Source organism: Pseudomonas sp. NPDC087336 (assembly GCF_044744285.1).
In the GTDB taxonomy this organism is placed as follows: Bacteria; Pseudomonadota; Gammaproteobacteria; order Pseudomonadales; family Pseudomonadaceae; genus Aquipseudomonas.
On sequence record NZ_JBIUYA010000041.1, the window covers coordinates 1 to 47,149 of the forward strand.

Genomic DNA, 47,149 nt, shown 5'->3' on the forward strand with positions numbered 1-47,149 from the left:
CTGAGGGATCGACGAAGGCAGGAGCGAGAAAAGCTGAAGGCTGCCCAAGGCAGCCTTCAGCTATGAAACATGTTTACCGGACACTAGTGACGCTCGGCGTGGGAACGATCGTCGTTTCAGGAATCCCGCTCATTCTCATAGCGATCCAGCGTATCGCGCGCAATCTCGCGTCCAAGTGCGATCAACTCCGGTGCCTTGTAGAACTCGAAAAACCGGCATACCCGCTTCGGCACGTTGATCAGGATGTCCGGCGGATACCCGGCAATCTTGTATTGCGCCAGCGAGGTCTGCATCACCTCGAAACTCTGGTTGATCAAATCCAGCAGGGACGCCGGCCCCACGTTGTCGATGATGAACGACCCGGTGGCGGACTTCGGCGCACCGTCCCGTTCAGGCGCGGCCGCCGGTTGTTGGGCTTCGGGTTCGGCCGACTCGACCCAGGGGTTGATCTCCGCCGCTTCGGCCATCAGCGCTTCCTTCTCCAGCAACAGCAATTGTTCGGCCTGCTTGCGCCGGAACGGCATCTTCGAACCCAGGGAACTGATCAGGCTGTCGAAGCGGGTCTTGAACGCGGCCGGACGCTGGATCACCGGCAACTGATAGTGACGCTGGTTGGTGGAGTTGAGGTTGACTGCGATGATCAGGTCGCAATGGCTCGACACCACCGGCACGATCGGCAACGGGTTGAGGATGCCGCCATCGACCAGCATGCGATTACCCTGCATCACCGGTGTAAACAGACTGGGAATCGCCGCCGAGGCACGCATGGCCTGGTGCAGGCAGCCCTCCTGGAACCAGATTTCCTGCTGGTTGGTCAGGTCGGTGGCCACCGCCGTATAGGGGATGCGCAGGTCTTCGATATTGATTTCACCTACGATCTTGCGGATCTGCCCGAAAACCTTTTCCCCGCGGATGGCCCCCAGGCGAAAACTGACGTCCACCAGGCGCAACACGTCGAGGTAATCCAGGCTCTCGATCCAGTCGCGATAATCATCGAGTTTGCCGGCGGCGTAGATCCCGCCAACCACCGCCCCCATGGAACAACCGGCGATACAGGCGATATCGTAGCCACGCCGTTCGATTTCCTGGATGACGCCGATATGGGCATAGCCCCGGGCTCCACCCGAGCCCAATACCAGTGCGACACGCTTTTTCATTGATCGCCCTCGTTTGAATGGTTCAACAATGCACCCATCGAGGGGCCCGCTTCAATCGCCAGGTCGTTCGGTTGCGCGAATGGGTCGTTTTTTCGACACTCCATGGCGGCAGATAGGTATTCTCGCGCCACAGGGTTCGGGTTGGCGATGGACGGCACTTTTTGCCCGCCAGACCGTCCTACCTGCATAGTATTTACCTATCTTTGAGGTGTAAGAAATGAAAGCCTGGATCTGTGTGCCACTGATTGCCCTGGCACTGGCCGGTTGTGCCGGCAAAACCGCTTATCGCGACAGCTGCGGCAGCCAGCTCGATGCCGCGTGGCGCGAGCTGGACCTGGCCAAGGCCGAAGGCTTCGCCGGAACCGTCAGCTACTCCAAGGCGTTGTCGCTGCTGACCGCGGCCAAGACCCAGCAGCAATTCGAAGGCTTCGAGGGCTGCTCGAAGAAGGCCGAGAAGGCGCGTTTCTATATTCGTGAATCGCGCGCGGGGCGATAGGCGTGAAGCAGCTATAGGTTATAAGCTGCAAGCTGCAAGTCAGTTCGCTTGCAGCTTGCAGCTTGAAGCTCGCAGCTGTTTAAGGAGTAAACCAAATGATCGATAGGTTGGTGGCCCGGGTCCTGGGCCTGGAAATTCGTCTGCTGGCCTGTCAGGCACGCTTGAGTGCCCACACCGACCCTGAGGCCTTGCACGACTTGCGCACTACGGTGCGCCGATTGCGCAGCCTGTTGCGGCCGTTGCGGGGCTTGCCCGGGGTCGAACAGCTGGAGGTGGCGGCGTCCGGGGTGGGCGACCTGACCACGCCATTGCGCGATCGCGAGGTGTTGGCGGCCTACTTGCTTGAGCACGATCAAGTGCAAGCCGCGCAGCGGCGCATGGTGCAAATGGCCAAGGCCTATCCCGCGGTGGCGACCAGTACCGAGCTTGCGCAACTGCTGATGATCCTCGATGCCTTCCCGCGATTCCTGCGCGCTTCTCAGCGCCAGGGGTTGCTCAAGGGGATCGGCAAGAGCATCGAAAAGCGCCTGGGCAAACAGTGGAAGAAACTCGACACCGCCCTGCACGATCCGGCCCATGACCGTCATCGTTTGCGCCTGCTGATCAAGCGCGTGCGCTACGGCATCGACGCCTACCCCGAACTGGATCGCCTGCCCCCGGCCGCCATGCCCAGATTGAAAGCGGCCCAGGGAGCCCTTGGGGATTGGCACGACTGTGTGCAATGGCTGGCCATGGCCGAGCAGGAAGCCGATTTGCAGCCTTGCGTCGCCGTTTGGCAAGCCACCATGGCCGAGGCCGAACAGCGTGCCGACCGGGTGCTGGACAAACTCAGCAAGGCCTGTTTCAAATCCTGAAACCACCACGGCCCTTTGTAGGAGCGAGCATGCTCGCTTCTACAGGGAGGCACAGGCGGCTCATCTGTCAGTCAATTTGACCGGAATAGGCACTGTACAGCCCCAGTGAGCTGGTTAAGATTCCTTCATCCTTTTCCTGCCTTGAGGTCTTCATGCGCTTTTGCGATCTGCTCGACGCTGTCCGCCGTCAGCCACTGGAACTGTCGATCCCGGCCGGATGGGCGCAAGGCCGCGCCAGTTTCGGCGGCCTGGTGGTTGCCTTGCAATACGAAGCCATGCGCGCCAAGGTGCCGGCGGACCGGCCGGTGCGCTCGCTGGCTATCACCTTTGTCGGCCCGGTCGAACCCGACGTGCCGGTCAGTTTTGAAGTCGAGGTATTGCGCGAGGGCAAGGCGGTCAGCCAGGTGCTGGGCCGGGCGATGCAGGGCGGCCAGGTGGTCACCCTGGTCCAGGGCAGCTTCGGCGCCTCGCGTCCATCGGAAGTGGCGGTGCAAGCCGTGTCGGCGCCAGCGATGAAGCATTGGGACGACTGCCAGGAACTGCCCTTCATCGAGGGCGTGCTCCCGCAATTCATGCAGCATCTGGCGATGCGCTGGAGTGTTGGCGGGTTGCCGTTCACCGGCAATACCTCCCGTCAAATGGGTGGCTGGGTGCGCTTGCGGGGTGATGTGAAGGAGGAGCCGGTCACCGAGGCGCACATCCTGGCGCTGGTGGATGCCTGGCCTCCGGCCCTTATGCCGTTCCTGAAGAAGCCGGCGATGGGCAGCACGCTGACCTGGACCATCGAATTCGTCCAGCCGTTGCGGGAGCTGAGCACCCTGGACTGGTGCAAGTACCTGGTCGAAACCGAGCATGCCGCCGACGGCTACGGCCATGCCGCCGCGAAGTTGTGGGACGTGGAAGGGCGGTTGATCGCCATGAGCCGGCAAACGGTGACGGTGTTCGGCTGATCAATGACGACGGTGGCGCTCCTTCCAGGCGCGCCACCAGCCGCCGCTGAGGAAATATCGCGGGAAGGTCAGGAATTGCTCGACCAGCAAACGTGAAACCGCATCCTTACGATCGCTGAACGGCTCGGAAGCCTGCGCCTCCAGGGTATGGCCATGGCGTTGCAAGCCCAGGGCGGCAATCACACCGATGATGCCGATGGCGAAATTGGCCAGGTTCAGGCTGAACACCCCGCAGGCGATCAGCAGGAAGGCGACGATGAACAACGGCACGGCAATCAGGTGCAACACCAGATTGGCCGGGTGTTGGTGATTGTTCGGGTACGCACGCCATTGCCAGGCGGGAAGGTTAGGGTGACGTTTACCCATGATGCCGATCCTCGATCCATGTTGAACTCATGAATTAAGGATAGGCCCGGTAAATGCAGGCGGCGAATCAAGCTTGGCTATCGAAGCGATAGCGGTCATGGTCAATATCGATGTTATAGCCTGAGCTGTCCGATCGCCGTGCTCAATTGCCCGGCCAACACCGCCAGCTCAACACTGGTGGTTGCCGAGCTGACGGTCTGGCGCACCGTATTCTCGGTCACGTCGCGGATGCTCACCACCGCCCGGTTCATCTCTTCGGCCACCTGGCTTTGTTGCTCGGCCGCCACGGCGATCTGGGTGTTGCTTTCGCGCATTTGCGCCACCGCCCCGGTGATCTGCGCCAACGCGGTCCCAGCCTCCTGGGCCTGCTGAACGCATTCGTCGGCCTTGAATGAACTCTCCTGCATGAAGTCCACCGCATCGCGAGTACCTGATTGCAAGGCGGACACCATTACGGTGATTTCATCGGTGGAGGTTTGTACGCGCTTGGCCAGGTTGCGCACTTCATCGGCGACCACCGCAAAGCCACGGCCCATTTCACCGGCCCGGGCCGCTTCGATCGCCGCGTTCAGCGCCAGCAGATTGGTCTGCTCGGCAATGCTGTGGATCACATTGACCACTCCGTTGATCTTCTGGCTGTCCTCGGCCAGGCGCTGGATCATCTCGGCGGTCTGCTGCACCCCGGTAGACAGTCCGGCAATCGATCGCTGCACCCGCATGACCACTTCCTGCCCGCTGCCGGCCAAGGTGTCGGCAGATTGCGACAGGTCACGGGTGGCACCGGCGTGCTGGGCGATGTGATAGACGGTGGCGGTCATTTCATTGATGGCCGTTGCCGCCTGATCGGTTTCGCTCTGCTGGCCGAGCATGCCGTGACGCACCTCATTCATGCTCGAGGCCAGGCGTGCTGCGCCTTCGTCGAGTTGTCGGATCGTGCTGGCGACAGTGCTCACCACACCCTGGTAACCGGCTTGCATGGCGTTGAACGCGTTGGCCATCTGCCCGACTTCGTCGCTGCAGGTCAGTGGGACGCGGGCCGACAGGTCGCCGGTTTTTTCAACGTGGAGCATCACGTCTTTGAGGGTATTGAGCTGACTGAGCAAAAAGCGGATCAACAACTGCGAGGCACCGAGCATCGCCAGCATCAGGATGAACACCGCCAGCGCATAGTTGGCAACACGCTCGCCGAACACCTGGCCCAGGCTTGGGCCATGGGCGATCAGCGCAACCCGCTGACCATCCGCACGGGTGACGACTTGGGCGCCGATCGGCAGGTCGTCACCGAAATACGGCAATGAATTGATCTCGACCCAGCCGTTGGCGTCGGCCAGTGCCTGCAGCGGCTGTCCGTTCAGCCGCGGTACCTGGTCGTGTTCGAACATCAGCAGGTTCTCGGCCTTGGGCAAAGGCTGCCCGGCAGGCCAGGCCGCGAGCAATCGCGCCTGGGCCTGGGCCGATGCCTGGGCGGCATTGCTGCGGGCTTGTTGCTCGAGTTGCACGGCATACAACACCAGCAGTAGCGTGGTGACGAAGGCGACGGCATTCACCGCCCAGAATTTGTACTTCAGCGAGATGTTGCTAAGCCAGGCACCCATGGAGGTCTTCTCTGATAGCGGAAACAGTTTTGGCAAGGTGCCATTATTGTGCCGCTATTGTTTGGCTGAACGCTTGATGCAGGTCAAGATTGCGAGCCCTGTTTGCAAGCCGCCATCGTCGGGCGTAATGCGCTATCCTGCGCGCCCTGAAAATTGACTTGCTACAGGATCTGCCCCCCATGAAAGCCGCCCTCATCGAACTCATCAGCAACATCAGCTCCGGGTGCATGGCCGATGACGAAATCGAGAAAGTCGCTGACGAAGCGGCCCAGGCCTACGCAGATCCTGCGGCTTTCCTCGGCGCCAACCCGGACATCAACTACGACGACAGCTTTCCGATCCCGCTGGGTGAGTGGGTGGTCGTTGGCAGCCTGCCCGAGACCGTGCTGTTCCAGGCCGACACCTATGTGGACCTGTTTGCCCAGATCGTCGCCTCGTTCGGCCCGGGGGTAGAGTTCAATCTCAAGCCCAAGCAATTGGCCAAGACCGAAGCGCTGACCGCGCTGAATCGCATCCAGGTGCAGATGAGCAGCCTGAACAAGGAAAATGGCGGTTACACGCTGATGAACTTCAGCCAGTTGCTGGACGATGAACTGCAAGTGGTACTGGTCTACGGCAATGCCGTGCCACGGGTACTCGAGCTGTGCGCCGAAGCCGGCATCGCCGCCGCGCCCTCGCTGGAAGCCTTGAAAGTGTCGATCCACGTCTGAACCGTCAAAGCTGTCAAAAAAAGGGAACCCTGGTCAGGGACGGCTATCCTAAGAGGGCATATCACTCTTCGGGAGCGTCATCATGGGTTCCACGTTCAACAGCCTGGTGGGCTTGATCATTCTTGCCTTGGACATCTGGGCAATCATCAACGTGTTGAAAAGCGGTGCCGAAACCGGGATGAAAATCTTCTGGGTGCTGTTGATCCTGTTGCTGCCGGTTCTGGGCCTGATCATCTGGGCGATTGCCGGTCCCCGGGGGAACGTGCGCATCTGACAGGGGTCACCGTCTGAACGGGGCGTCAGGCAGCCTTTGCTGACGCCTGCTATTGTTGATTCGCCGGAACATTTACCCCGCGTCCAGGGTCGAGATAGGTGTAAGCCCATCCATGGGTTTTATCGAGGAGGCACCGATGCAAAAGTGGAAAGTCACTTTCGTGGATGATCATGGTGAATTAATCGACGAAGTCTTCGAGTGCGAGGAGTGCCCGAGTCACGAAGAGGCCGCCAAACTCATCAAGGAACGGTTGCTTCCCGTGGCCGCCGAACTGGATCTGAACGATCTGGAGGGGCGCACTTGCGATGCAGGCGTCAAAAGCCTGAAATCCCAGAACAGTATTGAAATTCGCAGCATCACCCCCGTCTGAACCTCTTCTCGTTATCGACTACAGCAGAACCAGGCCTTGGCAGCGGCTCTATCTTGGGGCTACTCTGCAATCGAGATCAGCGAATGAATCGCTAAGGTCTGGTCTTGTCAGCTCCATGCTTGTTTCCCGTCGGCATCTGGTTGCCGATTGGTGCGCACCTTTGGGTTCGCACACAGGGAGTACGGAAAGTCTATCCATCAGTTTGAGGAGGACGTTTCATGAGCACAGCCTATCAAGAAGACATCAGCAGCAGTGTGCTGCGCCGCATGAAAGAAGGCGGTTTTGACTTTTCCCGGTTCCATCCCATCGAGTTCTACGCCATTTTCCCGGACGAGGAGCGGGCACGCAGGGCGGCAGGTCATTTCCACCGTGGTGAATCCCTGGATGCGCAAGTCAGTGTGCGCGACGATGGCGCCTGGGCGCTGGAATTGTGCAAAGTCATGTATGCCACCTACGACGACATTGGCGATTTCGAGCAGGGCTTCGAAGCCGTGGTCGAGCCACTGGGCGGCATCATTGAAGGCTGGGGTGTGAAACAGGAGGTACGAGGGCGACTCGCATAAACTTATGAACAGTTACAACCAGCAATGACGGCTGACCTTCGGGTTGGCCGTTTTCGTTTTTGCCGAAGGGAAATTCAACACGGCTTTGTAGGAGCCCGGCTTGCCGGCGAAGGCGTCCCCGAGAGTGACGCATGACTTAATGACGCCTTCGCCGGCAAGCCGGCTCCTACAGACTATGCTGGTCACAGGCGACAACAACGCCTTGCAATGAAGCGGGGGCAGTCAGGTTGGGGCATTTACCGCACAGGATTGGTGCGGTGTTCGCATAGTGATTATCCAACCGATTGAAATCTAAGCGTTTCTGCCGATGGCACGGGCCTTGCGAAGGCCTGGATGTCCGGGTGACAAGGAGTACGGCATGATCCGCACCTATTTTGATGAGATGTACGATGCCGGCGGCCAGGTCCGCCCGCATTATCGGGAGTTTGCCCGTTGGCTGGCCGAGACGCCTGACGAGCTTCTGGCACAACGGCGACGCGAGGCCGATCTGTTATTTCATCGCGCCGGGATTACCTTCACGCTCTACGGTGATGAGCAGGGGACAGAGCGCCTGATTCCCTTCGACACCATCCCGCGCAGCATCCCCGCCAGTGAATGGCGTGTGGTCGAGCGCGGCTGTATCCAGCGGGTCAAGGCGTTGAACATGTTCCTCGCCGACCTGTACCACGAGCAGCGCATCATCAAGGCCGGGATCATTCCCGCCGAGCAGGTGCTGGCCAACGAGCAATACCAGTTGGCAATGCAAGGGTTGGACTTGCACCGCGATATCTATTCGCACATTTCCGGCGTCGACCTGGTACGCGACGGCGACGGCACCTACTACGTGCTCGAGGACAATCTTCGTACACCGAGCGGCGTCAGCTACATGCTCGAAGACCGCAAGATGATGATGCGACTGTTCCCCGAGCTGTTTGCGGCCCAGCGCATTGCCCCGATCGACCATTACCCGAACCTGTTGCTCGACACCCTGAAAAGCTCCAGCCCCATCGATAACCCGAGTGTCGTGGTGCTGACGCCGGGGCGCTTCAACAGCGCGTTCTTCGAGCATGCGTTCCTGGCGCGGGAAATGGGCGTCGAGTTGGTGGAGGGCGCGGATCTGTTCGTGCGGGACGACAAGGTGTTCATGCGCACGACCGACGGGCCGAAAGCCGTCGACGTGATCTACCGCCGTCTCGACGATGCGTTCCTCGATCCGCTGGCATTCAATCCCGACTCGATGCTGGGCGTGCCGGGGCTGCTGTCGTCCTATCGTTCCGGCAATGTCGTGTTGGCCAACGCCATCGGCACCGGGGTGGCGGACGACAAATCGGTGTATCCGTTCGTCACCGACATGATCCGTTTCTATCTGGACGAAGAACCGATCCTGAAGAACGTGCCCACGTGGCAGTGTCGTAATCCTTCTGAACTGTCCCACGTTCTGGCCAATCTGCCAGAGCTGGTGGTCAAGGAAACTCAGGGCTCCGGCGGCTACGGAATGCTGGTGGGGCCAGCGGCGACCGCTGCGGAAATCGAAGCCTTCCGCGCACGCATCATCGCCAAGCCCCATGCTTACATCGCACAGCCGACGCTGTCGCTGTCGACCTGTCCGACCTTTGTCGAAAACGGCATCGCGCCACGCCACATCGACCTGCGTCCGTTTGTATTGTCTGGCCGTGAAACCCGGGTCGTGCCCGGCGGTTTGACCCGTGTCGCCCTGCGCGAAGGCTCCCTGGTGGTGAACTCCTCCCAGGGCGGCGGAACCAAGGACACCTGGGTGGTCGAGGATTGAAGGAAGCCTGACATGTTAAGTAGAACTGCCTCGGATCTGTATTGGATGTCGCGTTACCTGGAGCGGGCGGAAAACCTCGCACGGATGCTCGACATCAGTTATTCGCTGTCGCTGATGCCCCAGGATGGTCGCGGTAACGGCTTGCACGAATTGGCCATGCCGTTGCTGATTACCGGCACCCTGGACGATTACCTCGAACGCCACGGCGAGCTGCATGCCGAACGGCTGTTGCATTTCTTTGCCCTGGACGCGGCCAACCCGGCGAGCATCTACAGTTGCCTCGGTGCCGCACGGGCCAGTGCCCACGCGGTGCGTGGCCGCATCACCGCCGACATGTGGGAAAACATCAACGCCACTTGGCTTGAGATTCGCGGCATCGCCGGACAGGGCCTGAGCCGCTACGGCATGAGCCGTTTCTGCGAGTGGATCAAGGAGCGTTCCCACCTGTTTCGTGGCGCCTCCTACGGCACCATCATGCGCAATGACGCGTTCCGCTTCATTCGCCTGGGGACGTTCATCGAAAGGGCCGACAACACACTGCGCCTGCTTGATGCCCGCTACGAAATGGCCGGCGATCAGGCCGAAGCGGTCAGCGACGGCACGGCCCACGCCTACTACCAGTGGAGTGCGTTGCTGCGCGCCTTGTCGTCTTTCGAGGCGTACACCGAGATCTACCGTGACGCCCCCGGTGCCCGGCATGTGGCCGAGTTGCTGCTGCTGCGGGCCGATGTGCCGCGCTCCTTGCGGGCCTGCACCGAAGAAATCGACCAGATCCTCGCGCAACTGCCGGGGGCCAATGGCCGCCCGGCACAGCGCATGGCAGCAGAGATCGACGCGCGATTGCGCTACACCGGCATCAACGAAATCCTCGACGAAGGGCTGCATGCCTGGCTGACCGAGTTCATCCCGCTGGTACGCCAGTTGGGTAACGCCATTCACAGTTCCTACCTGGAGGCTGCATGAGACTTTCCATAAGCCACGAGACCACCTATCACTACGAGGATCAGGTGCGGGCGAGCATCCAGTACCTGCGACTGACCCCCCACGACAGCGAGCGCCAGCACGTGCTCAGCTGGCAGCTTGATCTCCCGCGGCCGGTGCGCGCGCAACTGGATCCGTTCGGCAACATCCTGCACGTGCTGACCATGGACGAGCCTCACGAGGCGATCATCATCGGCGCCCGAGGCCAGGTCGACATCGACGAGTTGCGCGAGGCTGAGCACGAGAGCCAGTCGGCATTGCCGTTCCTGCGCTTCACCCGGCTGACCGAAGCCGACCAGGCGCTGCGCGCGTTCGCCGACAAGGCCTGCAAACAGCGCCGCGATCGTACGGCGCTGATCGACTTGATGCATGGCCTGAACCAGCACATGACCTACACGCCGGGCGCCACCGAAGTGGACACCAGCGCCGCGCAGGCTTTCGCCGGACGTTCGGGCGTGTGCCAGGACCACACCCACGCGTTCCTCGCCTGTGCCCGCAGCCTGGGCGTGCCTGCGCGTTATGTGTCGGGGTATTTGTACAGCGAAAACAGCGAGCACCTGGCCAGTCATGCCTGGGCCGAAGCCTGGCTCGACGACGCCTGGTACAGTTTCGATGTAACCAATGAACTGGCGCGACCCGAGCGCCATTTGAAACTGGCGGTGGGCCTGGATTACCTGGACGCCTGCCCGGTGCGCGGCATGCGTCGCGGGGGAGGGTGTGAGCAGATGCATGCGAAGGTGTTCGTATCGCCGACGCCTGTGCCGGTGATCTCGGTGCAACAACAGTAGGAGCCAGCGGTGCGGCGATCCGACTTGCCTGCGAAGGCGTCCTTGAACATTGCGACGGTCTTGCGGGCACCTTCCTTTGTAGGAGCCCGGCTTGCCGGCGAAGGCTGCCTTGAGTCTTGCGGCGAATTCCCGGGCGCCTTCGCCGGCAAGCCGGGCTCCTACAGGGTCGGTGTCAAGGTTTAACTTTGCGCCCGACCATATGCTGCAAATACCCCACCAACATCCGCAGATCCTCATCCGGCAACACTTCGGCCGAGAACCCCGGCATCTTCGCCTGCGGCCACTGGCGCAAACTCTGCGGATCGCGGATATAGCGCTGGAGGAAATCCGCTCCAAAGTACTCGGTCGGGTTGTACGGAATATTCAGGTCCGGGCCGAACTGCGAATCCCCGGCACCGTTGAGTCGATGGCACGCCAGGCAGTTTTTCTGAAACAGCGCAAAACCCTTGTTCACCGGGTCATCGGCCTTCAACGCAGGATTGGGCAACAGGGCAGGGAAGCGCGCCGCCACCGGGGCCATGCGCTTGATGCTGGCGACCTCGAACGGCCATTGTTCCGGGCTGATGTTGCCTGCCCGCGGATCGGTCCAGACCATGTAAAACGGCCCGGCACTGTGTTTGCCTTCTGCCAGCGGCGGCCACGGTTGGGCCGGATCTTCGATCGCCAGCCAGGCACGCGCGCCCTGGGTGTTGAGCAGCGGCGCCGCCGACAACTCGGCGGCGAAGCCGTCCAGCGCCACGGCTTGCAGGTGGTCGTCGGGCTTGATGTCGGTCAATAGCGCGGCGAGCGGTACGGCGCGATAGGTCATGTCACGCTTGTAGGACACGTCATTGCTGATGCTGATGGTCTGGACCTGAGGGTGCTTGAGCAGCTCCTCGGTTTGCCACGTGCGACTGTTCGCGCCCAGCTCCAGGTTCAGCTGTGCGGCATGGAGAGGCGTGCTGAGCAGCAGGGCCCCGAACACAATGAGTGTTTTCAAATGATCGCCATCCATGTCGTGGAAATGCCGCAAAGGTTGGCACAGCCACGCTGGCTCGGGAAGCGAGCCAGCCACATTTTTACGTGGCGATTAAAAATCTGCCGTCGTCTTTTTAAGGATCGACTAACCGATCACCTTGGTCAGGTTCGGCAAAATCAACAACAGGGTGGTGGCGAAAAGAATGAGCCCGGCTTGACGAACTTTCGATTGTTTGAACATGGCTGACCGCCTTTTTTTTGTTATTTCCTGATGCCTGCCTGGACATCTCCGTGACGGCAAACGTTGCACTCCTGTAGGACGAGCGCCTCGGCAAAACCCGACGACAACTTCGTACACCTTCACCTTAGAGCCCGCGTCACGCTTGGTTTAGATCCATTTAGTATGGTGTTCTCAAAAAATCCTATTAAAAAGACATGAGGCATATTGCCAGCTTCTTGGGCGGCCTTTTGCTAGACACCTGCGTGTCCTGAACCGGTTCACCGCGTGCTGGATGACCGTCCGTCTGAGCGTGCGCGTCAATGCCCTTGAGCGCTGCGGTCATTGAATCCCCGGCCGCTCGGAATAAGGTGGAGGCTCTTTACAGGATCAAAAGATCGCAGCCTTCGGCAGCTCCCCCAGTCAGGTTCGAGGACGTCATGACCCAAGCTTTGATTTTCGACGCGTTACGCACGCCCCGGGGCAGAGGCAAGGCCAACGGTGCCTTGCACAGTGTCAAACCGGTGAGCCTGGTGGCCGGCTTGCTCACGGCGCTGCAACAGCGAACCGACCTTGATACCAGCCAGGTCGATGACGTGGTGCTCGGTTGCGTGACGCCCATCGGCGATCAAGGCTGCGACATTGCCAAGACCGCGGTGCAGGTGGCGGAGTGGGACGTCAGCGTGGCGGGTGTGCAGATCAATCGATTCTGCGCCTCGGGGCTGGAGGCGGTGAATCTGGGAGCAATGAAAGTCCGTTCCGGTTTCGAAGACCTGGTGGTGGTTGGCGGCGTCGAGTCCATGTCGCGCGTCCCCATGGGCAGCGACGGCGGGGCGTGGGCGCTGGACCCGCAAACCAACCTGCACAGCCATTTCATTCCACAGGGCGTGAGCGCCGACCTGATCGCCACGCTTGAAGGTTTCAGCCGTCAGGACGTGGATGCCTACGCGCTGCACTCGCAACAAAAAGCCGCACGGGCGCGCGCCGATGGTTCGTTCAAGCACTCGTTGGTACCGGTGCAGGACCAGAACGGCATCATCCTGCTCGATCATGATGAGTTCATCCGCGCCGAATCGACCCTGGAAGGCCTGGGCAAGCTCAAGCCGAGTTTCGAAACGATCGGGCAAATGGGCTTCGATGCCACCGCGCTGCGGGTCTTCAGCCAGGTGGAGCGGATCAATCATGTGCACACCCCCGGCAACAGTTCCGGGATCGTCGACGGCGCGGCATTGATGTTGATCGGCTCCGAGGCCAAGGGCCGGGCGCTGGGCTTGCAACCACGGGCGCGGATCGTCGCCACGGCAGTCACCAGCACCGACCCGACCCTCATGCTCACCGGCCCCGCGCCGGCCACCCGCAAGGCGTTGGCCAAGGCCGGGCTGCGGGTCGAAGACATTGGCCTGTTCGAGGTCAACGAGGCGTTTGCCTCGGTGGTGTTGAAGTTCATCAGGGACATGGCCGTCGACCCGGACAAGGTCAATGTCAACGGTGGCTCCATTGCCATGGGCCACCCGTTGGGCGCCACAGGCTGCGCCATTCTCGGCACGCTGCTCGATGAACTGGAGAGCCGGAGCCTGCGCTATGGCCTGGCGACCTTGTGCGTCGGCGGCGGCATGGGCATTGCCACCATCATCGAACGCCTCTGAGCCCCGACTGCAAGGAACCTGTTTATGAGCCAAGCCATTCGCTACGAAAAGGGCCAGGACCAGATCGTCGTCCTGACCCTCGACCTGCCGGGCCAGAGCGCCAATACCATGAACGCGGTCTACCGCGAGGCCATGGCCGACTGTATCGCCCGTCTGCTGGCCGACAAGGACAGCATCGCGGGAGTGATCATTACCTCGGCCAAGAAAACATTCTTTGCCGGTGGCGACCTCAACGAACTGATCAAGGTCGGCAAACCCGAAGCCAACGCTTTTTATCACAGCGTACTGACCCTCAAGGGCCAACTGCGCGCCCTGGAAACCCTCGGTAAACCCGTGGTCGCCGCGATCAATGGCGCGGCGCTGGGCGGTGGCTGGGAAATCTGCCTGGCCTGCCATCACCGCATTGTGCTGGACGATCCCGGCCTGCAACTCGGCCTGCCGGAAGTGACCCTCGGCCTGCTGCCGGGCGGTGGCGGGGTGGTACGCATGGTGCGCATGCTGGGCATTGAAAAAGCCCTGCCGTACCTGCTCGAAGGCAAGAAAATCCGCCCGCAGCAGGCCTTGCAGGCGGGTTTGATCGATGACCTGGCGATCGATCGCGAGGCGCTGCTGAGCAAGGCGCGCGCCTGGATCATGGCCAACCCGAAGGCGGTTCAGCCCTGGGACGTGAAGGGCCATCAGATTCCTGGTGGCACGCCGTCGAACCCGAAAGTCGCGCAGATGCTGGCTATTGCACCGTCGATCCTGCGCAGTAAAACCCAGGGCACGCTGCCCGCACCGGAGAAAATCCTGTGTGCCGCGGTGGAGGGCGCCCAAGTGGATTTCGACACCGCGCACCTGATTGAAACCCGTTACTTCACGGAGCTGGTCACCGGCCAGGTCGCGAAAAACCTGATCGGCACCTTCTGGTTCCAGCTCAACCAGATCAATGCCGGAGGTTCGCGTCCTCAAGGCTTCGCGCCCCATGTGACGAAAAAGGTCGGCGTGCTCGGTGCCGGGATGATGGGCGCGGGCATCGCTTTTGTCAGCGCATCGGCCGGTATCGATGTGGTGCTCAAGGACATCAGTCTGGCGGCGGCCGAGAAGGGCAAGGCGCACTCGGCGTCGTTGCTCGACAAGAAAGTGGCGCGCCGGCAGATGAGCGCCGAACAGCGTGAAGCAGTACTGGCACGCATCCATACCAGCGAAAACGATGCCGATCTGGCGGGTTGCGATCTGATCATCGAAGCGGTTTTCGAAGACCGTGAGTTGAAGGCCAGAGTCTCATCGGCCGCGCAAAAAGTGGTTGGCGCGGATGCGCTGATCGCTTCCAACACCTCGACCCTGCCGATCAGTGGCCTGGCCACGGCGGTGCCGGACCCGAGCAAGTTCATCGGCCTGCATTTCTTCAGTCCTGTGGAAAAAATGCCCTTGGTGGAAATCATCAAGGGCGTCGGCACCAGCGACGAAACCCTGGCTCGCGGGTTCGATTTCGTCCTGCAAATCCGGAAAACTCCGATCGTGGTCAACGACAGCCGGGGTTTCTTCACGTCCCGGGTGTTCGGTACGTTCACCAATGAAGGCATTGCCATGCTGGGTGAAGGTGTCTGCGCGGCGATGATCGAGACCGAGGCGCGCAAGGCTGGCATGCCGGTCGGGCCGTTGGCGATCTCCGACGAGGTTTCCTTGAGCCTCATGAGCCATATCCGTCAGCAAACCGCCAAGGACCTGCAGGCAGAAGGCAAGGCGCCAGTCGAGCATCCGGCGTTCGCCGTGATCGACTTGCTGCTCAGCGAATATAAGCGTGCGGGCAAGGCCGCCGGGGGTGGTTTCTATGAATATCCGGCCGGTGGCCAAAAGCATCTGTGGCCGGAACTGAAAACCCGTTTTGAAAAGGCCGACGGGCAGATTTCGCCAAAAGATGTGCGCGATCGGCTGCTGTTCGTGCAAGCCATCGAAACCGTGCGCTGTATGGAGGAGGGCGTGCTGAGGTCGACGGCGGATGCCAACGTCGGCTCGATCTTCGGCATCGGCTTCGCTGCCTGGACCGGTGGTGCACTGCAATTCATCAATCAGTACGGGGTCAAGGACTTCGTCGCCCGCGCCCAGTATCTGGCCGGGCAATACGGCGAGCGCTTTGCACCGCCGGCCCTACTGCTGGAAAAAGCCGCCAAAGGGGAGGCGTTTTAGGGATCGGTGACACACTGCGGGGCTTGCCTTGTCACGGTGTTTCAAGGCAGGCTCTGGGGTGTGCATTATTCCCATCATGTGTCAGGTATTTTTTATGTCGTTACGCATCTGCATTCTGGAAACCGACATCCTGCGTCCGGAATTGGTCGACCAATATCAGGGCTACGGGCAGATGTTCAAACACCTGTTTTCGCAGCAACCCATCGCCGCCGAGTTCACTGTCTATAACGTGATGCAGGGCGAGTATCCCAGCGATGACCTGACGTTCGACGCCTACCTGGTGACCGGCAGCAAGGCCGATTCCTTTGGCACCGACCCCTGGATCGAAACGCTCAAGACATACCTGCTCAAGCGCTACGAGCGCGGCGACAAGCTGCTGGGCGTGTGCTTCGGCCACCAGTTGCTGGCGCTGCTGCTGGGTGGCAAAAGCGAACGGGCGACGCAAGGCTGGGGCGTTGGCACCCATAAATACAAACTCGCTGCCAAGGCGCCATGGATGAGCCCGGTGAAGGAAGAGCTGACCCTGTTGATCAGCCACCAGGATCAGGTCACCTCGCTACCGGAAAACGCCACGGTGATCGCCTCCAGCGATTTCTGTCCGTTCGCCGCCTACCACATTAACGATCAGGTGCTGTGCTTCCAGGGGCATCCGGAATTCATCCACGACTATTCCCGGGCGTTGCTGGAAATACGCCAGCAGGCGCTAGGCGAGCAGGTGTATTCGAAAGGAATCGCGAGCCTGGAAAGTGAGCATCACGGCACCACGGTCGCCGAGTGGATGATGCGGTTTGTGGCGCACAAACCCGAAGCCATTTAAAAGCTTCGCCGGCAAGCCGGCTCCTACAGGGAATCGCGTCCTTTGCAGGAGCTGGCTTGCCAGCGAATCTCACAGACAACTCGGTTTATCCTACAACCACCCCGACTTCTTGAAGCTCGCCCACAAACCTACGCACCCCACCGTGATAAACCCCAGAACCCCGAAGTACCCGTAATGCCAGGTCAGCTCCGGCATGTTCTGGAAGTTCATCCCGTAAATCCCGGCCACCGCCGTCGGGAACGCCAGGATGGCCGCCCACGCCGCAAACTTGCGCTGCACCACGCTCTGGCGTGAGGCTTCCAGCAAGACCCCGACCTCGATGGTCTGGCTGGCAATGTCCGCCAGGGTCGTCAGGTCCTCCATCTGCCGCGTCACATGAATCTGCACATCGCGAAAGTACGGGCGCATGTTCTTGTCGATGAAGGGGAAGTTCAGCTTTTGCAGTTCTTCACCGATCTCGACCATCGGCGCCGCAAACCGGCGCAGGCGCAACACGTCGCGGCGCAGGCTGTGCAGTTTTTGAATGTCGCGCTCGTTCAGGGAGCCGCACATGACGTTGCGTTCCAGCTCATCGATCTCGGCATGGATCGCTTCGCCCATCGGCTGGTAATTTTCGATGACGAAATCGAGGATGGCATAGAGGACGAAATCTTCCCCGTGCTCCAGCAACAGTGGGCGCGCCTCACAACGCTGTCGCACATAGGCATAGGACGCCGAGTGTCCGTTACGCGCGGTAATGATGTAGCCGTTGCCGGCAAAGATATGCGTCTCGATGAATTTGAGCTTGCCCTCTTCGCGTATCGGCGAATACGTGACGATGAACAGCGCATCGCCAAAGGTTTCCAGCTTCGGTCGGCTGTGTTTCTCCAGGGCGTCTTCAATGGCCAGTTCATGCAGGTTGAACTGGCGTTGCAGGTTGTACAGTTCCTCGGCGTTCGGCTCTTCAAGGCCGATCCAGACAAAGTGCCCCGGCTTTGCAGCCCAGGCCGCGCCTTCGTCGAGGGTGATGTTGGTGACTTTCTTACCAGCGCTGTAAACCGCAGCAGCAACAACTCTACCCATGATGGTGGTTCACTTCTTCTTGGCAGCGTTCAGCTTAGCCTTGTCTGCTACCGAGAGTCAGTGAAATCTTGTAGGAGCTGGTTTGCCGGCGAAGGCGCCGGCCTAGTCGATGGATTAGTCGACGGTCAGACTGCATTTTCAAGCGGCTTGCAACTGCCGATCCATCGAATCGATGCATTCGCGCATCTGCTCACGGCACTGGGCCATCAGCATGGGCATGTCATCCAGGCTCAAACCCGCGGTAGGAATGGCTGGCAAGGAGCGGATCAGGATTTTCCCACTGCGCCAGCGGTTCAAACGCATGTGTTTGACGTAACTGCTGACACACACCGGTACGATGGGCACCCCGGCCGCGATGGCCATCTGGAAGGCGCCTTTCTTGAACGGCAACAACTCTTCGCCAAGATTGCGCGTGCCCTCCGGGAACACCCAGATCGAAGTGTCTTCGTTTTGCAGGGTGTGGGTGGTGGTCAACATCGACTGGCGCGCCTTCTGCGCATTGCCGCGGTCGATCAACACATTGCCGGCCAGCCAGAACAACTGACCGAACAAGGGCACCCATTTCAGGCTTTTTTTACCGATGCACACGGTCCGGCGGGGCACTACGTTGCCAAACACGAACAAATCGTAGTTGGACTGATGGTTGGCAATGATCACGCAGCTGTCGGGTTTATCCATCAACGGCCCGACGTCGGCTTTTACCCGCAGACGCAGAATGCACATCGCTGGCCACGCATAGAGGCGTGCGCACAAGCGACTGTTGTCCGGATTGAACGGGCGACACAGGCCAAGCACCACGCCCAGCACACCCGCCACAATAAAGTGCAGCGCCATCAATGACATACGTAAAGCGAACAGCATTTGCAGGCCCCACCGGGACAAAAGGTGGCGCAGTGTACGGATGTGCACTGTTTTCGGCAATTGCCGCTATAGAGGCAGGAGATAGGCGATGTTTGAGTATATGTTTCTGACTGATGGGTCAGACTTGTTCTAGAGCGGTTGTAGGGCTTTTTAGCGCGGCGCATACGAAAAGCCCGACACGACGGTCGGGCTTTTCGTTGCTGCAAGTCGGGACTTAACCCATATGCTCCTGATCCAGGCTGATTGCGTTGTCCAGGGTTTCCAGCAGTGCCTTGCGTACTTTGAGCTTGGTGTTCTTGTGCGCAATCATGTTGATCTTCTTCAACTGACGCGCCGCCGCCAGTGCTGCACCTTGCAGCTCCTCAGCCGACACCACCACGTCAAGGAAACCGGCATCCACGGCGGACTGCGGATTGAACATTTCACCGTTGATCACCGAGCGGTGGAACGCCGATTTGCGCAGGCGATCACGGGCCAGCTCGATACCGGCATGGTGCATGGTCATGCCGATCTGTACTTCGTTCAGGCCGATACTGAACGGACCGTCGACACCGATGCGATAGTCGGCGGACAGCAGTAGAAACGCGCCCTTGGCCACGGCATGGCCAGGGCAAGCCACAATCACCGGGAACGGGTGCGACAACAAGCGACGGGCCAGCGTCGAGCCCGCAGTCACCAGCGCCACGGCTTCTTTAGGGCCAGACGTCATCACCTTCAAGTCGTAACCGCCCGACAGAATCCCTGGTTGACCGGTAATGATCACCACCGCGCGATCAGTCACTGCCTGATCCAGCGCAGCGTTGAACGCCGCAATCACGTCTGGAGAGATGGCATTGACCTTGCCGTTGCTCAAGGTCAGGGTCGCGATACCGTCTTCGAGGTGGTAGGAAATCAACTCACTCATGACGCTAATCCTTTCAATAAAGTAGGGCAGAAGTTACTCACCGCCACCCGCCAGGTAAAGCGCCGTGACTGACTCGCCAGTCACGCTCCACGCCGCCTGCAAGCGCCACCCGGCACGCCAGCCGCGCATCGCCAGCTATATAGAGGGGGATGCCAGGCCGGAGATTGGCCGGTTTGCCATTACCCAGGGCAACCAGAAACAGCTATGCGAGTTAAGCGCATGAAAATTCTGAAAAAAATGTTTGCCATCAGAAAGGCTTTCGACTACATTAGCGCGCCTCGACAGACAGAACTTGTTTGAAGAGATACGGTGAAGTGTCCGAGTGGCTTAAGGAGCACGCCTGGAAAGTGTGTATACAGGAAACTGTATCGAGAGTTCGAATCTCTCCTTCACCGCCACATTTATACGAAAAAGCCCTGATTATTCAGGGCTTTTTCGTTTCTGCGTTTCGGGAAAAAATTCCAGCCAGCGAGAATGTTTACCCTGGCATCGCCCAGGATTGCAGCGTATAGCCTCCCTGGCTCAACTCGGCGCGCACTTCTTGCAACAGGCTTTCCAGCTGCGCCGGGTCCGAATAGGTACTGCTTGGAACCTGTTTGCGACAAATACGCGTGCTGGCCCGGTCCATGACGGACAGGCTCAGTTCGCCATTACCGTCTTGCGGAGCCCAGGCGACGCATTGAAAAGGTTCGAATGCCTGGCCGGCAATCAAGAGTGCTTCGTTGATGCGAAACGGGGTGCTCATGGAGCCTCTCTCCTTGTACCCAAACAAATGATGTACCGCCGGTTGGGCTTACCGGCGGCTATCTATTGCGTTTGCGTGATTTGATCTTCGTCTTTGAGATCAAGCTGCTGTGTCGCAGGCGATGTCGCGCTCTGCTCCACAGCAGTCTTTCATTGCTTCACATAACTGCCTGGAGCCGGCTCCAGAGGCGAGTATTTGTCATTGCCGGTGTGCGCAACCGCCGGTTGGCGCTCGCCGGAGTGTCCCGCCAGCCAGTTGAACCAGTCATTCCACCAGCTACCTTGTTGCTGCTCGGCATTCTTGAACCAGGTCTCCGGGTTTTTGGTGACCCGATTGTTGGTCCAGTAGTGACGCTTCTGCTTGGCCGGCGGATTGACGACGCCGGCGATATGCCCGGAAGCGCCCAGTACGAAACGCTTGGGTCCCGAGAGCAGGTGGGTGCTGGCGTAGGCGCTCTTCCACGGCACGATGTGATCGTCATGGGTGGCCAGGATGTAGGCGGGAGCGTCGATTGCACGCAAATCCAGCTTGGTCCCGCAGCACTCCAACTCGCCTGATTTCAAGTCGTTCTGCAGGTAGGTGTGGCGCAGGTACCAGCAGTACATCGGCCCTGGAAGGTTGGTGCTGTCGTTGTTCCAGAACAGCAGATCCAGTGGAATCGGCTTCTGTCCCTTCAGGTATTTGTCGACGTTGTAGTTCCACCACAGCTCGTTGGGGCGCAGCAGGGAAAAGGTGTTGCCCATGTCCTCGCCACGGAACAGGCCGATGGGGCCGTTCACACCACCAATGGTGCGCTCGCGGTAGGCCACCAGTTCTTCATCGACGAAGATGTCGATCGGGCCGGTATCCAGATAATCCAGGAACGTGGCAAACAGGCTCAGGCTGGCGATCTCGCGGTCGCCGCGTGCAGCCAGTACCGCCAGCGCAGTGCTCAACAGGGTGCCGCCGATGCAGAAGCCCACGCAATTGATTCGCTGCTGGCCACTGATCTCGCGGGTCACTTGCAGGGCGTTGATCACTCCGTGCTCTATCAGGTCATCCCAGGTGGTGCCCGCGTGTTCCTGGTCAAAGTTGCGCCAGGACACCAGGAATACGGGATGTCCCTTTTCCAGCAGGTGGCGGACCATCGAGTTGTCCGGGCGCAGATCGAGGATGTAGTACTTGTTGATCGACGGCGGTACCACGAGAACCGGCTGCCGGTACTGGGTTTCGCTTTGCGGGTAGTACTGAATGAGTTGGAAGATCTGATTCTCGAAGACGACTTCGCCGGGGGTATTGGCCAGGTCGACGCCAACCTTGAAGGCGCCGCTATCGCACTGGCGCATCTTGCCTTCGTTCATGTCGCTGGCCAGATGCTGCATCCCTGTGATCAGGCTGGCACCTTGGGTCTCGACCGCACGCTGCAACGCATCAGGGTTACTGGCCAGGAAATTGCTCGGTGCGCTGGCGGCAATGGCTTGCTCCACCAGATAGCGCAGGCGTTGGCGTGCTTTCTTTTCGTCGATCAGCAGCTTGTCGAGCAGTTTCAGCAGGAAGCTGGAGTTGAGCAGGTAAAACGCGGCGAGGGAGCCGAACAGTGGCGCGCTCCAGTTACCGCTGGTGAAACGTCGATCATCGAAACTGAAGGGTTGGCCGGTCAGCAGTTTTTGGCCGAGTTGGGCCCATTCAACCTGATAGTCCGCTTGAAGGCTGTCCAGGGTTTCGCGAGGCAGATCGAACCAGGTGTCATGGTCATGCCCGGAAAACCAGGGATTGGTGCTCACCCATAGACGCAGTTGTTGCACTGCAAAAGATGCGATGAACGGAACCTGTCCTGACCAGAAGGTTTTGAATGTATGCGCGTTGTTGTCCATAAAATTCATACCGATGTGCCGGGCAGAAAAAAGCCGCGCTATGCCGGATTGCGGCGTAGCGACGGCAAGGGAGGCGGGCAACGTTGTTTGATGCCAGCCTGATGCGCGGAGCAAGGGGATCTGGTCCGCGCATTGGCTACTCGGATGCCGTTGGTTAGCGTTCGATAGCCAGGCCGACGCCTTGTCCGCCACCGATGCACAAGGTGGCGAGTCCTTTCTTGCCATCACGACGGATCAGTTCGTGTACCAGCGACACCAGGATCCGTGCCCCCGACGCGCCGATCGGATGACCAAGGGCGATCGCGCCGCCGTTGACGTTGACTTTGCTGGTGTCCCAGCCCATCTCTTTGCCAACCGCCAGCGCCTGGGCGGCGAAGGCTTCGTTGGCTTCGATCAGGTCCAGGTCCTCGACGTTCCAGCCGGCCTTTTGCAGGGTCAGGCGTGTCGCCGGGACCGGGCCGATGCCCATGATCGACGGGTCTACGCCGGCGCTGGCATAGGCCTTGATCCTGGCCAGTACCGGAAGGCCCAGCGCCTGGGCTTTGGCGGCGCTGGCCAGCAGCAATACGGCCGCACCGTCGTTGAGGGTCGAGGCGTTGCCAGCGGTCACGCTGCCGTCTTTCTGGAAGGCCGGTTTGAGTTTTGCCAAGGCTTGCGCAGTGCTGTCGACACGCGGCTGCTCGTCGGTGTCGAAGGCCAGCGGTTCGCCCTTGCGCTGAGGGATCAGGATCGGGGTGATTTCGCTCTGGAAACGCCCGCCCTCGATGGCGGCGGCGGCCTTCTGTTGCGAAGCAGCAGCGAAGGCATCCTGTGCTTCACGGGAGATTTCGTACTTCTGCGCCAGGTTCTCGGCGGTGATACCCATGTGGTAGTCGTTGAAGGCGTCCCACAGACCATCCTGGATCATGCTGTCCTGCAGTTGCGCATGGCCCATGCGCAGGCCGGTGCGAGCCTTGGGCAGGACATAGGGGGCCAGGCTCATGTTTTCCTGGCCGCCAGCAATGACCAGTTCCGCGTCGCCGCAACGGATGGCCTGGACGGCGAGGTGGACAGCCTTGAGACCGGAGCCGCAGACCTTGTTCAAGGTCAGGGCGGGCGTGGTGTGTGGCAAGCCAGCCTTGATCGCGGTCTGGCGTGCCGGGTTTTGCCCGGCGCCGGCGGTGAGCACCTGGCCGAGGATCACTTCATCAATTTGCGCAGCTTCGACACCCGTCTGCTCCAGCAGGCGGCGAATCACTGCGGCACCCAGTTCGGTCGCGGGAATTGCAGACAAAGCACCCTGGAAACTGCCAATGGCGGTACGAGTAGCGGCAACGATTACGACTTCGTTCATGCATGACCTCATGGAAAAGACAAAATTCGACGAGCAAACCGGGGCATTCATGCCCTGGTCAGGGTTATTGCATGTTCATGCCGCCGTTTACCGAGAAATCGGCACCGGTGCTGTAGGCGGACTCATCGGACGCCAGCCAGGCCACGATCGAGGCGATCTCTTCCGGCAGGCCAAGGCGACCGACCGGGATGCCCGAGATCATGCCTTCGAGGATGTCCGGACGAATGGCCGCAGTCATGGCGGTCTGGATGTAGCCAGGGGATACGGTATTGACGGTCACGCCCTTGCCGGAGACTTCCCGGGCCAGTGCCATAGTGAAGCCATGGATGCCAGCCTTGGCGGCGGAGTAGTTGGTCTGACCGAACTGGCCGCGCTGACCGTTGATCGAGGAGATATTGATGATCCGCCCCCAACCTTTGGAGAGCATGCCTTCAATGACCTGCTTGGTGGTGTTGAACAAGCCCGTCAGGTTGGTCCCGATCACGCTGTCCCAGTCTTGCGGGGTGAGCTTGCGAAAAGACGCGTCACGAGTGATGCCTGCGTTGTTGACCAGCACATCGATCGGGCCGAATTGTTCACGAGCCATCTCGAAGGCCTTGCGGGTCGACTCCCAATCGGTCACGTCGCCATAGATGAACTCGAACTCGTACCCCGCCTCGCGCTGGCTGGCAGCCCAGTCGTTCTTGCGGCTGGAATCAGAACTGCAGCCGACGATTACCTTGAATCCTTCCTTGTACAGACGCTGGCTGATTGCCGTACCAATACCGCCCATACCACCCGTTACCAAAGCAATACGACTACGCGATTCCATACATCTACTCCATTTTGTGCGCTGCAGGAGTGGGGATTGTTGGTTATCGACGGGCTGTGCGGGAAGTGTTTGAAGGTGACGTTCTCCTGTCCTTCGGTGCCACGTGGGGAGGGAGGGGATGGCAAAAAACGGGGAGAACCTATACTGGGATCAATACTTAGAACTGAATGGGTAGTTAATATTTCTGCAACAGAGTTGAAATATGTTCAACACGTGTCAGCATCGGCTCCGGACAGGACGTTCGGTTCCACTGGTCATTGAGGACGCCATGTATAGGATTAGTTCAGGTTATGCCAGCGTGCTGGCGAATACGTTTTTGGCCCAGGGACTCGACCTTGCCGCTCTGTGCGACGAGGCTGGACTGGATGTCGGGTTCGTGAAAAAACCAGGAGCATTCTGCGAGCGAAGCGTTATCTATCGTCTTTGGGAGCTGGCGGCCGAGGCTTCGAATGATCCCAATATCGGCTTGAAAGCCTACGGGGAATTCCACCCCAGCAGTTTCCAGATCGTGGGTTACACGATGATGTCCAGTTCGAACCTGAAAAGGGCGCTGGAACGCCTGGTTCGGTTCAGCCCGTTGATCGGTACCGGGTTCAGCCTCTTCCTGGTCCAGGAGGAGCAGCATTATCGATTGGCCAGTCTCGATCATCAGCAACATGGCTCGGTCAAACCCCGGCAATACACGGATGCGGCCTTGGCTTCGCTGCTGGGTTTCTGCCGTTGGCTGGCAGGTGGCAAGTCACCGCAACCCTTGAGTGTGGAGTTCACTTACCCCGAGCCTGAAGACACGTCGCAGCATCAGCGGCTTTTTGGCTGTCCGCTGAGTTTCGGGGCGGCCTATGACAGCATCCTGTTCGATGGCCAGGAGCTCCTGACGCCATTGAGTATGGCCAATGAGGCGCTGGCCACGCTGCATGACAGTTTTGCCGTGGCTCAATTGGACCTGTTGTCCGGTTACTCGATCGTTGGCAGGATTCGTGGGCTGGTGACCGAGCGCTTGAGCCAGGGGCAAGGCCAAGGGCAATGTGACATGGAATCGATTGCGGCGGCACTGAACATCAGCAAGCGCACGCTGCAACGAGGCCTTGAGAAGGACGGCACGCAATTCAAGGATGTGCTCAAAGATGTGCGGCGGCAGATGGCCGAATTTTATTTGCGCCACTCTCATTACAACCTCAAGCATGTGACCCACCTGCTCGGCTTTCATGATCACAGCAGTTTCCATAAGGCATGCATTCGCTGGTTTGGCATGACCCCCGGCCAATATCGAGCCCATGAGTCGTCGCCTGTGCTCAAGGACGTCGTGCCGTTCCGACCCATGAACGCTATCGGTCGGTGCGGGGATCACAAGATCCCAGGCTTCGCCAGCGACTACGTCGAACGGATGCACCGCTAATTTCCTGTGAAGGTTCATTGAGAGATTGGGTTCCACGAGGGCCTCCTGCCGGATGACCACCGATTCACTGGGCGTTTGGGTCAGGTGCCTGGAGATCACGCGCAGGCTTGTTATTGGTGAGGGCGCCCAGTGCGCCGTAAATACCGTAAAAACAGATCTCTTGAGTGGCGTCACGCACATCGCGGTACGCATTCAGGGTGTCTTGCATCTGGTTGGAGAACAACTCCTGCCAGGCCAGCAGCGGGTTGTCCTGGTGTACGGGGCGACGATTACGGTTGACCGTGGAAATTGTCCCGGGCAACCACCACAGCGCCGGATTCAAGCTACTCCAAAACAATTGCTGCTGATGGAAGGGGTGCGTCCTGCGCATCCATTCGGCCATGGGCTCGTTGATGATCTGACGCAGCCACGGACGTATTGATCCGTCGTAAAAAGCACTGTTGATTTCAGAGGCGCGCACTACCGAAGAGAATTCGCGATCGTCATCACGGGGCGGCTCGATGTCATCGTGGATATCGGCAATTCGTCTTGATTCGAAACGCACTCGGTATTGCACGTCATTGCTGCCTGAAGGGGCCGGCAGGTCGTCAATCAGCATTTCATGCAGCCCCGGCGGCAGCGCATTGATGGCTTCGACCGCGCCGAGCAACCCTCGGTGTTCACGCCTCGCCACCTGGCCGGAGACAAAAATACCCAAGTGGCCGATGCTGGCGTGCCGCAGGTAGACGATGGTGCGGCCTGCCTCCTGCAAGGCGAGATCGCTGGAATAGACATCGGCGATCCAGTTCAATGCCTGCTGGGGCGGGGTGATGTTGTCGCCGTAGGAACAGAACACCACCACCGGCACTTCGATCCGTTTCAGGTCGATACCGTTGCTCTTGCGGTCGGGCCCGCCCGACAATTGGTTGCCGATGAACAGATCATCGACAATCATCTCGATTTCTTCGCCATTGAGCAGGGTCGGGCTGCCCCACCAGCGTTCGAAGTCGAGGAAGCGCGCAGCTTCGCTGTCGACCTGGCTGAACAGCTGGTAGTACTTGCCCCAATAGGTGTTGGCCGGGTCCAGGTTTTCGAAGTTGCTGACCAGCCAGGTACCGTCAAAACGGCCATTGCCCAAGTCGCTGCCAAGGCGAGCCATCCAGCCGCCACCCAGCAGGCCGCCGGTGTAGCGCATTGGATTGCGGCCATTGACGCCGGCCCAGTAGGACAAGGGCGCGCCGTTGATAATGATCAGTCCCGGGAGTTCCGGTCGTGTGGCCGCCAGTCCCATCAAGGCCCAGCCAGCCTGGCAGTTGCCGATGATGATCGGCTTGCTGTTGGCCGGGTGCAGGGCGCTGACGGCTTCGATGAACCGGGCCTGGGCGTGGACGATATCGGCCAGGGTTTGCCCTGGCTGTGGCGAATGGCTGAAGGAGATGAAGTAGGTGGAGTGCCCGGCTCTGAGGCTCTCACCTATTATCGAATCCTGCTTGAAGCCGCCGATTCCCGAACCATGTCCGCCGCGCGGGTCAATGATGATCACCGGCTGGCTGTTGCTGTCGATTTTTTGCTCGGGGCCGGGGAGGATCCGCAGCAGTGAAAAGTTGACCGGGCGCGGAAGGTCAGGGCCTGCGATCAAGGTTTCATGGTTGAACTTGAGCAGCAGCGGATACCCGGCGCTTTCATGGGCCAGCCTGTTGTCGCCGCGCTGGCGCAGGGTGTCCCAGAACAGCAGGCAGCGTTGGCCGAAGTCGATGACATATTCCTGCCATTGAGCGGCTGTAGGTTGTCTGAGTTGACCTCGTTTCAGGGGCGCGAAGGTTTTTTTCTGACGCTCGCGCACAGCCTCAAGGACGTTCAGCGCATTGAGGCGCTGCAGGTGACTCAGGTGTTCCCACAGGCCGTGTGGTGAGGAGGGCTGCTCATGTTGCGATGCACTAATGTCTTTCTGGCCCATGGGAATCTCCTGACGATCTGCATGCCAGGATTCTATAGCGAATATCCACAGGAGGGGAAAGTCTTTTGTGCGGCGCACAAAAAATCGTTGCCAAAAGAAATTGTGCACTGCAATATAAAGCCTAACGCGATGATCGGCAGGATCGCTATCGCGTCCTCAGGCCCGAGTCGGCCTTCCAACCAGGAGATTCAAGCATGTCTTTTTTCAACGCGGAAAAATTTCAAGACGCTCAGAAAGCCAACCTCGACCTCCTGCAGCAAATCAGTGGCAAAATCTTCTCCAGTGTTGAGCAGCTGAGCCAATTGCAGTTCAAGACCCTGCAGGCCACCACCGAAGAGCAGTTCAACGGCTTTCGCAAACTGCTTTCGGTACGTGATCCACAAGGTTTCGCTGAGCTCCAGGCTTCTTTGACCCAGCCCAATGTGCAAGCCGAACGCCTGGTAAATTTCAATCGCCAAGTGCAAGCGCTGATTGTCGATACTCACTCGGAAATCGCCAAGCTGGCCTCGCGTCAGTTCGAGGCGGGCACCCAGCAGGTGCAAGAGTTCGTTGAAGTGATCAGCAAGAATGCACCGGCTGGCTCCGAGCCTGTCGTGGCCGGGTTCAAATCGTCGCTGGCCAATGCCGGTGCCGTTTTTGAAAGTGCACAGAAAGCTGTAAAACAGGCTGCTGACGTTGCCCAGAGCAATTTTGACGCCGCGACCGTTGCAGCTGGCAAAACCGCTGCGGGTGGCAAGGCTGATAGCAAGTAAGTCTGGTAAGCGGGGTTACAGGATGGCGATGGGGTTACTCCCCATCGCCATTTTTTTTCGGCCCGCCATCGGCACCTGGCTTGCCGGGCGGCATGGCGCCGAACATTCCGAAGAGGTTCTGGGTGTTCAGGTAGAGCGCTTTTGACTGGTCGACGTACTGGCGCATCAGGTCCTGCATGACCGGTGCCTGCTGGTGCATGAATGCGCTCCAGGTTTCGGATGACTGAGCGCCGGTCTGGGACTGGATATCGATGACCGTCTGGATGCTTTTATCCAGATAGCTGCCGAGGACGCTCTGGTAGGGACCGTAGAACTGGATGATCCCCATCAACATCTCGCTCGAGAATATCGGCTGACCGCCACTTTCGGCTTCCAGAATGACCTGCAGCAAAATACTCCGGGTCAGGTTTTCGCCAGTCTTGGCGTCGACCACCTCGAACGGAATTCTATCGACGACCAATTGGCGTATATCCGCAAGGGTCAAATGACTGCTGGTGTGCGTGTCATACAGACGGCGATTCGGATATTTCTTGATCAGACGGGGGGTGTTCCGACTGTTTTCTGTCATGCGGGGCTACTCACAGCGAGCCTGGTTTGCTGGCATCTTATCCTACTCTGGGCGCAGCCACTCCAATGAACCCATCAGGTTACTGAGCGAAGGCATTTCCGAAGTTTGCGTAGGAAACGGTATCGGTGTGGGAAGTCGTGATGGAGAGTCAAGTGCAGAGCTGCTTTCAGGTCTTACCCCCTGATACAAATCATCTGGGCAACAGGTGTTCGTTTGATGTGATCCAGGTGCAAAATGAATGAAAGCACCCAACGCTACCCACCCAGGATGGAAAGGTACCCGCCATGCAGGAATTCACCATGAAGCAGGCTGAACTCGAAAAGGTTCATGTGGAAATCGTCAAGCTGATAGCTGAGCAGCGCAAGCTGAATGCCGAAGCGGGCAAGATGACCCGTGAAACGTTCTGGTATCCGGTGGCGGTGGCCATTGGTCTCATTGGCACGGTAGCCACCGTCACTACGGTGTTGGTGAAACTGCTCTGACAGACTTCGCCCATTCGTCGGGCATTCGGTTGTCTGAACCACAGGTCCGTTAATGACCGACTAGTCTCAAAATCCTTGGTGATCGATATTTTTCGGGCAAAGGGCTTGCCGGTGTCGATCCCGTATTTTGAGAGGGGTGAAGCGATGACTGAACCGTATATCGAAGACGACGGCGCAGAATATCCGATCAACAACTACGTTCAATGCGGCCAGACGGAGTATGTGGCCAGCTTCGGCGAAGATCAGGCCAAGGTCCTCAAGATCAAGACCAAGGCTTGTCGAGTATTGAAGGGAAAATTCCTGCCCAAGCTTAAAGAACCGGCCAGCAATTAAATGTCCAGCGAGCGAACCCCGTCATCGAACGGGGTTTTTTGTGCGTGCGTGTTGGAGCGAGCTTGCTCGCGAAGGACTTGAAGGCGGCGCGTTCCGTCGGGAAACACGCGTTATCGTTAGCGTCCATCGCGAACAAGTGTGAACGAATATTTAAGCTCCGATTTTTTCACAAACTTTTCACAAGGCTGAACGTAGGCTCAACTCATCCGTTAGAAGCAACACCCTGCCCGTTCCCCAGCGGGCTTTTTTTTGCCTGCGATAAAACCTTTTCCAAAAATGCTGTCCAACCGTCGCTAACAACGAGGTTGAGCGCGCGCATGTCTGGACTTTGTTCCCTCTAAAGCATTCAATCTCGACCCTTTGAATTTCACCCCCTATTTTTGAGGTTTCTGTCATGCGTTTCACACTGCCTGCTCTGGTTCTGGGTCTTCTGGTTGCTCAAGGTGCAATCGCCGGCGACGGTACTGCCGCCCTGGGTGGCGGCTTGGGTGGTGCGCTGGGTAACGTCGTTGGCCGAAGCATGGGCGGCAGCACCGGTGCCGCGATTGGTGCGGGTGTAGCAGGTGCGGCGGGCAGTGCGGTTGCCGCCAAGAAAGGCCACCGTACCAGCGCGGCCATTGGTGGCGGCGTGGGTGCTGCCGGTGGTTCGGTGATCGGCAACAGCCTGGGCGGCAAGACCGGTTCGACCATCGGTGCAGGCCTGGGTGGCGCACTGGGCGGCGGCGTAGGCAGCAACCTGGCCAACGGTCACAAGCGTCACTGATCCCCAAGGATCGACAACAAAAGCCCGGCTTGATGCCGGGCTTTTGCGTTATTGAACGTTTTTCACATTGGCACCTCAAATGCTCCATTCCCCCCGATAGAATACGAGGCGTGCCATGACCCCGAGAACCAAAGGCAAGGAAGTGCGATACCCAGGTGCTCGACGCTTGACGTTGCCGGCGTTTGTTTTTGGATTGTTGTTTACCCCGTTCGTACTGGCTGCAGGAGACGGCACCGCGGCCGTTGGCGGCGGTATTGGTGGTGCGTTGGGCAACGTGGTAGGCGGGCAAATGGGCGGCAGCACAGGCGCCGCCATCGGCGCCGGTGTCGGTGGCGCCGCCGGTAGCGCGATCGGCGCACCCAAGGGCAGTCGAACCGAAGCGGCGGTGGGCGGTGGATTGGGTTCAGCGGGCGGGTCGGTGATCGGCAACAGCCTGGGTGGCAAAACCGGTTCGACCATTGGTGCAGGCCTGGGTGGCGCAGCCGGTGGTGCGGTCGGCAACAATCTGGGAAGCGATGATGGCGGATCCCATTCCGGTGGCGGTCACAAGCATAAGCACAAACACAAGAACAAACATCACTGACAACCGATTGTCTCCCTGATCGAACCTGACGATCGACAATCCCTCCAACGGTCAGGACCTGCCTTTACAGGTCCGTTGAGAGGTGCCCCATGAACGCTGATCCGAAAGACTCTGACATCGACGACACCCCCGAATACCCCCTGCCTTCGCCTACCGATTCCCTGAGTCGCGATCAGCGGCCGCCCGATGACGAGCCCGGTGTTGAACAGGTGCCCAACGATGATCTCAAACGCACGGATTCTGATGTCGAAGCCGACCCGAGCGATCCAGACATCGCGGGTGAGGATGCGTCCGGCGAACCAAGCTGATCGACCTGTGGCGCGAGACCGCCTGTCGAGTGAGTGGCAACCATGCCAATGCACTGCTGCCAGACTTAAGGTATGCAACTGATAAAGGAGACGCCCATGATCAGGTCAAGAGGGTTGGCCCTTGCAGTGGCCGGTCTGTTGTCGATCGGTTCAGGCATGGCATATTCCCAGTCCTCAGGTAACGACGCGCCCGTCGATAAGGGCGGTATGCCGCCGGGTACCGAAATGAATGCAGGCCCTGGTCCTGAGAAGGCATTGCCGCCTGGCGCCATCAAGGGTGGCAATGCAGGCGATGCGGATGGGAGCAGCACCCGCCCGGAGACGGGAAACGGTTCGACCAGCGGTGGCAGTTCGACGGCGAGCGGTTCTGGCAGTGGGTCTGGAGGATCAGATAGCACCGCCGCAAGCAGCGCGACAGGCAAGGCGGGCGGTTAGCCTGCAACAGGATCAACAGCGGTGAGCTGACCGGGCCCGGCGATTTGCCGGGCTTTTTGCGTCACGCTCCCGTTGCTCTCGGCCATGGCGGCTCGTTATGCTGCTGAAACCTTTAATCTGTCACGGACCGGCCATCGCTGAGCCGCCTGGGATGCCATGAAAACGGATCAGATGCGATGAATTCACCGCTCAAGGAGTTCGGCCCGATCAAGGCCGTGATTTTCGACATGGACGGCTTGCTGCTGGACACCGAAGGGATTTACACCGAAGTCACGGCGACGATTGCCGCGCGTTATGGACGCACGTTCGACTGGAGCGTCAAACAGAACATCATCGGCCGTGGTGCAGGTGACCTGGCGCGTTATGTGGTGCAGGCGCTGGATTTGCCTATCAGCGCCGAGGAGTTTCTGGTGATTCGCGAACCGCTGATGCGCGAGCGTTTTCCTGCGGCCCAGGCGATGCCGGGTGCAGAACAGCTGGTTCGGCACTTGAAGGCGCACAACATTCCCATTGCGGTGGGCACCAGTTCCTCGAGCCAGTCGTTCGGCCAGAAAACCACCTTGCATCGCGACTGGTTCGCCTTGTTCGATTTCATCGTCACGGCCGATGATCCGGAAGTCGGCGCGGCCAAACCGGCGCCGGATATCTTCCTGACTGCAGCGCGACGCCTGGGTGTGGAGCCGCAGGATTGCCTGGTGTTCGAGGATTCGCCGTTCGGTGTCACGGCGGCCAAGGCGGCGGGGATGACGGCAATTGCGATTCCGGATGCGGCGATGGCCGACGAAAAGTACGCACACGCCGATGGCATTCTTCGTTCGTTGAAGGCGTTCAAGCCCAGTGCCTGTGGCTTGCCAACGCTCGATTGGGCTTGACGATCAAAACCGTGGGAGCGATTGCTCGCCCCCACGGTGAGTTCACCTGGGTCAGGCGCCGAAGCCACCGTCGATGGTCAGGCTCGCGCCGGTGATGTAGCCGGCTTCGGGGCCGACCAGGTACGCGACGAAACTGGCGATCTCTTCGGCTTTGCCGTAACGCCCCACTGCCATCAACGGAATCAGGCTGTCGGCGAAGTCCCCGTGGGCCGGGTTCATGTCGGTATCGACCGGGCCCGGCTGCACATTGTTGATGGTGATGCCTTTGGGGCCGAGGTCGCGGGCCAGGCCCTTGGTCAGGCCAACCAGCGCCGCTTTGCTCATGGCGTACGGGCCACCACCGGCAAAGGGCATGCGGTCGGCGTTGGTGCTGCCGATATTGATGATTCGACCCCCTTCGGTCATGTGCCTGGCGGCAGCCTGGGTGGCGATGAACACGCTGCGTACGTTGATCGCCAGGGTCTGGTCGAAGTCTTCGAGTTTGAAATCTTCCAACGGTGCAACGGCCAGCACGCCAGCATTATTGACCAGGATATCCAACTGGCCGAACGCTTCTACGGTGGTCGCTACGGCGGCGCGAATGGCCTCGGCGTCAGCGCTGTCAGCCTTGATGGCCAGGGCTTTGCCGCCGCCCTGGGTGATGCTGTTTTGCAATTCTTCGGCCTTGGCCGTGGAGCTCACGTAGGTAAAGGCGACCGTCGCGCCTTCAGCAGCCAGGCGTTTGACGATGGCAGCGCCGATGCCGCGGGAACCGCCCTGGATCAAAGCCACTTTGCCGCTGAGGTTCTGAGTAGTCATATCGATCTCCAAAGTCCCGGGCGAGATGTCCCGGTTGATGGAGCCTAGTATCGATTCACGATTACCGGCTGACATCGTTGATCATTAGAAAATAAATTTGGTCGTTTATGGATCAAGGACTTGCGATTTCGTAGTCATTTGAAAGTAAAGAGAGAAATCACTATTCAGTAAAAAATGGCAACCCCAGTCATTAAAAATAACGGTTGAGGATGGAATATGCTGTGTGGGGAGGCAGACTTAGGCAGCTTTCGAGGATGCACTTACGCTGATCGAATCGAGGAAGATGATTCAATTTTTATGAGATGAACTGAAGTTGTTACAGCCACTGTGTTAATGGCAATGGTAAGCGCGTCTCCTTGAGTGAAACGAGGGTGTGGATTTAGATTTTCTAGGGGGGATGCTTGGTTTTTTATACTGCGCCAGCAGATAGATTTCGCTTTCTGCCGTATATTGTAAAATTTCAAACATTTGTGTTTTTTCAGGATTTGTATCTGGTCGTTCGGATTTTTTGTATGGAGTTGCTTTTTGTGATTATCTAGATGCGTTTTTACGGGCGGCGCGTTTGTACGTCTCAGATCCTCTTTTTGCTCTTTTTTTTGCAATGTCTTTTAGGTTGAATATTTCCTGTTTGTTATACAAAAATTGCCTGTTTCCGTTTGAATATGCCAGTACGCACGAAGGTTGTATGTTAAATAAATTTATTAGATATGCAGCTTTGAAGTAACCGCACTTTAAGAATTTCGTTACTTGTTCGAGTGACATGTGTTGGTGTATGTGGTATTCCATGGCTTCGATTTGGGGTAGTGAATAGTAAGGTTTGCCGTCTTTGATTTCAGGTGTGATCAGTCCCGTTAGAACAAATCGAGTGCGTAGTAGCCTGCCAGATATGTTCAAATAAGAGGCTGCTTGGCGTGTTGTATATGGGTAATGCTCTACTATTTCGCATATATTATTTTCTGAATTCTTCTGAGGTTGAGCAGTCCTCTCTCTGGCTATTCGGTCGCTATCTGTTATCCGCATCGTATTTTGAATGCTTTTAGTAGGAGGCAGAACTATAGGTTGGAGAAGTACAGGGTTGGCCAAGGCGGTCGTTAATTTTTCCCAGGCAGAATGGATTTTATGTGCTTCGTAAACATGAGGGCCTAGCTTGTTATGGGCAGACTCTATACCCTGTTGATTGAGTAATCGAACTGCATTGATAGGGCTGGTCTTTAACTTGCTCGCTATGTGTCCGACTAATATGTAAAAGTTGTTGAAATTAGAAACGGACTGTTTGTGAATAAGAACGGGATGGCCGCTGCCTATTTTTCCATCGGGCCGGAATCGTTTTAAGAATCCCAATTCTGCTAGCTGTATGACCTCGCCACTACTACATTGAAGTCGTTTAGCCGCCTCAGGTGTTGAGAAATAGTCGCTGGCAATTACTTCTTTTTTTGATTTGAGCATGAGTGCCTTATCCTTCAGGGCATTGATCATCCTGCAAATAGGAGTGTGGCAATGATAAAAATAATCACCGAATTGACGGTGGGATAAATTGAAGTTTCTGGTGATGAAGTTTTTATCTTTTGGCCATTCTTTAACACCACCCACGGAATACACAAGCTCACTCATCGTTAGAGAGACATCTGTACAGCAGAGTCCAGATACACACTTGGCATTGATCGTAGATTTCTCATGCACCATTTCTTCGGCGAGGGAAACTAGCAACGGATGACTAGCGATCCATGGGGCTAGGTGCATCGCGCGCGTAAAACCGGGATATCTTGTCATTTGGTAGGAAAGCATTGACGCTGCATGTTTGTAAATAGTGTCGGCGAAGCTGCCACCAGTTTGTACACTATTCGGTTTTCTTGATTGCCAGATCTCGTCGCACGCTAATGCAGCCGTGAGTTTATGGGACAGGATACGAATATAAGAGTCAGGGCCGAATGTCTCAAGATGATCTACGTCCAATACCGAATCTGGTTGGTATTGGGTCTCTCGTCTATCAAATCCGCAGCTGCAAAATAAAAGATTAGCCTGGGTCCAGCGCTCGTGCTGGTGGCAGTTAGGGCAGTTAGTAATTAACTGGGTTTGATGAAGTGGGCAAGCCGGTAGGTCCGATAAATCTGAAAAAATGGTAACCAACTCATTGCTTAAGCATGTCGGGCAGTACTTGAAGTGTTCTGAGAATTGTGAACGGTAAAAAGTGACTTCGTCTATACTCCAGTGAGCTATATCTGGACTATTCATCGTATAGGCGTTGTTTGACAGCGGCAGTGAGATCTGTGGTGCTTCCGTGGATAATTTTCTAATCAGGGGCGATTGTTCTATTAATAATTCTAAGCCATCGCCACTGCAAGGGACGTTTAAGGTGCCACACATAGATGCCACAGTTCTGTAACCATTATGATGCGCAGTTCGCATCATGACGCCCTTAGGACTCTCCCATGCTTGAGGATTTGCAACGTAACAGATGTTGTTCATTTGGATTGTTCCGATAACTGTTTGGCTTTCATCTTTAATGCATTGTTAAGTTGGTTGGGCGTCATGCGAAAATAATTGGGGTTGTTGCAAAAACTTAGGTACTCAGCCGCCTCAGCGAAATCGTCAATCGTCATGATCGAATCGCCCCTAAGCAGCACGTTGCGAAAGGCATCGTGCAATAGATCACTTAGGCGCCGAAAGTTTCCCTGAGTGGCCAAATACAGGCATTTGTAGTTGTTTGGATCGGTTAGGTGGGGATAACTTTTTAATTGCCCAAGCCTGATCATTTCGTGCTGTAAACCTGCAAGTACTCCCAATAACACCGATTTAGGTTGCTCCTCCGCCAGCGGTAATAACTCCAAGCGCGCACGGTAGGGGAAACGATCGCTGAGCTCATCGGCCATATTTATCGTGGCTTCTGCTCCGGACGCGCCTGATACTAAAAAAGGGATACCAGAACTATTCATGAGGACCATGAGCCAGTTGCAAAGCGCTTTTTTGGTTTTATATTCGCCTTTTTCGGCAACGTGGTGAAAGTCATCTAAGATCACTAATTTAACCTCCATGGTCATGAACCGCTCTATGATGAGCCATTCCAGAGAGGTAATGCTTTGATGGTCGTTTGGGGTCTGTCCGAGTGCTTTAGCCATAACCATGGATAAGCTTTTGACCGTGGCGGTTTCCGGTAGCTCGACATACATGCAGGGTAATAACATTTTCACGCATGTCTCATGCGTCACCTCATGCAGTGTTCCCAGCTGTTTCTCGATCATTCGGCACAGTCTGGTTTTCCCTACACCGGTGGGTCCAATCAGCATGGCTGAAGCTGGGTCTTTCCGGTCACGGGTAGTGTCGATACATTTGTTGATAACTCGCAAAGCTGCTTGGTATTCCGGGTACCAAACTGTGCAGGCTGCCAAGGCGGTAAGCGCATCATCAACATTGTTGTCGCTCACAAAATGGGTCATAATCTATCGACCTCGAAAGTAGGGATATCGTCGTCTCCCCAGGGCACTTCGTGTGGTAAGGCGGTTGTAGATCCGGTATCCGGCGCCGTAAATTGGGATTCAGTCTTAGGATGTTTCACTTTCTCTAATTGGCGCAACTGCCGAGAGTTCTCGTAGTCTTCGGCCATGCGTTGTCGAAGCTGAAGTAAGGCGAGATCGGCTTCGCTATCATCGAATTCTCGACCTTCGTCTAAAAATTTTTGATGCAGTAATTTATGCTCTGTTAGTGTGAGGCCGTTTTGATACGTGGGACAGGTGGCATAAGCTATTTTTGGGTTTCGCGTGTCATCGGGGTGAGCAACCCATATCTCACCTAAATCCAGCGGGTTGTAATAACATTTTGCTTGTTGTTTTTTTTTTAGGCTTAATCCAAGTTCTTTCAATTCCGGGCCCCACCAGCTTAAGCATGATAAGCAGTGCACGCGCCCCGCTGCGCTGATACTTGCTTCGGTAACGCCTCGGCATAATATGTTCAGATCTTCTTTGGAAAATTTTTCGGGGGGCAAGCGATTTTTCATAGCGCGTTCCCACGCAACGGCCGGTGGCATATTCAATGTCTTATGCTTCCTTTGATGGTAGATGTGTTCTATCCAGAACTCCGTGTATTCAACTAAATTCGCCTCGGTAAACGCCGCTTCGCCTTCCGAGTCGTAATACTTACGCTCAACAGGATTAGACATCGTGGTACCTGCTTGGTCATGGAGCCACATTTCAAATGTTTCGAAAAAACGCTCAATTCGCGCCCGTGCGTTCGGCGTGTACGGCGGGCCTCGGTCGAAAAGAATATTCAGTCGGTCCAAGAAGTAGCGGATAACGGAATTGGCAAATTCCGAACCGTTGTCACTGTGCAGATGGATGGGTTTACCTCGACAACGTTCTTCTCCCGGCACCGCTTGCAACGCCTTCTTTAATGCACGGATGGTTTTTTCTGCGCAGGGGTACGTTGCGGAAAGTTCCCAGCCGATAACGGTCCGCGTCTTGATCTCAAGAATGATCGTCAACCATAGAATTTTGCCCAGCAGGTTTCCGTTGTTATCAATGATGTTGATATCGATTAGGTGGTTATCGATTTCCGCAAGGTCCAATAACTCATGCGGTTCAGCGCTCAGTTTGCTGGATTGATGGTTTTTGCTGACATAGCCCTTACCCTGCCGCGCCTTATCGCTCGTCAGATGGCACAACTTTCTGATCTTTCTTTGGATGGTGGACAGAGAGGGTGTCTTCAAAAACAGCGTTGAGTACCCCTCGCGGCGGCGATTGATCAGGATGACCTGAGCATGAATCAGACGCCATATCGTTTTGACTTTAGTAGGAGGTGCCTTTAAATAGTGTTCCTCAATCATTTCTTGAGTGATGGCCTCGACGTCTGGATCAAGGCGCTTGCCTCGCGCGGCACAACTCTTTTCTTTTAATAGGCAGAAACGGTCACAGTTATGCGCCTTGTATTTTTGCATCCATTTGTACACTGTGATGTAGCGGGGCGGGGTGGGGTCGTGCATTTCCTCGGCGAGTTTGGCAATGAGTGCTTTGGTTGCTGCTTCCGGCAATGAACCGCCCAATTGCTGGTACAAAGGACCGACGTAACTGAATTTGTATTCCGCACGAATGACTTGCGGATCTTCCGGGTTAAGGTACGCCAGGGCCTTGGACCCCGCCCCGGGCGGCCGCGCATAGTGAATTATGCTTTTTTGGGCAACTTCGGTGATCAGTGCGTCGAAGGTGAGCGAGAGGGTATGCGGTCGCTCAAGGTCCCTTAACGTCACCAGTTCGTGGTCGACGTGGATGATCGCCATTATCCGGCCATGGATGATGTATTGAGCCCCCACCACTGGCTCCGCCGGCGTGTCATTCATGGGGTAGGACCCGATCAACCACAAGGTCCAATGTCAGGCGCTGGCTCAAATCAGCCATCAATCGCCCCGTAAACAAGTTGAAGCAGATGGTTGCAGTGTCCGGTGCGGCGCTGTCTTGCAACAGATCACCGAGGGTGGTCGGCCATGCACGTTGGTGCAGGTAGTGATAAAAGTACATTTGCTGTTGTTCGTTGTATGGCCGCAATCGGCTGTACAACGCTTTTAGGGTCTGGAACATGGTTGAGCCAGTGATGCTTTGCTCGTCGCGGCGTTGAAAGGCCCAGCCTTCCTTGAAGCAAAGGGCATGGAAACTGTCGAGCTTGGCCAGTCGCCGTGCCCGTTGTTTGCCAAAGTCGTGCTTGACCTCTGTGAAGTAACCGTCGCCGCACGTTAGGACGACATAAAAATCCGGGGTATAACGATAGGGCTGGCTGTCGTCTACCCAGATGAACGTATGCGGTTGGGTGTAGTACTTCACGACCTGTGGGTCGTGCTCCAACCAGATGCAGTACGCGGATTCCAACACCGCGTCGCATTGCATCGAACGGCCATTCTTCATGGACGGGAAGTCTACGATGAAGTTTTGCCGACGCCGACGGAGGCTTGACCGGACCGGGCCGTCTTCGAGCTTCATTTCGCCGGAAGTGATAATCATGTTGACCTCCTGCGTTGCTGCGGATCGCGGTGCCGAAGGAAATACTTTTGATGTATAGGCGGTTGTTACTCTCTGTCTCTGCTTCGTTGGCGAGGGGAGGGCGAAAAAACCTTCCAAGAGACGCTTTCTGCAGTCGACTGCCGTACAGACGAGCGTTGCCCGCGACTGTTCAACCAGTCCTGGAACCACTTACGCTGTGTTGTCAAAGTCGGAGGCACCGCCGCTACTAAATCCCCAGTGCCTCCTCCAAGTTTTTTAAGCACGAAACGATTAAAGTCGCCGAAAAAACGTTCGAGAGTCTCGCTCTGCTGGGGAGACGCTGGGTTGCAGAATCTCACATCAATACCACTGACTTTCAGCGCGTGGGCGAGTCTCCGGGAATCCATCGCTGCGTCCACGTAATAGCAAGGTCCGGGCCTTCCGCCATCCCCTGGCTCAGGGGGCAACGACGCCTGGATGGCGAGAAGCAGGGATCGAGAGGGTGCAGATTGGATGGATAAATCCCAACCCAGCACTTTTGCTGAAGCCGCACGCATGGCAACTGAAAGGTAAACCGGCGTTGCAGTCTCTCGTACATGCAGCCGCTGCGTGTCACACACGATCATATTGTCGTTAAGCATTGAGTGATTGGTAGTGCGGTAACCACAGGTATTCATTACAAACTCTCCCGTATCAGAGGGAATGGCTGCTAGGCTGACGCAGCTTCCGAATCAACCGATGCAACGTGGCAAATGAGCACATCTTGAGCCGCTCTTCGGAAGGGCGCGGTCCATTCCATTGCGCGATTTCGCGGGTAATTTTTAAGGCCAACTCGCGTCTAGGCAGTCGTTGCCACAGGTAGTTCGAGTGCACTACCTGCAGAGTGACTGGTGCTGAATGGCCTCCGGCGGTCAATTCCACCGGCTGTGTTTCGGCGGGTGTGGACGGTCTTGCGTTCCCGACGTTGGTACACCCGCTTGCATGCGATGCGTGCGGTTCGGAAGCGCTTGCCGTTGGGGATTGGGAGTAGCCTGGGGAGTTGAGTTTCGTAGCATCTCGTTGGCGAGAACCACTCCTTTGAAGCCAGACACAATCATCTCGGGCAGTGGTGACTACATACTCGCAATTGCCATACCTGTAGCGATGTCCGACACGTGATGGCCCAGGATCGGTGTCCGATGCTCGCTCAAAGATTGAATCAAGAGCAAAGATGGTGGCCTCCGCCAGCGATGAGCTGTTGGACACTCGCCAGTCCAGGATGGTTTGATTGCCGACCTCCGAGGCAGTCGAGATGCAACAGCGGAGGGCATTGGCTCCCGTCACCGCTACCTGTAGAAAGCTGGACTCGATGAGTAGGAACTTGAACGCTTCAAAGTGAAATTCTGAACGCATGATGGCGATCTCCACAATGCATGCGGGTGGTACGTCTAATTCGAACGGCCTCTGTCTGCGTGTGCCGAAATCGCTACGGACGTTCAGCGAGGTCGGTGTAATGGAATTCTCCCCAACAGACTTCGTCCGTCGGATTCACTGTGCCGGCGGCGCAGTCTTGTTCGACATCCATGGTGCTTTCCTCGTCATCCTGTAAGGAGTGCCATAGGTCATAGGGATGCTTCGATGCAGTAATTACCTGCAGAAAGCCGGGCGTGTTGAATATATTGAACCGATTTTGATTTGGTCGCGGCTTTGCTTGAAACTCATAAAAAAATCTTAAGAAAGCTCTGGAATCGTACTTCGCGTGCGAAAAGTTTCCGCTTTTACACGAAAGTCATACTTTATTTCCTGAGCGAAAGAATTTCCCAACTATCCTGAGGCGTGTGATCCGGATCATTTTCAAATGTGCTCCCGGAGGTGGCGATGGACCGATTGCATCACTCCGCCATTCATAGATTTCGCACGATAGTTTTTGGCTATTCGCTTCTTTTTAGAGGTGGATTTCAATCGACAAACGATTTTGCCCTCTGGTGCGATCGCTGGTGGTTGACGCGCCACCCGTACACGCCTGAACGAATCAAACCCAATGCAAAGTGGTTCGCCTTGTTGAAGGGGGCGTGGCCCCGCTGTGCTCCCGAATTGATCGAGGATTTCCCCTTTCTGTCACAAGTTGTGGATGATCCACTGTGGGCAGTGCTCGACTGGGACGCTAACGCGGCTGATATGGCCGAAGGGTTCATTCGCCGTGTGCGTATCAATGGCACACCCCTGCTGCCGTTCAGCAATGAGGGGATGCAGGCCCTGTGCGGTTGTCCCGATTGGAGACGCCTGGCTGTCCTGATCGCGTTTCTTCGCACGCGCGCACCGCAATACCTCCTCCACCGGTTATGGCTGCGGAAGAACTTTTCTTGTTATGTACAACTCGTGTGCCTGACGGAGCCCTTCTGCGCCTGTTGTTCAGAACTCTATCGACACTTGCACGCACTCTATCTGCTTGGCCAATTAGGCGCAGTGGATCACTGGCCGCATAACCTTGAGTCTTTTCACATTGCTTTGGAGGAGCAGGAATCACTGTGGGATACGCTGGCAGACAAGCATTGGTTCCATGAATGGGATACTTTCAGTGTCACAATGCTCTGGTGTGTAGCGGCGGCCCATCGGTTGCCGACTTCGCAATTCGCCCAGGGGCAATATGATTGTCCTGTGGCGTTGTCGAAGCGGGTACACCACGTGCTTTCCTCTCACGCTAAAATGCTGATCACCTTGGCTGATTAGCGCTACGGCGTGCTGCCAGTTCGGCCGAGGGCGCTTAAGGCCAGCGCCGCAGGGCGGCGGCTCCCAACCAGTGAGAGCTGGGGGCGTCTTTTACTAAAGCTCCGAGGCCGCGGGGGGCGGCGCGTCTGTTTGATGATCAGCCGACCGTAGATTACCTCTCCGGCACTCGCTTTACGGCTGCCGTATACGCGATTGCGGAACTAGCCATGCAGTGTCCCTGTTACCTCTACTTGCGCCGCGCGGCGCACATGCTCCGCTGCCTCTCGCAGCCTGTCTTGCGGACGGTTGCCGCCCAAGCAGTGATTGCTCGAAGCGAACCAGAACGCTATACCCCAGTCGTCCTTTTTTTCCCTCAAGACTTTGAGCACTGCGCCGAATTCGGCCGTGGGCCGCAGTTCTGTTGCGTTGCCAAAGGCGAACACTGGGAAGTACTCCTGGCTCCGGTCACTGATGCTGATCAGAGAGCCGTCGTTCAGCCAAGCCTGGAGCCTAGCCGCGAGCGCTGCTGGCTCGAGCCCGGTGAGTTGGGACAAGCCCACCGCAGTAACCCAGTCGCCCTCTTGCAGGATCAATCGCCGCGCCTCAGCCAACATGGTCGCCTCCCTGAACAAGATGCGCGGATTCAGCGTGCCGGGAGTGCTACGGCTAGAGGCTGACGCCTCTAAAGCGGCTGCTGAAGCCAGGGCGGCGAGAAACACACGGTTCAAGACTTCGAGGCAATCGAGATACACGTCTGTCGCGTGCCCGCTCATTGTGGGCAGTTCGATGCAAAGGTGAATGCCATCCGCCTGTTCAGAAGTTGGTGCGCGCCCGTCTGAACTGCGGTAGACCTCGATTTTCTTGGCTGCCATGCTGCCTCCTTGTACGCCGGCGCTAACGGCTTGCCGACCGTATTGAACGATAGGCCTTTTGCCCGCACACGGCAGCTTTGCTGCTGATGCAGGTCGACCAGGATCAAAGACCGCTTGGGAGTGCGCCCATCGATGTTACTACCTCAGCCGCCATAACGGTGTGTTGTCACTGTTCAACTGACGTCGTTTGATATCGATCTGCGCTCTCCCGCGCTCTCCCGCGCACTGACGTGGTCACGCTGATCTGGCGACCGGTTGAACCGAGCTGGGTTGGACGTTGATGCCATTTATCGCACCGGACTTCAGTCTCTTGGCCATTTCGCAGGCGCATGAGGGTTGACGGTCGAGTGGGCGTTGGAGACGTATGGGTCTGGTATGGGTCAGGGCCATGCGTTTTTTTGCTCGGCCAGTGAAAAAAGGTGGGGCTTGAACTTTAACCGTGTTGCACGCTGGCCTGTAAGCCCAGCAGTAGCTGGAGCGTGGTCAGTACAACTGGTGGAATAACACGTAAAGAGTGCAGCGCTTTCGAAGCGGTGCGTACGTCGAAAGTTCACCGAACGAGAGCGGTCGTTTCAGCGGCATCAACGTCCGAGAGATCTGCGGGCAACCGCCCGTTTTGTTTTCGTGACGATCCGACCATCGGGCAACCCAAAACTTCGTCGAGCGAATGCCTAGGATTCTAGGCGCTGCGACAGGTTTATCCCGGTAGCGCCTAGAATCCTGGACGTTATTAACTTGAGAACTCGTTGTTGCCAACCCCAAGTGTTGGGGGGGGCGTGCCTGCGTTGAGGTCGCAGCATGGCGTGAAAAGGCTACGCTAAATCCAGATACAGTTAGGGGTATCTGCCAAGCGTACCACCTACAGCAAAAGCCAGGCTCGCCGTCGGTTGCGTCGTCTGCTGGTGTCAGTTGCGCAAGGACATGTTTTTGTTATCACCCGACAGGGCAAAGCGGCTTGCTTACGGGTACAGGTCGAGGCACAGAGGCGTACGCTTTGAAAAAGTAGCTCGACAACAATCTTCACCCCTCGAGAGGTTGTATCGTGATGTCAGCGCAGCCCTTTCGCAGCGGTTACGCTGATCAGGTAACAGCAGTCAGTGCAGGCGTAGATGGAGGGCAAGGCCCATTGTCGTCCTGCGGCAAGAGGTAGAGTGGCGCCCACGGATTTTTAGCGACGTTGTGGCCCGTCTGGCTGACCGCTGCTCAGACGGCTGAGGGGCGACTCGCTGCGCGCCTCAGTCGAGACCCCTCGTAGTACCCCACCCAACTTCAAGGCATCCCATTTCGTGCAAAAGATCAACCTTGAATCGCTGCTCACCCCGACCATCGAGGTCGTTATTCGCGCCGGCCAGTTGCTGATTGCCGAGTGGGCGAGGGTGGACGGACCACGAGGTCAAGGTGACAAGGCCGCCGTAGACGAAGAAATCGAACAGTTTTTGCGTCCGCATCTGCTGCAGCTTTTCCCTTGCGACTTCTGGGGAGAGGAAACCGGACATCGTCTCACCGGCCATCCCTGGTGCTGGGTCGTTGACCCGAATGACGGAACCACGGACTTCCTCAAGGGGCTCAAAGGCTCAGCCCTGTCCGTCGGTCTGCTGCACAAACAAACGCCGGTATTAGGCGTGGTATATGCCCCCGTCACAGTTGAGGGCGCGCCTGATTGCATCGCTTGGGCCGAAGGCATGGCCGAGGTGAGCCGTAATGGACAATCGGTGTTGTCACGGCTTGCTATCAAAACCTTGTCGCGCGACGAATTCGTGATGGTCAGTGCCGCTGCGATCAACAAGCCTGAACTTAACAGCGCCCTCTGCCAACCCAGCACCTTTGTCGCAATGCCATCCATTGCCTACCGGCTCGCCAAAGTCGCCGCCGGTGAGGGGGTCTGTGGCATCTCGCTTTATCCGGTTTCTGCACACGACGTCGTCGCAGGCCACGCGCTTTTGCGAGGCGCACGCGGCGTTTTACTCGATGAGCGTGGGCAACCGATTACCTATGCCACTGTAGCCACTATGCAAACGGTTTCACAACGCTGCTTCGGTGGTGCAGTGTCGGCGTGCCGGAGCCTGCTTGCCCGAGACTGGGATCGCATTTTCACCGACCGCTCCAGCTGAGAGCCGTTCTCGGATTCAATTCAAGCATCCCGCATCGTCATCTCAAGGGTCGCTAGCTGCGCACAATCCGACGGGCGTCAAATCGGCAACTTATGGACTTGCAGTGTTCATCATGTGTTCAGCATGGAGCTTCAGGTCGGAAATGTGCGTCTAAGACGAGCGCGGCCCACTCTGAGCGGAAACTGCGTGATACCTTTGGAACGACGGGAGCCAAAACTGGAGCAATCCAGGGCTATCCGCTCATTGCTTCACGTCTGCCAGGGCATAGACATGCGTGATTGACCAGGAGAGCCGTCATGAAAGGTAAGCGCAAAGTCAAAACGAACAAATGGCTGCTCGCTGCGCGGTTTCAGCTCGAAGCGCAAGCAGTGCTCCGGGCGCGCACGGCCCGTGCGAGTCGATTCTTGGACATTGCATTGTCGGCGGGTAGAGACGTGGAACCGGTCGGATTGCTGGCCGGTAACCGGACTGCCACCTCGGCCTGAATTCACCCCCCCTTAGGCTGCCAGCAAAAGACCTTAGCAGTTGAAAAGAGGCCCGGGGTCTGAGCATTAGCAAGGGTGACCACCGTGGATTTGCGACCAGCATATCGTCCCACGGAGCGACGATAGCCGAAGCTTCAAGCCCAATGCCAAACCCAAAAGGCGACCCATGTTTGCTGAAGTCATGCGCCATGATGTTTACCGAGCCTACCGGATCCGGCTGGAAATGTTTTTGCCTATTCCCACCGATGCCTCTGACCTGGACATCCATGCGTTGATCGAGGCGGGGTTCTCGCCGGGGAACATTCAGACGCTCTGCGACTTGGGGGTATTCGATCCTGAGGCGTGCAACGCCATCATTTCGCTCAAGACCCTTAACACCCGCTTGACTCACGGTCAGCGCCTGAGCGTGGCGGAGAGTGATCGCCTGTTTCGTCTTGCGCATATCACAGCCATGGCCGAGGCAGTCTTTGGGGACACCCGCAAAGCCCGGCGCTGGCTGAGCAAATCCAAGGTGCGCTTTTCAGGTGAAAAACCCATTGCACTGCTTTCCACCAGCCCGGGCACTCGCTTGGTTGAAGAAATGTTGATTCAGGTCGCAGAAGGGGTGGCGTTTTAACGCTGTTGCGGGTCAGCGCTTTCACAGGGGGGCACAGGACCTGCCGCGGTAGCAACACCGCATGCGCCTGATCCCCGGCGCCTACCAATTTTCCGATAACAATCTTGTCGGCACCGGCTTTCGAGCGGAACCTCCGGTCCTAACCGGGGGGCGTCAATTGGCGCAGGAGAGTTTGCAGCGTTTCAATCTGGCGTGCCTGCTCTCGCAACTGCCGGCGGTTTTCGCGCTGTTGAAGCAGGTACGGTTTGACCCGTTCCCGTAATACGGCGTACTCGGTCTGCAAGTGTTGCAGCTTGGTCGCCAGTGCGTCGTGGGCCTGTTGGGTATCGCGCAGGGTCTGGGTTTGTTGACGCAACTGTGCGTGCACTACCCGATGTTCATTGCGCAAGCGTTCCTGCTCGCGGTACACCTGGACCAGTTCCTCCTGTTTGACCAATTGAGCGTTCTGTAAGGACCGCAGTTCCTGGTGTAACTGATTGGTCTGCTCGTCGTGTCGGCGCAGCTCTTGCCCGCGTTGAGTCAGTTGTTCCTGTCGATAGTGCTCGAGCCCCTCCCGGGCATGCTGATGTTTGTCCTCCAGTGATTGCAGCTGCTGGGCCCGCTCCTCGAGGATTTGCTGCTGGCCGGCCACGAGCTGTCGCAGTTGTTGGCGTTCCCCCTCGCTGTCTTGTAATTGCTCGCGCAGCTCACGTTCGTGCTGTCGCTGCTGTTCCAGCTCGCCGGTGAGGTGGGTGATGGTGGTGAGCGATTGCTCCAATCGTTCGCGTAGTTGCGCGTGCGCCTGCGCATAGCTGGCCTGCTGCTGCGCGAGGAGCTCTTGCTCGTCAGCGACGGCCTCGCGCGCCTCCTGGGTTAATTGCTCGGCTAGACTGCTCACCAAGGTGGTCAATTTTTCATTGAGGCTGGGCAACGGTCCGAGGTTGGCGGCCTGACTGCTATTGAGT

The 47,149-nt window shown here is 57.6% G+C and carries 46 protein-coding genes and 1 tRNA gene; 27 read left to right on the forward strand and 20 right to left on the reverse strand.

Annotation, left to right across the window (positions count from 1 at the left end; translation table 11 throughout):
* Positions 1–116: 116 nt before the first annotated feature.
* A complete protein-coding gene (locus tag ACIO0C_RS27955; protein ID WP_401317174.1) occupies positions 117–1,157 on the reverse strand; it encodes a patatin-like phospholipase family protein in 1,041 nt (346 codons plus the stop codon).
* A 217-nt stretch (positions 1,158–1,374) separates the two neighbouring features.
* On the opposite strand from ACIO0C_RS27955, the gene ACIO0C_RS27960 reads away from it, so the two are divergent.
* From ACIO0C_RS27960 to ACIO0C_RS27970, 3 genes are all read left to right on the forward strand, one after another.
* Complete coding sequence (locus ACIO0C_RS27960) at positions 1,375–1,653, forward strand: hypothetical protein (protein ID WP_008061821.1); 279 nt, start codon at positions 1,375–1,377, stop codon at positions 1,651–1,653.
* Between the two features lie 95 nt (positions 1,654–1,748).
* A complete protein-coding gene (locus ACIO0C_RS27965) occupies positions 1,749–2,507 on the forward strand; it encodes a CHAD domain-containing protein (protein WP_401317177.1) in 759 nt (252 codons plus the stop codon).
* A gap of 152 nt (positions 2,508–2,659) precedes the next feature.
* Positions 2,660–3,457, forward strand: a complete 798-nt coding sequence (locus ACIO0C_RS27970) for an acyl-CoA thioesterase (protein WP_401317180.1) — start codon at positions 2,660–2,662, stop codon at positions 3,455–3,457.
* Here ACIO0C_RS27970 and ACIO0C_RS27975 read toward each other — a convergent pair whose 3' ends face one another.
* Positions 3,458–3,823: a terminase gene (locus ACIO0C_RS27975; protein ID WP_401317182.1), complete on the reverse strand. Its 366-nt coding sequence runs from the start codon at positions 3,821–3,823 to the stop codon at positions 3,458–3,460.
* 113 nt (positions 3,824–3,936) lie between these two features.
* Positions 3,937–5,418, reverse strand: coding sequence for a methyl-accepting chemotaxis protein (locus ACIO0C_RS27980; RefSeq protein WP_401317185.1), 1,482 nt, complete (start codon positions 5,416–5,418; stop codon positions 3,937–3,939).
* A 179-nt stretch (positions 5,419–5,597) separates the two neighbouring features.
* Between ACIO0C_RS27980 and ACIO0C_RS27985 the strand changes: the two genes are divergently transcribed.
* The 7 genes from ACIO0C_RS27985 to ACIO0C_RS28015 all read left to right on the forward strand — a co-directional run bounded on the left by ACIO0C_RS27985 (position 5,598) and on the right by ACIO0C_RS28015 (position 10,872).
* Positions 5,598–6,128, forward strand: a complete 531-nt coding sequence (locus tag ACIO0C_RS27985; RefSeq protein WP_401317188.1) for a hypothetical protein — start codon at positions 5,598–5,600, stop codon at positions 6,126–6,128.
* An 82-nt stretch (positions 6,129–6,210) separates the two neighbouring features.
* Positions 6,211–6,402: a PLDc N-terminal domain-containing protein gene (locus ACIO0C_RS27990; RefSeq protein WP_020796120.1), complete on the forward strand. Its 192-nt coding sequence runs from the start codon at positions 6,211–6,213 to the stop codon at positions 6,400–6,402.
* Positions 6,403–6,538: 136 nt separating this feature from the next.
* Positions 6,539–6,772 (forward strand): hypothetical protein, encoded by a 234-nt coding sequence (locus ACIO0C_RS27995; RefSeq protein WP_401317191.1) that lies wholly within the window; start codon positions 6,539–6,541, stop codon positions 6,770–6,772.
* A 218-nt stretch (positions 6,773–6,990) separates the two neighbouring features.
* Positions 6,991–7,335: a ribonuclease E inhibitor RraB gene (locus ACIO0C_RS28000; RefSeq protein WP_007971898.1), complete on the forward strand. Its 345-nt coding sequence runs from the start codon at positions 6,991–6,993 to the stop codon at positions 7,333–7,335.
* Between the two features lie 358 nt (positions 7,336–7,693).
* Positions 7,694–9,103: a circularly permuted type 2 ATP-grasp protein gene (locus tag ACIO0C_RS28005; protein ID WP_339552769.1), complete on the forward strand. Its 1,410-nt coding sequence runs from the start codon at positions 7,694–7,696 to the stop codon at positions 9,101–9,103.
* Positions 9,104–9,115: 12 nt separating this feature from the next.
* Positions 9,116–10,066, forward strand: a complete 951-nt coding sequence (locus ACIO0C_RS28010) for an alpha-E domain-containing protein (protein WP_401317196.1) — start codon at positions 9,116–9,118, stop codon at positions 10,064–10,066.
* Positions 10,063–10,872 (forward strand): transglutaminase domain-containing protein, encoded by an 810-nt coding sequence (locus tag ACIO0C_RS28015; RefSeq protein WP_401317199.1) that lies wholly within the window; start codon positions 10,063–10,065, stop codon positions 10,870–10,872. The genes ACIO0C_RS28010 and ACIO0C_RS28015 overlap by 4 nt, the downstream gene beginning before the upstream one ends.
* A 172-nt stretch (positions 10,873–11,044) precedes the next feature.
* Here the strand turns inward: ACIO0C_RS28015 and ACIO0C_RS28020 are convergent, their stop codons facing one another.
* Entirely contained in the window at positions 11,045–11,866 is an 822-nt protein-coding gene (locus ACIO0C_RS28020; RefSeq protein ID WP_401317274.1) for a c-type cytochrome, read from the reverse strand.
* Positions 11,867–12,486: 620 nt separating this feature from the next.
* Here ACIO0C_RS28020 and ACIO0C_RS28025 point away from each other — a divergent pair.
* From ACIO0C_RS28025 to ACIO0C_RS28035, 3 genes are all read left to right on the forward strand, one after another.
* Positions 12,487–13,692: an acetyl-CoA C-acetyltransferase gene (locus ACIO0C_RS28025; RefSeq protein WP_401317202.1), complete on the forward strand. Its 1,206-nt coding sequence runs from the start codon at positions 12,487–12,489 to the stop codon at positions 13,690–13,692.
* 24 nt (positions 13,693–13,716) lie between these two features.
* Positions 13,717–15,861, forward strand: a complete 2,145-nt coding sequence (locus ACIO0C_RS28030; RefSeq protein ID WP_401317205.1) for a 3-hydroxyacyl-CoA dehydrogenase NAD-binding domain-containing protein — start codon at positions 13,717–13,719, stop codon at positions 15,859–15,861.
* A gap of 94 nt (positions 15,862–15,955) precedes the next feature.
* Entirely contained in the window at positions 15,956–16,678 is a 723-nt protein-coding gene (locus ACIO0C_RS28035) for an amidotransferase (protein ID WP_401317208.1), read from the forward strand.
* 90 nt (positions 16,679–16,768) lie between these two features.
* On the opposite strand, the gene ACIO0C_RS28040 is transcribed toward ACIO0C_RS28035, so the two are convergent.
* From ACIO0C_RS28040 to ACIO0C_RS28050, 3 genes are all read right to left on the reverse strand, one after another.
* Positions 16,769–17,740 carry a magnesium and cobalt transport protein CorA gene (locus tag ACIO0C_RS28040; protein ID WP_401317211.1) on the reverse strand — a complete coding sequence of 324 codons (972 nt, stop codon included), beginning with the start codon at positions 17,738–17,740 and terminating at the stop codon, positions 16,769–16,771.
* A gap of 138 nt (positions 17,741–17,878) precedes the next feature.
* On the reverse strand, positions 17,879–18,601 hold the full coding sequence (locus tag ACIO0C_RS28045) for a lysophospholipid acyltransferase family protein (RefSeq protein ID WP_401317214.1): 723 nt from the start codon (positions 18,599–18,601) through the stop codon (positions 17,879–17,881).
* Positions 18,602–18,815: 214 nt separating this feature from the next.
* Entirely contained in the window at positions 18,816–19,505 is a 690-nt protein-coding gene (locus tag ACIO0C_RS28050; protein WP_401317217.1) for a crotonase/enoyl-CoA hydratase family protein, read from the reverse strand.
* A gap of 64 nt (positions 19,506–19,569) precedes the next feature.
* On the opposite strand from ACIO0C_RS28050, the gene ACIO0C_RS28055 reads away from it, so the two are divergent.
* Together ACIO0C_RS28055 and ACIO0C_RS28060 are read left to right on the forward strand one after the other, a co-directional pair.
* Positions 19,570–19,728: a hypothetical protein gene (locus ACIO0C_RS28055; RefSeq protein WP_401317220.1), complete on the forward strand. Its 159-nt coding sequence runs from the start codon at positions 19,570–19,572 to the stop codon at positions 19,726–19,728.
* 85 nt (positions 19,729–19,813) lie between these two features.
* Positions 19,814–19,903 (forward strand) — tRNA-Ser (locus tag ACIO0C_RS28060).
* Between the two features lie 80 nt (positions 19,904–19,983).
* Here ACIO0C_RS28060 and ACIO0C_RS28065 read toward each other — a convergent pair.
* The 4 genes from ACIO0C_RS28065 to phbB all read right to left on the reverse strand — a co-directional run bounded on the left by ACIO0C_RS28065 (position 19,984) and on the right by phbB (position 24,247).
* Positions 19,984–20,250 (reverse strand): hypothetical protein, encoded by a 267-nt coding sequence (locus ACIO0C_RS28065; RefSeq protein ID WP_390957264.1) that lies wholly within the window; start codon positions 20,248–20,250, stop codon positions 19,984–19,986.
* 149 nt (positions 20,251–20,399) lie between these two features.
* Positions 20,400–22,103, reverse strand: coding sequence for a class I poly(R)-hydroxyalkanoic acid synthase (gene phaC, locus ACIO0C_RS28070; RefSeq protein WP_401317277.1), 1,704 nt, complete (start codon positions 22,101–22,103; stop codon positions 20,400–20,402).
* A gap of 154 nt (positions 22,104–22,257) precedes the next feature.
* On the reverse strand, positions 22,258–23,436 hold the full coding sequence (locus ACIO0C_RS28075; RefSeq protein ID WP_401317224.1) for an acetyl-CoA C-acetyltransferase: 1,179 nt from the start codon (positions 23,434–23,436) through the stop codon (positions 22,258–22,260).
* A gap of 64 nt (positions 23,437–23,500) precedes the next feature.
* Complete coding sequence (gene phbB, locus ACIO0C_RS28080) at positions 23,501–24,247, reverse strand: acetoacetyl-CoA reductase (RefSeq protein ID WP_401317226.1); 747 nt, start codon at positions 24,245–24,247, stop codon at positions 23,501–23,503.
* 268 nt (positions 24,248–24,515) lie between these two features.
* Between phbB and ACIO0C_RS28085 the strand changes: the two genes are divergently transcribed.
* Positions 24,516–25,643, forward strand: coding sequence for an AraC family transcriptional regulator (locus ACIO0C_RS28085; protein WP_401317229.1), 1,128 nt, complete (start codon positions 24,516–24,518; stop codon positions 25,641–25,643).
* A 64-nt stretch (positions 25,644–25,707) separates the two neighbouring features.
* Here ACIO0C_RS28085 and ACIO0C_RS28090 read toward each other — a convergent pair whose 3' ends face one another.
* A complete protein-coding gene (locus ACIO0C_RS28090; protein WP_401317232.1) occupies positions 25,708–27,579 on the reverse strand; it encodes a DUF3141 domain-containing protein in 1,872 nt (623 codons plus the stop codon).
* 194 nt (positions 27,580–27,773) lie between these two features.
* Here ACIO0C_RS28090 and phaP point away from each other — a divergent pair, with 194 nt between their 5' ends.
* Positions 27,774–28,331 carry a TIGR01841 family phasin gene (gene phaP, locus ACIO0C_RS28095; protein ID WP_401317235.1) on the forward strand — a complete coding sequence of 186 codons (558 nt, stop codon included), beginning with the start codon at positions 27,774–27,776 and terminating at the stop codon, positions 28,329–28,331.
* A 34-nt stretch (positions 28,332–28,365) separates the two neighbouring features.
* Here phaP and phaR read toward each other — a convergent pair whose 3' ends face one another.
* The gene (gene phaR, locus ACIO0C_RS28100; RefSeq protein WP_008061781.1) at positions 28,366–28,899 is read right to left on the reverse strand and encodes a polyhydroxyalkanoate synthesis repressor PhaR; all 534 of its coding nucleotides are present in this window, start codon (positions 28,897–28,899) and stop codon (positions 28,366–28,368) included.
* Positions 28,900–29,198: 299 nt separating this feature from the next.
* Between phaR and ACIO0C_RS28105 the strand changes: the two genes are divergently transcribed.
* The 6 genes from ACIO0C_RS28105 (at position 29,199) to ACIO0C_RS28130 (ending at position 32,675) form a co-directional block, all read left to right on the forward strand.
* A complete protein-coding gene (locus ACIO0C_RS28105; RefSeq protein WP_401317239.1) occupies positions 29,199–29,381 on the forward strand; it encodes a hypothetical protein in 183 nt (60 codons plus the stop codon).
* Positions 29,382–29,525: 144 nt separating this feature from the next.
* Positions 29,526–29,714, forward strand: a complete 189-nt coding sequence (locus ACIO0C_RS28110; protein WP_401317241.1) for a hypothetical protein — start codon at positions 29,526–29,528, stop codon at positions 29,712–29,714.
* A 394-nt stretch (positions 29,715–30,108) separates the two neighbouring features.
* The gene (locus tag ACIO0C_RS28115; RefSeq protein ID WP_180202563.1) at positions 30,109–30,477 is read left to right on the forward strand and encodes a bacteriocin; all 369 of its coding nucleotides are present in this window, start codon (positions 30,109–30,111) and stop codon (positions 30,475–30,477) included.
* A 115-nt stretch (positions 30,478–30,592) separates the two neighbouring features.
* A complete protein-coding gene (locus ACIO0C_RS28120) occupies positions 30,593–31,060 on the forward strand; it encodes a glycine zipper domain-containing protein (RefSeq protein WP_401317243.1) in 468 nt (155 codons plus the stop codon).
* A gap of 89 nt (positions 31,061–31,149) precedes the next feature.
* On the forward strand, positions 31,150–31,368 hold the full coding sequence (locus ACIO0C_RS28125) for a hypothetical protein (protein WP_401317245.1): 219 nt from the start codon (positions 31,150–31,152) through the stop codon (positions 31,366–31,368).
* A 611-nt stretch (positions 31,369–31,979) separates the two neighbouring features.
* Positions 31,980–32,675: an HAD-IA family hydrolase gene (locus ACIO0C_RS28130; RefSeq protein WP_401317247.1), complete on the forward strand. Its 696-nt coding sequence runs from the start codon at positions 31,980–31,982 to the stop codon at positions 32,673–32,675.
* Between the two features lie 51 nt (positions 32,676–32,726).
* On the opposite strand, the gene ACIO0C_RS28135 is transcribed toward ACIO0C_RS28130, so the two are convergent.
* The 5 genes from ACIO0C_RS28135 to ACIO0C_RS28155 form a co-directional block, all read right to left on the reverse strand.
* Complete coding sequence (locus ACIO0C_RS28135) at positions 32,727–33,473, reverse strand: 3-oxoacyl-ACP reductase family protein (RefSeq protein WP_401317250.1); 747 nt, start codon at positions 33,471–33,473, stop codon at positions 32,727–32,729.
* Positions 33,474–34,004: 531 nt separating this feature from the next.
* Positions 34,005–35,939, reverse strand: coding sequence for a hypothetical protein (locus ACIO0C_RS28140; RefSeq protein WP_401317252.1), 1,935 nt, complete (start codon positions 35,937–35,939; stop codon positions 34,005–34,007).
* A complete protein-coding gene (locus tag ACIO0C_RS28145) occupies positions 35,936–36,907 on the reverse strand; it encodes a TniB family NTP-binding protein (RefSeq protein WP_401317254.1) in 972 nt (323 codons plus the stop codon). The genes ACIO0C_RS28140 and ACIO0C_RS28145 overlap by 4 nt, the downstream gene beginning before the upstream one ends.
* Positions 36,904–38,799, reverse strand: coding sequence for a DDE-type integrase/transposase/recombinase (locus ACIO0C_RS28150; protein ID WP_401317257.1), 1,896 nt, complete (start codon positions 38,797–38,799; stop codon positions 36,904–36,906). The genes ACIO0C_RS28145 and ACIO0C_RS28150 overlap by 4 nt, the downstream gene beginning before the upstream one ends.
* Complete coding sequence (locus ACIO0C_RS28155; RefSeq protein ID WP_401317260.1) at positions 38,792–39,454, reverse strand: TnsA endonuclease N-terminal domain-containing protein; 663 nt, start codon at positions 39,452–39,454, stop codon at positions 38,792–38,794. The genes ACIO0C_RS28150 and ACIO0C_RS28155 overlap by 8 nt, the downstream gene beginning before the upstream one ends.
* Before the next feature lie 1,836 nt (positions 39,455–41,290).
* Here ACIO0C_RS28155 and ACIO0C_RS28160 point away from each other — a divergent pair.
* Positions 41,291–42,142: a hypothetical protein gene (locus tag ACIO0C_RS28160; protein ID WP_401317262.1), complete on the forward strand. Its 852-nt coding sequence runs from the start codon at positions 41,291–41,293 to the stop codon at positions 42,140–42,142.
* A 200-nt stretch (positions 42,143–42,342) separates the two neighbouring features.
* Here the strand turns inward: ACIO0C_RS28160 and ACIO0C_RS28165 are convergent, their stop codons facing one another.
* Positions 42,343–42,993, reverse strand: coding sequence for a hypothetical protein (locus ACIO0C_RS28165; protein ID WP_401317264.1), 651 nt, complete (start codon positions 42,991–42,993; stop codon positions 42,343–42,345).
* 1,286 nt (positions 42,994–44,279) lie between these two features.
* Here ACIO0C_RS28165 and ACIO0C_RS28170 point away from each other — a divergent pair.
* The 3 genes from ACIO0C_RS28170 to ACIO0C_RS28180 all read left to right on the forward strand — a co-directional run bounded on the left by ACIO0C_RS28170 (position 44,280) and on the right by ACIO0C_RS28180 (position 46,205).
* Positions 44,280–45,104: an inositol monophosphatase family protein gene (locus ACIO0C_RS28170; protein WP_401317265.1), complete on the forward strand. Its 825-nt coding sequence runs from the start codon at positions 44,280–44,282 to the stop codon at positions 45,102–45,104.
* A 296-nt stretch (positions 45,105–45,400) separates the two neighbouring features.
* On the forward strand, positions 45,401–45,589 hold the full coding sequence (locus ACIO0C_RS28175) for a hypothetical protein (protein ID WP_401317267.1): 189 nt from the start codon (positions 45,401–45,403) through the stop codon (positions 45,587–45,589).
* 166 nt (positions 45,590–45,755) lie between these two features.
* Complete coding sequence (locus tag ACIO0C_RS28180; protein ID WP_401317269.1) at positions 45,756–46,205, forward strand: antitoxin Xre/MbcA/ParS toxin-binding domain-containing protein; 450 nt, start codon at positions 45,756–45,758, stop codon at positions 46,203–46,205.
* A 139-nt stretch (positions 46,206–46,344) separates the two neighbouring features.
* Here the strand turns inward: ACIO0C_RS28180 and ACIO0C_RS28185 are convergent.
* Positions 46,345–47,149, reverse strand: an 805-nt coding sequence (locus tag ACIO0C_RS28185) for a hypothetical protein (protein WP_401317272.1), incomplete at its 5' end; no start/stop codon positions are given.

Coding starts and splice junctions, on each gene's coding strand:
- phbB (WP_401317226.1), bottom strand. CDS start 24,247: ATGGAATCGCGTAGTCGTATTGCTTTGGTAACGGGTGGTATGGGCGGT.
- ACIO0C_RS28010 (WP_401317196.1), top strand. CDS start 9,116: ATGTTAAGTAGAACTGCCTCGGATCTGTATTGGATGTCGCGTTACCTG.
- ACIO0C_RS28020 (WP_401317274.1), bottom strand. CDS start 11,866: ATGGATGGCGATCATTTGAAAACACTCATTGTGTTCGGGGCCCTGCTG.
- ACIO0C_RS28085 (WP_401317229.1), top strand. CDS start 24,516: ATGTATAGGATTAGTTCAGGTTATGCCAGCGTGCTGGCGAATACGTTT.
- ACIO0C_RS27965 (WP_401317177.1), top strand. CDS start 1,749: ATGATCGATAGGTTGGTGGCCCGGGTCCTGGGCCTGGAAATTCGTCTG.
- ACIO0C_RS28175 (WP_401317267.1), top strand. CDS start 45,401: ATGAAAGGTAAGCGCAAAGTCAAAACGAACAAATGGCTGCTCGCTGCG.
- ACIO0C_RS27980 (WP_401317185.1), bottom strand. CDS start 5,418: ATGGGTGCCTGGCTTAGCAACATCTCGCTGAAGTACAAATTCTGGGCG.
- ACIO0C_RS27960 (WP_008061821.1), top strand. CDS start 1,375: ATGAAAGCCTGGATCTGTGTGCCACTGATTGCCCTGGCACTGGCCGGT.
- phaC (WP_401317277.1), bottom strand. CDS start 22,103: ATGGACAACAACGCGCATACATTCAAAACCTTCTGGTCAGGACAGGTT.
- ACIO0C_RS28105 (WP_401317239.1), top strand. CDS start 29,199: ATGAAGCAGGCTGAACTCGAAAAGGTTCATGTGGAAATCGTCAAGCTG.
- ACIO0C_RS28005 (WP_339552769.1), top strand. CDS start 7,694: ATGATCCGCACCTATTTTGATGAGATGTACGATGCCGGCGGCCAGGTC.
- ACIO0C_RS28180 (WP_401317269.1), top strand. CDS start 45,756: ATGTTTGCTGAAGTCATGCGCCATGATGTTTACCGAGCCTACCGGATC.
- phaP (WP_401317235.1), top strand. CDS start 27,774: ATGTCTTTTTTCAACGCGGAAAAATTTCAAGACGCTCAGAAAGCCAAC.
- ACIO0C_RS28025 (WP_401317202.1), top strand. CDS start 12,487: ATGACCCAAGCTTTGATTTTCGACGCGTTACGCACGCCCCGGGGCAGA.
- ACIO0C_RS27995 (WP_401317191.1), top strand. CDS start 6,539: ATGCAAAAGTGGAAAGTCACTTTCGTGGATGATCATGGTGAATTAATC.
- phaR (WP_008061781.1), bottom strand. CDS start 28,899: ATGACAGAAAACAGTCGGAACACCCCCCGTCTGATCAAGAAATATCCG.
- ACIO0C_RS28130 (WP_401317247.1), top strand. CDS start 31,980: ATGAATTCACCGCTCAAGGAGTTCGGCCCGATCAAGGCCGTGATTTTC.
- ACIO0C_RS28000 (WP_007971898.1), top strand. CDS start 6,991: ATGAGCACAGCCTATCAAGAAGACATCAGCAGCAGTGTGCTGCGCCGC.
- ACIO0C_RS28120 (WP_401317243.1), top strand. CDS start 30,593: ATGACCCCGAGAACCAAAGGCAAGGAAGTGCGATACCCAGGTGCTCGA.
- ACIO0C_RS27985 (WP_401317188.1), top strand. CDS start 5,598: ATGAAAGCCGCCCTCATCGAACTCATCAGCAACATCAGCTCCGGGTGC.
- ACIO0C_RS28035 (WP_401317208.1), top strand. CDS start 15,956: ATGTCGTTACGCATCTGCATTCTGGAAACCGACATCCTGCGTCCGGAA.
- ACIO0C_RS28030 (WP_401317205.1), top strand. CDS start 13,717: ATGAGCCAAGCCATTCGCTACGAAAAGGGCCAGGACCAGATCGTCGTC.
- ACIO0C_RS28150 (WP_401317257.1), bottom strand. CDS start 38,799: ATGAATGACACGCCGGCGGAGCCAGTGGTGGGGGCTCAATACATCATC.
- ACIO0C_RS28050 (WP_401317217.1), bottom strand. CDS start 19,505: ATGAGTGAGTTGATTTCCTACCACCTCGAAGACGGTATCGCGACCCTG.
- ACIO0C_RS28160 (WP_401317262.1), top strand. CDS start 41,291: ATGGACCGATTGCATCACTCCGCCATTCATAGATTTCGCACGATAGTT.
- ACIO0C_RS27990 (WP_020796120.1), top strand. CDS start 6,211: ATGGGTTCCACGTTCAACAGCCTGGTGGGCTTGATCATTCTTGCCTTG.
- ACIO0C_RS28140 (WP_401317252.1), bottom strand. CDS start 35,939: ATGAACAACATCTGTTACGTTGCAAATCCTCAAGCATGGGAGAGTCCT.
- ACIO0C_RS28110 (WP_401317241.1), top strand. CDS start 29,526: ATGACTGAACCGTATATCGAAGACGACGGCGCAGAATATCCGATCAAC.
- ACIO0C_RS28090 (WP_401317232.1), bottom strand. CDS start 27,579: ATGGGCCAGAAAGACATTAGTGCATCGCAACATGAGCAGCCCTCCTCA.
- ACIO0C_RS28075 (WP_401317224.1), bottom strand. CDS start 23,436: ATGAACGAAGTCGTAATCGTTGCCGCTACTCGTACCGCCATTGGCAGT.
- ACIO0C_RS28125 (WP_401317245.1), top strand. CDS start 31,150: ATGAACGCTGATCCGAAAGACTCTGACATCGACGACACCCCCGAATAC.
- ACIO0C_RS28135 (WP_401317250.1), bottom strand. CDS start 33,473: ATGACTACTCAGAACCTCAGCGGCAAAGTGGCTTTGATCCAGGGCGGT.
- ACIO0C_RS28155 (WP_401317260.1), bottom strand. CDS start 39,454: ATGATTATCACTTCCGGCGAAATGAAGCTCGAAGACGGCCCGGTCCGG.
- ACIO0C_RS27970 (WP_401317180.1), top strand. CDS start 2,660: ATGCGCTTTTGCGATCTGCTCGACGCTGTCCGCCGTCAGCCACTGGAA.
- ACIO0C_RS27975 (WP_401317182.1), bottom strand. CDS start 3,823: ATGGGTAAACGTCACCCTAACCTTCCCGCCTGGCAATGGCGTGCGTAC.
- ACIO0C_RS28165 (WP_401317264.1), bottom strand. CDS start 42,993: ATGGCAGCCAAGAAAATCGAGGTCTACCGCAGTTCAGACGGGCGCGCA.
- ACIO0C_RS27955 (WP_401317174.1), bottom strand. CDS start 1,157: ATGAAAAAGCGTGTCGCACTGGTATTGGGCTCGGGTGGAGCCCGGGGC.
- ACIO0C_RS28065 (WP_390957264.1), bottom strand. CDS start 20,250: ATGAGCACCCCGTTTCGCATCAACGAAGCACTCTTGATTGCCGGCCAG.
- ACIO0C_RS28040 (WP_401317211.1), bottom strand. CDS start 17,740: ATGGGTAGAGTTGTTGCTGCTGCGGTTTACAGCGCTGGTAAGAAAGTC.
- ACIO0C_RS28115 (WP_180202563.1), top strand. CDS start 30,109: ATGCGTTTCACACTGCCTGCTCTGGTTCTGGGTCTTCTGGTTGCTCAA.
- ACIO0C_RS28015 (WP_401317199.1), top strand. CDS start 10,063: ATGAGACTTTCCATAAGCCACGAGACCACCTATCACTACGAGGATCAG.
- ACIO0C_RS28145 (WP_401317254.1), bottom strand. CDS start 36,907: ATGACCCATTTTGTGAGCGACAACAATGTTGATGATGCGCTTACCGCC.
- ACIO0C_RS28045 (WP_401317214.1), bottom strand. CDS start 18,601: ATGCTGTTCGCTTTACGTATGTCATTGATGGCGCTGCACTTTATTGTG.